Raw genomic sequence first — 57,090 nt, 5'->3', positions numbered from 1 at the left:
TAACAGGTTGCCACGACCTCGTTGAGGTAATAAAAATGAAAAAGGCTGACAAAAGTCAGCCTTTTCGACGCATTAGGTATCAGGTGTTGCGCTATTCTTCACAAACAGCGTGAGCTTATCGCCCGGCTGAATGTCTTTAGCGTCACTGTTCCAGCGCATAACATCCTGGGTGTTCACACCATGACGTTTTGCAATACTGGCAAAAGAATCACCCTTACGAACACGGTAGGTGATGCTGTTGCCGTTATCAGCCAACTGCGTTGCTTTGCCGCCCACCGTCAATTTCTGACCGATGCGTACTGAAGCACTACGCAAGTTGTTCTGCTGTTTCAGTGCACTGACGCTGACGCCAAGCTTGTTAGCAATTGCTGACAAGGTGTCGCCTTTGCGTACCGTGTAGTTGTTTCCTGCTGCACTGACTTTCGCCATTTCAACAGGCTGCACGGATGCAATGTCACCGGATGCCAGTGAATTGCGCAGCTTAGCAACGTTGGACTTAGGCACCATAATATAGTGCGGTCCGTTTGGCGCAGTGGTGCCATTTTTATAACCGGCGTTGAAGCTCTTCAACTTGTTGAGCGACATGCCGGCCATATCTGCAGCCTGCGTCAGTTCAATTTGCTGTCCCACTTCCACACGTGCTAAAGCACGGCTTTCGTTCGGGGTCGGCAATTTGATACCGTACTGCTTGTTGTTCTTGAGGATTTCACTCAAGGCCAACATCTTAGGTACATAGACCGTGGTTTCGCGTGGTAACGATAAGTGCCAGAAATCAGTCGGCTTGCCGCGCGCCTTATTCTGTTTTATCGCTTTCAGCACGCGTCCTTCACCGCTGTTATAGGCGGCCACTGTTAACAACCAGTCACCGTCAAACATACCGTTCAGACGCTGCATCATATCCAGCGCAACTTTGGTCGAGGCCACCACATCGCGGCGTCCGTCATACCATTGGTTCTGTTTCAAACCATAGTTTTTGCCCGTTTGTGCAACAATCTGCCAGATGCCAGCGGCATTCGCAGAAGATGTTGCATGTGGGTCAAAAGCGCTCTCCACTATGGGTAGCAGTACCAGTTCCATCGGCATTTTACGTTTCTGTATCTGCTCGACAATCCAGTACATGTACGGCTCTGCCCGTAATGTTACATCGTGGAGATAGCTCTTATTTTTTAAAAACTTTGTTTTTTGTTCGCGGATCCGGGGGTTTTCCGGAATCCCCATCTTCAACTCGTCACTAATGTGATTCCAGAGATCGGTATCTTCTGCGAGGCTTGTTCCATCATCCTGCCAGCGCTGCGATAATAATTGATCTCCGTACTTTCCATTTTCACCTTGACCAGCTGAAGACAGGCTCTGTGCATGCTGTACGGGGATATTGGCGTCATTCCTTGATGCCTGACATCCTACCAGCAAGACCGAGGCGAGTAAGATCGCTTTAGCCTTCATGTGTGTGTCAATAGTTCGCTTAAAAGACGAGCAACTATACGTTAGGGGTACACACAACACAACCTTAAATATCAAAAACGGTCTTTCTTCTCGCGTAGATCAGCGAAAGTTTGCCATAACGGGGAGGAAGCAACATTAGTCCCCAAAGCCTTTTGTAAATCAGCATCTTGCGTACGGAGAAATAAATTTATATCCCGCTCAAGTGCCAGTTTTGTTGGCAAAGTAATGCGATTTTCTGCACGTAAGTCCTTAATTTGCTGATATCTTGCCAAAATTTTCGGGTCATGAGGCAGAATAGCCGCAGCAAACTTCATATTGGATAAAGTGTACTCATGAGCGCAACAAATCAGGGTATCTGCGGGGAGTTCATTAAGCTTTTGAAATGACTCAAACATTTGTTCTGCTGTGCCTTCAAATAATCTTCCACAGCCGCCAGAAAACATCGTGTCACCACAGAAAAGATAAGGTGAACTGAAATATGAGATATGTCCTAAAGTGTGTCCGGGTGTTGCGATGACACGGAAATCTAGCCCAAGCAGGGTAAATTCATCATTCTCGGCGACGATATGTTTTGCCCCCTTATCCGCGGTTTCCTCTGGTCCGTAAACCGCGATATCGGGATAGTGTTGCAATAATTCGGCGACACCGCCGACATGATCGTGATGATGATGCGTGAGTAAAATGGCCACCGGTTGCCACTTGTTGACTCTGATTTTATCCAGCACCGGTTGAGCCTCGCCGGGATCGACGATCAGACAGTTTTTATCATCGTCCGTCAGTGTCCAGATGTAGTTATCCTGCAACGCGGGAATACTGGTAAGATTCATAAACACCTCTCAGGTCGTAGAAAAAGGATGATGGTAGAGCATGAAGCCAGCGAAAACACGCCAAATTCTGACTGCGCCGCGCTCCTGGCGCGATATGCCATGGGGAGACTATTTTCGCGATGCACTCACGCAGCAGTTGCAGCCTTACCTTGGAAAGCTGTATGGCTTTCATATGCTTAAACTTGGCAGCCTCAGCGCAGAAATCAATACCAGCCAGTGTGCCATATCGCATCAGGTAAATGTGGGCATTGAGGGCGATGACTTGCAGGTGATCGCCAATACCACGCAATTACCTTTTGAAGCGAAATCGATTGATGCTTGTTTGATGGCGCATACCCTGGCATGGAGTCAGGATCCCCATCGCGTGTTACGAGAAGTGGATCGCGTCCTGATTGACGATGGTTGGATGATTATCAGCGGGTTCAACCCGTTCAGCTTGCTGGGGATCAGCAAAGGTATCCCGGGTTTGCACGCCCGTGCGCCATGGAGCGGACGCATGTTCAGCCAGGTACGCTTGCTCGACTGGCTCAGCCTGCTCAACTATGAAGTGGTCTATCGCACCCGTTTTCAAGTGGTACCGTGGCATCGGCAGGGCGGCAAAGTGATCAGTGCGCACCTGCCCGCGCTGGGATGTCTGAACATTGTGGTGGCACGCAAACGAACATTCCCATTAACGCCCACCAAAGCGAAGAAGAGCTTAAACAAAGCGCAGGTCAGACAAACGGTGAATGCCACCCGGCAATTTCGTGAAGTGAAGGATCAGGATTCGACCTGATAGCCGACATCATCCTGCGTCGGATGGCCGGCTGCGTTGCGTGCCAGTTCGTCGCAGCGCTCGTTTTCCGGGTGACCGGCGTGGCCTTTTACCCATTCCCACTTAATTTCATGGTGGCTGAGCGCGAGATCGAGTCGCTTCCAGAGATCGACATTTTTCACCGGCTTTTTATCGGCCGTTTTCCAGCCGCGCTTTTTCCAGTTATGGATCCAACTGGTGATGCCCTGGCGCACATACTGACTGTCGGTGCTGAGCACCACTTCGCAGGGCTGCGTTAGCGCCTCTAACGCCACAATCGCCGCCATCATTTCCATGCGGTTGTTTGTCGTGAGTCGATAACCGGCGCTGAACTCTTTTTCATGTGGGCCATAACGTAAAATGGCACCGTAACCGCCGGGGCCGGGATTGCCCAGGCAGGATCCATCGGTGAATATTTCTACCTGTTTGCGCATCTCTGGTAGACTTCCTTCTGACAAAACGCCAAGTCTGACATAAAACGAGTCCTATGAGCACTGCAAATAACCGCCAGATCGTCCTCGATACCGAAACCACCGGCATGAACATGATCGGTGTGCACTATGAAGGACATCGCATCATTGAAATCGGTGCGGTTGAGGTGATTAACCGTCGCCTGACCGGCAACAACTTCCATATGTATCTCAAGCCCGATCGGCTGGTGGATCCGGAAGCTTTCGGCGTTCACGGTATTGCCGATGAGTTTCTTGCCGATAAGCCGATGTTTGCAGACATCGCCGATGAATTCCTCGAATACATCCGTGGTGCAGAGCTGGTGATCCATAACGCGTCGTTCGATATCGGCTTTATGGATTATGAGTTTGGCATGCTTAAGCGCGGTATCGGCAAAACCGACACCTTCTGTCAGGTGACAGATAGCCTGGCGATGGCGCGTAAAATGTATCCAGGCAAGCGCAATAGCCTCGATGCACTGTGTAATCGCTACGAAATCGACAACAGCAAACGTACGCTGCACGGCGCATTGCTCGATGCCGAAATTCTGGCTGAAGTGTTCCTGATGATGACGGGCGGCCAAACTTCGCTGGCTTTCTCGGCGGAAGGTGATCAGAGCAGCCAAAATACCGGCGATAACATTCAGCGCATCGTGCGTCCGAGTGCAGGATTACGCGTGGTCAACGCCAGCGATGATGAGATTATCGCACATGAAAGCCGTCTGGATTTAGTGTTGAAGAAGGGCGGAAGCTGCCTGTGGCGTGCCTGAATGGGATGATTTTGCGTGGAAAAGCAACGTAAAGCTGAAAAAATCGGCAAACGATTCATTCCCTCAGAAAAAGCATTGACGGTTCATAAGGCTGCCATTAATATTCGCCTCGTTCTCGACGGGGAACAAAGCGCGGAGCGGTAGTTCAGTTGGTTAGAATACCTGCCTGTCACGCAGGGGGTCGCGGGTTCGAGCCCCGTCCGTTCCGCCAATCATTAAAGAAGCCGATGCAGAAATGCATCGGCTTTTTGCTTTTTCAGGCTGGCATCGGCGCCAACCTGATCATCAGATCAATCCTTCTGCACCGCCACTTCCTGACGATAGGTGCCCACTGAGACTTCACGATCGGCGCGAGCCAGCCAGCGATAGCAACCTGCACCTAATGCCACACCAATAAACCAGCTGAAGTTTGCCACGGCATGCAGTGACGGAATAAAGCTGATCACCAGGCAAATACCTACCGACGGCAGCAGTGCGGCAATCGCTTTCGGGTTAAAGCCACCGCGATACCAGTAGCGTCCTTTTGGTGTGTCATCAAACAGGTCGTCCACGTAAACCTTGCTGCGCTTAATCAGATAGAAATCGGCCACCAAAATGCCAAACAGCGGGCCGATAAAGGAGCCCAGCACATCCAGCGTGTAATGAATCAACTCCGGTGACTGGAACAGATTCCATGGCGTCAGCAGAACAGAACCCACTGCGGCAATCATTCCACCGGTACGGAAACTGATTTTCTGCGGTGAGCAATTTGAGAAGTCGAAAGCCGGGGAAACAAAGTTCGCCACGATGTTGATGCCGATAGTGGCGATAATCATGGTGAGTAAACCAATCGCGACGGCGACATCATTGCCAACCATGCTCACGGTCTCAATGGGATCGGTTATCATGCGGCCGAACAGCGATTGGGTACCTGACACGATCACCACGGTGACAATCGAGAACAGCAGGAAGTTAAACGGCAGGCCCCAGCGGTTCCCCCGGCGGATTTCCCCCATGCTTTTACCGTAGCGAGAGAAGTCACCAAAGTTGAGTAATGGGCCAGAGAAGTAAGAGACCACTAATGCGGTGGCGGTGATCATCTGCCAGGTTTGCTCACCAGTGCTTAACTGCTTGCTGGCCAGCGTAAAGGAGATACCGTCAAAGCCGGTTTTGTATACAATCCAGCCCGCTAGCGCCACCATCACCACGTAGACAGCCGGACCCGCCACATCGATAAAGCGTTTAATCGCGCTCATGCCGTGCCAGAACACCATGGCCTGCAGGAACCACATCACGCCGAAGCAGCACCAGCCCAGTTGAGACAACCCCAGCCAGCTGCTTTGCGTCATCCCGCTTAATGAAGGGAAGAACTTCAGCAGTACCAGCATCAGCGCATTAGCCGCTAAATAGGTTTGAATGCCATACCAGGCGAAAGCGATCAGGCCGCGAATCACCGCGGGGATATTGGCACCGAACACGCCGAATGCCTGACGTGAAATCACCGCGTAAGGCACGCCCGCCATCTGGCTCGGTTTGGCGACGAGATTGGCACACAACTGTACGATGCAGATACCTACCAGCAGACAAAGCAGCACCTGCCAGCTCGCCAGTCCCAACGTAAAGAAGCTGGCGGCGACCACATAGCCACCCATGCTGTGCACATCCGACATCCAGAAAGAGAAAATGTTATACCACGACCAGTTCTGGTCGCGCGTGGGCGCCAGATCTTCATTACACAGGCGTGGACTGTAGTGGGCGTTGGCGCCAGAGGCCACCCCGGAGGTCACTTCAGAATGATTTGGCATGAAACCTGCTCCTCTAACAACATGGGAAAAATAATCACAGCGTGAAACGGTATTGCAGGATCCAGGCCAGAATTGATTTTTTGTATACAAAAAATTAATTTCACGTATACGATGTGCTGTGCACAGACACTTACCGGAGCAGGTAATGAAGAGCGAAACAGGCCAGAAAACGGCTGCCGATCTGAATGATCGCGACGAACCCATCTATCAGGCATTACTCACCGCCATTGTGGAACATCAGCTGCCACCGGGCAGCAAATTGCCAGAAGAGGCGCTATCAGAAGCTTTTGGTGTGAGCCGAACCGGCATTCGCAAGGTGCTACAACGCCTCGCGGCGGTGCAAATGATCACCTTGTCGCCCAGGCGTGGTGCACAAGTGGCCACGCCGGGCGTTGACGAGGCGCGCGATATCTTTGCCACACGCAGCTTACTCGAGTGCGCCAATTTGCCCGCGGTGCTGGCTCACGTTCAGCCACCACACCTTGCAGCCCTGAGCACACTCATTGAGGAAGAGCAGCAGGCTCACGAACAGCACGATGGTGCGGCGGCAATTCGGCTCTCTGCGGCTTTTCATATTCAGCTACAGGCGATTTCCGGTAATCAGGTGCTGACGGATATGGTGACGCGCCTGACACAGCGCTCATCATTAGTGATTGCCGCCTATGGTGCGCCCTGGCAGCGCGGGTGTCGTTGCGATCATCACGATCGGCTGGTGGAGCTACTGCGGCAGAAAGATCTTCCCGCGCTCACCGCAGCCTTACAGCATCACTTCGAACACATCGTGGCCAGCCTGCATTTTGAGCGCAGCGGCGAAACCTTACCCGACTTCACCCGGTTATTTTCCGGTCACAATGGAGCCGCATCATGAGCCTGATTCAGGTGATCAACCCCAATACCAGCCTGGCGATGACAGAAACCATCGGTGCAGCCGCACGTGCGGTAGCGGCACCAGGAACTGAAATTCTGGCGGTGTGTCCGAGCCAGGGGGTGCCTTCGATTGAAGGGCACTTCGATGAAGCCATTGCGGCGATTGGCGTACTGGAACAGGTCAGGGTCGGCAAAGCACAGGGCGTGAGTGGCCACATTATTGCCTGTTTCGGCGATCCGGGATTGCTGGCCGCGCGTGAACTGGCCAGCGGTCCGGTGATCGGCATTGCGGAAGCCGCGATGCACACGGCAACGCTGGTGGCGACACGCTTTTCAATCGTCACCACGCTACCGCGCACCCTGGTGATTGCCCGCCATCTGCTGCAGCAATATGGCTTTACCCATCATTGTGCGGCGTTGCACGCTATCGATCTCCCGGTGCTGGCGCTGGAAGATGGCAGCGGTGTGGCGCAGGAAAAAGTGCGCCAGCGTTGCATTCAGGCGAAGCGAGAAGATGGCAGCGGCGCGATAGTGCTGGGCTGTGGCGGTATGGCCTCACTGGCACAGGAGCTGACTAAAGAGCTAGGTCTGCCGGTGATTGATGGCGTCAGCGCGGCGGTAAAAATGGTGGAATCACTGGTGGCGCTGGGCTTTGGTACCAGTAAACATGGGGATTTAGATTACCCGATCGAAAAACCGCTCAGCGGCGCATTTCAGCACCTAAACTAAGTGCTGGTTGAGGACTGACTAAGGAATTTACAGAATGAGTGATGTATCTGAAAAGAAAGAGTACAGCTTCAACAAAAACTACCCGCGTGACCTGATTGGTTATGCTAACCATCCGCCGCACGCACAGTGGCCGGGCAACGCGAAAGTGGCGGTGCAGTTTGTCCTCAACTATGAAGAGGGGGCAGAAAACAATGTGCTGCACGGCGATGCAGGATCTGAACAATTCCTGTCCGATATCATTGGCGCCGCCAGTTACGCCGACCGCCATATGTCGATGGATTCTCTCTATGAATACGGTTCGCGCGCAGGCTTTTGGCGCATTCACAACGAGTTCCAGAAGCGCGGATTGCCATTAACGGTTTTCGGCGTGGCGATGGCGCTGGCGCGTCATCCGGAGATTGTGGACGCCATCAAAGTCGCGGATTACGACGTAGTCAGCCATGGGTGGCGCTGGATCCATTATCAGTCGATGGATGCCAAAACCGAACGTCAGCACATGCAGCAGGCGGTGGATGTACTGCGCGATCTGTTTGGTAAAGCGCCCACCGGTTGGTATACCGGCCGCGACAGCCCCAACACCCGCCGCTTAGTGGTGGAGAACGGTGGCTTCAGTTATGACAGCGATTATTACGGCGACGATCTTCCGTTCTGGACGCAGGTGACGTGCCAGGATGGCACGGTGAAACCGCATCTGATCATTCCTTATACGCTGGAATGTAACGATATGCGTTTCGCCTCGCCACAGGGTTTTAATACCGCCGAGCAGTTCTTTGTCTATCTGCGTGACACCTTTGATGTGTTGTATGAAGAGGGCGACACCGCGCCGAAGATGATGTCGATTGGCATGCACTGTCGACTGCTGGGCCGCCCTGGCAAATTCCGTGCCTTGCAGCGTTTCCTTGACCATATCCAGCAGCATGAGAATGTGTGGGTTTGTACGCGCCAGCAAATCGCCGATCACTGGATGGAGACGCACCCGGCTCCTGCTGTTTAACGACCAGCGATACTCCGCGCCGACACATTTGGCCGGTACGACATGAACTGTCGTACCGGCCCTGACCACGTGAGTTAAGTCATACTGACGAGCGCCGGTTTAACCCGCTAGCTCATTAAACTCACCTGCGCCGCGACAATCCGCCACCCATAAGGCATGCGCACCCATGTTTGCTGTTGGCGACCGATTTTCTCCACGCCTTCACGCGTAAACTCGGTACTGCATACCGCGTAGTCATCACCAAAAGTGGTGATCACCGTATTACGCAGGGTGCGATCCAACCCTTTAGTTGGACGTGCTGCGCGAAACGCACGGATCTCGTCAATCCCATACAGATTTTCACCCGCGCCCAAACGCACGGTACGCTCGTCGTGCCAGAAAAGTTCATCCAGCACATCAACATTGTTGCTTACCAGCGCTTCTTCATAGCGGTAAAACGCAGCGGTCACCTCAGCCAGCACAGCAGGACGATCAATATGTTCAGGTGTCATTATTATGCATCCATCAGGGTGGTTTGAGGCAGAGTCAGCCCTTGCTGCTGTAAAGCCCAGGCGGCGCGCAGTGCCAAATGTTCTTTAAACGGTGCGGCGATCAACTGCAAGCCAATCGGTAATCCGCTGGCAGTTTGCAAAGGCACGGTACAGACCGGCAAGCCGAGGAAGGAAATCGGCTGCGTTAACATGCCCATACTGGCGCGCGTCGGCAAATCCTGGCCGTTAATATGAATCGTCTCTTGCCCAATGGTGGTCGCGGTGCAAGGGGTCGCCGGTGCAATCAGGACATCGAATTGTTCAAACAGCGGTAACACCTGCTGTTGGAAATGACGGCGGAAGCGCTGCGCTTGTACATACCACGCGGAAGGCAGCATCGCTCCGGCCAGCAGACGCTCGCGAGAGTTCGGTTCGAATTGCTCGGGCATATTGCGCAAAGCAGGTAGATAGTGATTGCCGCCTTCTGAGGCGGTGAGGATAAAGGCCGCTGAACGGGCAATTTCCGCGTTGGCTAACGTGACGGCTTCGCTGGCATCCAGCGCTTGTGCCACCACTTGCACGGCGGCACGCGCTTCTTCGCTGCACCAGGTCGAAAAGAAACCACCCAACACTGCGCTACGTATGCCTTCTGCGCCTTTTACTAATCCGTCACTGGCCGGTTCCTTCGCCTGCGCTGCCTGGAAAGCATCGCTGGCATCGTGACCTTGCAGCGCATCGTACACCAGACTCAAATCTTCTACCGAGCGAGCAAACGGACCGATATGATCGAGGCTGGCGACAAAAGGATGGCTGCCACTGCGCGATAAGCGACCAAAGGTCGGTTTGAGTCCATAGATACCGCACAACGAGGCCGGCACGCGGATCGAACCATTGGTATCGGTGCCCAGTGAGAAGTGCACTAAGCCTGACGCGACAGCCGCCGCCGAGCCGCCTGAGGAACCACCGGCCACGCGGCTCAAATCGCGCGGATTATGGGTCGGGCCATAATGGGTGTTTTCAGTGGTAAAGCCGTAAGCATAGGCATCCATATTCAGCATGCCGGAGAGCAGTGCACCGGACTGACGCAGTCGACTCACCGCCCACGCATCTTCGCGGGCCGCTGCACGTTCACTGAATAAGCTGGCACCAGCAAGGGTGCTGTGACCGGCGACATCAAACAGGTTTTTAACCGCATAAGGAATACCCGCCAGCACAGGCAATACTTCACCGCGCTGGCGTTGCAAATCGACCTGATCCGCCTCGCGCAACATGCGCTGACCGGTGACTTCGGTCCACGCATTGAGTGCAGGATTGTGCTGTTCAATGGCGTTCAACGTCTGTTGCGCCACTTCACGGGCGCTAATATCGCCTTGATTCAGCGCATGATTGAGCGCTTTGATGGATAACGATGCCAGTTTCATGGATGAAACACTCCTGCCACTTCCAGCCGGTCAGCCAGCGGGAAAGCCATGAGCGGTTCAGCCATGGCGGCGATGCGATTGAACTGCACCAGCAATTCAGCGCGACGTGCTTCGTCCAGCTCCAGAGCCAGAATCTGTTCCATTTGAGCGATATAAGCCGCCCAGTCCGGTTGCGAATGCATGATGGTTTCCTTTAAAAGCCGGCTGCGCTGCCGTTGCTACGTGGATCGAAGGCACCTTCCAGCATGCCGTTATTGTGTCTGACGATGGCGCCAGCGTGGCCGACGACTTCGCTGAAATCAGGCAACAGCTCAACGTCATGACCGAGTTCGCGCAACTGCTGCACCGTTTCTGCTGACATGCGCGCTTCGAGTTTGAGAGAGTCAGAGGATTGTCCCCAGGTTCGCCCCAGCAACCAGCGCGGTGCACTGACCGCCTGTTGTAGTGGCTGTCCCTGAATCACGTGGCGGGTAAAAATCGCCGCCTGCGTTTGTGGTTGGCCATCGCCCCCCATTGATCCGTAAACCATCGTGCGGCCATCTTTCAGGCGCGCAGCCGCTGGATTTAAGGTATGGAACGGTTGTTTACCGGGTTCCAGTGCCAGCAGATGGCCCGGTTGCAGGCTAAAGGCTGCACCGCGGTTTTGCCAGGTAATGCCTGTACCCGGTAGCACGACGCCGCTGCCAAATTCGTGATAAATGCTCTGGATAAAGGAAACGGCCAGCCCGCTGCTGTCCATCACCCCCATCCATACGGTATCGCCAGGACCTCGTCCGGTTCCCCACGGCGCGGCTTGTTGGTCATTAATTTGCGTTGCCAGTGTGGAAAGATGATCGGCGTTCAGTAGGTCTTGCACATTGAAGTCGATATGGCGCGGATCGGTGATGTGTTCGTCGCGCAAGGCAAAGGCTTTTTTGGTGGCCTCAACAATGCGGTGCACAGTTTGTGCCTCATCCGCCTCTGCCATGTTCAACCGATCGGTGATGCCCAGAATGGCCAGCGATACCAAACCTTGAGTCGGTGGCGTCATATTCCAGATGTCGCCCTCGCTGTGCGCCAGATGTAACGGCGTGCAGCGGCGCGCGTGCTGTTTCTGAAGATCTTCCAGGGTGATCGGCATACCCAGCGCGGTCATTTCACGTGCCAGATGGTGGGCCAGTTCGCCGCGATAGAAACTCTCCAGACCCTGTTCACTCAACACGCTAAGTGTATTGGCAAGCGCGGGCTGGGTAAAACGGCTACCGGCACCAGGCACGGTGCCGTCAGGCAAGAAGGTCGCAGCGAAGCCGGGTTGATCAAGCAATTCATGTTGCTTTGCGGCAGTGGCTGCAGCCTGCGATGCGGTAACAGGAATGCCATCGGCAGCATAGCGAATGGCGTCACGCAGCAAACGGGCTAACGGCAACGGCGCAGAACCTAGCTCTTCAGCTAGCGTTAACGCCTCCTGCCAGCCACTCACCGTGCCTGCTACGGTGAGCGCTGCTTTAGGACCGCGATGCGGAATATGGCTTTCGCCGTGATAGAAGTCGAGGTGGGCGAGTGAGCCTGCTGCGCCACTGGCATCGATAGCGATAGGATCGCCATTGGGCGGCACGACTAACCAAAAGCCATCGCCACCCAAGCCGTTCATGTGCGGGTAGACAACCGCGATAGTGGCCGCTGCCGCTACCATCGCTTCAATCGCGTTGCCGCCTTCGCGTAAAACCGCCAGTGCGCTTTCACTGGCGAGATGATGTGGGGTGACGGCCATGCCGAGCGGGGCCATGTTGCTCTGTATCATAGTAAACTCTTCATCATTGATTCTTTTGTAGGGGGATTGGGTTAGCGGTCGCCGTAATGGGAGCCCCTACAAATCCGTGAGGTGATCTAAGCAAGAGCTGTTCCAGTTTTGGTCGGACATCAATGTGGATCGATTTGTGCTAGCTTGTGATGAAACGAAAGTTACAGGACCAATGATGAAACAGCTTGATGAACGCCTTCGCAGTCACTATCCGCAACTGTCGCCGCAGGAGCAGCGTATTGCCGATTTTGTATTTGACCATTTTGATGACCTGATCAGCTACAACAGCGCCGAGCTGGCGCGGCTGAGCGGGGTATCGAAGGCGACAGTCAGCCGCCTGTTTAAACGTCTGGGCTATGAGAAATACAAGGACATGCGTGATGAGCTGCGTACGCTGCGTCAGAGCGGGATGCCCCTCACCGACAATCGCGATGCAGTGCAGGGCAATACCTTACTGTCGCGTCATTACAAGCAGGAGATGGCCAACCTGACGCAGTGGGTGAACAGCATCGACCCGCAGCAGTTTGGCGAAGTGATTCAGGCGCTGGGTGCTGCAAAGCGGGTGTTTATTATCGGCATGCGTAACGCCTATCCGGTGGCATTGCACCTGCGTCAGCAGCTGATGCAGGCGCGTCCGCAGGTACATGTGTTACCACAACCCGGCCAGACGCTGGGCGAGGAGCTGGTGGATATCACAGCGGAAGATATTGTGGTCGTGATGGCCTTCCGCCGCCGTCCACGTATCATCCGCCCGCTGATGCAGCAGCTACAGCAGAGCAACATCCCGGTGCTGGCGCTGTGCGAGCCGCAGGCACAGGGCATTATCACCCTGGCACACTGGCAGCTATGCGCGCCGCTCGATAGCGTCTCCGCCTTTGATAGCTATGCCTCGGCGATGAGTCTGATCAACCTGCTGGCAAATGCACTGCTGCATGAAATGCTGTCGCAAGGCCGTCAGCGTATTCATCAAATTGCCGATCTTTATCAGCACCTGGATGAACTGGAACACCGATAGTGGGCACCACTTTGGTGCTTTGCACCTTTTTTGATCGGGTTTTAATACGGGCGTAATGCCCGTTTTTATCGCCTTAAACTCCGTGTTTATTCGTTTTTCTTCCCTTTGCGCCCCACACCCTGCGGTTGGCACATTAGTTGCAAATCGTTTTATCAAGAATCTTTTGTTTCACGATAAACTCACCGGGGTGCATAATGAAAAAAGTTTTACTGGCAGTCGCAGGCGCAGCATTGCTGATGGCTCAGGTCGGCAGTGCGATGGCCGATCAGCTACAAGACATTCAGAAGCGTGGCGTCATCCGCATTGCGGTGCCGCAGGACTTCCCGCCGTTTGGTTCAGTCGGTACCGATTTACAGCCACAAGGCTATGACATCGACATGGCCAAGTACCTGGCGAAGCAGATGAAACTGAAGTTGCAGCTGGTGCCGGTCTCCAGCGCCAACCGCGTGCCTTATCTGCAAACCGATAAAGTGGATCTGGTGATCTCCAGCATGGGCAAAAACGCCGAACGCGAGAAAGTGATCGATTTCAGCCGTGCTTACGCGCCGTTCTTCCTTGGGGTGTTTGGCCCGAAAGGTGAGCCACTGAAAGATGCGGCGGCCTTAAGCGGTAAATCAATTGGTGTGACGCGTGGCGCGGTGGAAGACATGGTGTTGAGCGATGTGGCGCCAAAAGATGCACAGGTGAAACGTTATGAAGATAACAACACCACGCTATCAGCTTACCTGTCAGGTCAGGTGCAGTATGTGGCGACGGGTAACCTCGTGGTCGCAGCGATTGCGCGTCAGAACGCAGAAAAAGCGCCAGTACCGCAGTTCATGCTGAAAGATTCACCGTGCTTTATCGGTCTGAAGAAAGATGAGCCAGCGCTGAAAGATAAAGTGAATGCGTTGATTGAGCAGGGCATTAAAGACGGCACGCTGAACAAACTGTCAGAAGAGTGGCTGAAAGCCCCACTGCCAGCCAACCTCGGCGCATAACGCAATGATTGGGCAACTCAATTTTGCAGATCTCTGGCCGCACTGGCCAGAGTTACTGGCAGGGCTGTGGGTCACGATTCAGATAACGGTGCTGGCCACCGTCGGCGGGGTAAGCCTGGGGATTCTTGGTGCGGCACTGCGCAGTGGCAAACCGAGCTGGGCGAGTCGCATCTGGGGCGTATATGTCGAGCTGATCCGTAACACGCCATTCGTGGTACAGCTGTTTTTTATCGTCTTTGGTTTGCCCAATCTTGGTCTGAAACTGACGGCGGGCGAAGCAGCGCTGCTGGCGATGTTGATTAACCTCGGCGCTTATAGCACCGAAATTATTCGTGCCGGTATTCAGGTCACGCCGAAAGGGCAGTGGGAAGCAGGACGGGTGCTGGGTTTAACCCGCACGCAGACCTTTATCCGCGTGGTGTTGCCGCCGTCACTGCAGCGCATTTATCCGGCGCTGGTGAGCCAGTGCATTATCGTGATGCTCGGTTCGTCGGTGGTGTCGCAGGTGTCGTACGAAGAGCTGACCTTCGCCGCCAACCTGATTCAGTCACGCACCTTTTTAAGTTTTGAAGTCTATTTCGTGACCACGCTGATCTATCTGGCGTTGTCGATTGCCATGCGACAGCTGCTGCTGGCGCTAGGGCGTAAATGGTTTGGAGCGCAGCCCGCATGACATCGTTTACTGACTGGGACATCCTGCGCAACCTGCTGCTGGCGGCGCGTTGGACGATTTTGCTGTCGCTGGTGGCCTTCTTTGGCGGTACGCTGGTGACCTTGCCACTGCTGTTTTTGCGTCTGCTGAAACGCCCATGGCTGACGCGCCTGATTCGCTGTTATACCGAACTGTTTCAGGGCACGCCGTTGTTGATGCAGCTGTTCCTCGCCTTCTTTGGCGTCGGGCTGTTTGGCATTGATGTGGCGCCCTGGACCGCCGCTTCGCTGGCATTAACTTTCTATACCAGCGCATTTTTGGTGGATATCTGGCACGGCAGTATTCGTGCGCTGCCGAAGGGCCAGTGGGAAGCATCGCGTTGCCTCGGACTGACTTTTGGTCAAACGCTGTTTCGCGTGGTGGCACCGCAGGCGATTCGCATCGCCATCGCGCCGACCGTGGGCTTTGCCGTTCAGGTGATTAAAGGCACCGCGCTGGCCTCGATTATCGGTTTCGTCGAGCTGACGAAAGCCGGCACTATTTTGAACAATGTGACGTATCAGCCCTTTAAGGTATTTGGCCTGGTGGCGCTGGGTTACTTCCTGATGTGTTATCCGCTGTCGCGTTACAGCCAGTACCTGGAGAAAAAATTCAATGCCGCTCATCACCATTAATCAGGTCCAGAAGTACTACGGCGACAACCACGTCCTGAAAGGTGTCGATCTGGATATCGACAACGGCGAGGTGATTTCGATCATCGGCCGCAGCGGCTCAGGCAAAAGTACCTTGCTGCGCTGCATGAACGGGCTGGAAGGCTACCAGGAAGGCAGCATCAAACTCGGCGGTATGACGATCACCGACCGTGAATCCCAGGCGCGTGAAATCAGCCGCTCGGTGGGCATGGTGTTCCAGAACTTCAACCTGTTCCCGCACATGACCGCGCTGGAAAACGTGATGCTGGCGCCTCGCCGGGTGCTGAAGAAAAGCGAAGCCGAATGTCGCGAGCTGGCGACGCAGATGCTGGAGAAAGTCGGCCTCGGCGAACGCATCAACTACTACCCGGCCAATTTATCCGGTGGACAACAACAGCGTGTGGCGATTGCCCGTGCGCTGGCAATGCAGCCGAAAGTATTACTCTGTGACGAGATCACCTCAGCGCTCGATCCTGAACTGGTGGGTGAAGTGCTGAAGGTGCTGGAACAGCTGGCTGCCGAGGGCATGACCTTGATCCTCGTTACCCATGAAATGAATTTCGCCCGTGATGTGGGCGATCGCGTGGTGTTTATGCATCAGGGCCGTGTCTGGGAGCAGGGTGACAGCAAAACGCTGTTTGCCAATCCGCAGACCGCCGAGCTTAAACAGTTTATCTCCACCGTCCGTCTTTAAGTCTTCAAAAGGAATAGCACATGGATATCAGTCAGTTTTCGCAAATTAATCCACCACAACGCCTGCTGATGGGCCCTGGTCCTATCAACGCCGATCCGCGTGTCCTGCGCGCCATGTCGAGCCAGCTGCTGGGTCAGTACGATCCGGCGATGACGCACTACATGAATGAAGTGATGGCGCTGTATCGTGGTGTATTTCGTACCGAAAACCGCTGGACCATGTTGATTGACGGTACCTCGCGCGCCGGTATCGAAGCGATTCTGCTCTCGGCTATCCGTCCGGGCGACAAAGTGCTGGTGCCGGTGTTTGGCCGATTTGGCCATCTGCTGTGTGAGATTGCCCGTCGCTGCCGCGCCGAAGTGCACACTATTGAAGTGCCGTGGGGCGAAGTGTTCACCCCCGATCAAATTGAAGAGGCGATCAAAAAAGTGCAGCCGCGCCTGCTGCTGACGGTGCAGGGTGATACTTCCACCACCATGCTGCAGCCGCTGGAACAACTCGGCGCCATCTGCCAGAAATATGGCGTGCTGTTCTACACCGATGCCACCGCTTCACTGGGCGGTAACGTGCTGGAAACCGATGCCTGGGGACTGGATGCGGTCTCTGCCGGTATGCAGAAGTGCCTTGGCGGTCCGTCGGGTACTTCTCCGATCACCCTCAGCCCGCAGATGGAAGCGGTGATCCGCAAACGTAAGTGTGTGGAAGAGGGCATCCGTACTGCGGATCATCAGGATGGCGATGAGGAGATGATTTACTCCAACTATTTCGATCTCGGCATGATCATGGATTACTGGGGGCCGGAACGTCTGAACCACCATACCGAAGCCACCACCGCGCTGTTTGGTGCACGTGAGTGCGCGCGTTTGATGATGCAGGAAGGGCTGGATAACGGCATTGCACGTCATAAGTTGCACGGCGAGGCGATGCTGAAAGGCATTCAGGGCATGGGCCTCGAAACCTTTGGCGACCTGAAACACAAAATGAACAACGTGCTCGGTGTGGTGATCCCGCAGGGCGTGAATGGCGACCAGGTGCGCAAATTGGTGCTGGAAGATTTTGGTATTGAGATCGGCACCTCGTTTGGCCCGCTACACGGCAAAGTGTGGCGCATCGGCACCATGGGCTACAACGCGCGCAAAGATTGCGTGATGCAAACCCTGAGCGCGCTGGAAGCGGTATTGAACCATGTGGGTTACCGTTCGACACAAGGCGCGGCCATGCAGGCGGCGTGGGATCATTACGGGAGCCACGCATGAGCAACAGCCTGATGACCGCCAGCGAGGCGCAGTCCGCCGCTGCCCGCGTCATGGCACGCTGCGATGCCCTGGCTGAAATCAGTGAAAGTGAGGATGGACTGACGCGTGTCTATCTCTCGCCTGAACAGGTCCGCGCCAACGCCCGCGTGGCAGAATGGATGCAGGCGGCCGGCATGACCACCTGGCAAGATGCTGTAGGCAATATCTGTGGTCGTTATGAGTCTGCTGAACCCGGCGCGCAGGCGCTGCTGTTGGGCTCTCATCTGGACACGGTGCGCAATGCCGGGCGCTATGACGGCATGCTGGGTGTGCTGAGCGCTATTGAAACCGTACAGTGGCTGCACGATCGTCAGCTGCGCTTACCGCTGGCGATTGAGATTGTCGGGTTCGGCGATGAAGAGGGCACGCGCTTTGGCATCACGCTGTTGGGCAGCCGGGGGATTACCGGCACATGGCCCGAGAGTTGGGTCACGCATCCGGATGGAAACGGTATAACTGTGGCGGAAGCGATGCAGGATCTCGGTCTGGACGCTGCCAACATTTTGCAGGCAGCACGCGACGTCAACGACATTGCGGCTTACCTTGAACTGCACATTGAACAAGGGCCGTGTCTGGAACAGGAAGATTTGGCGCTTGGCGTGGTGACCGCGATTAACGGTGCGCGTCGTTTGAATTGCAGCTTTATCGGTGAAGCGGGCCACGCTGGCACGGTGCCGATGACCCATCGTAAAGACGCACTGGCCGCCGCCGCCGAGTGGATGGTGTTTGTTGAGCACACCACTGCCGAGCAAGATCCACAACTGGTGGCCACGGTCGGCACCCTGAGCTGTTTGCCGGGCGCCGTGAATGTTATCCCCGGTGAAGTGCAGTTCTCACTGGATGTGCGTGGGCCGCAGGATGAGCCGCTGGAGCGCCTGTTGTCCGCGCTGCTGACACAAGCCGAAGCGATTGCCTTGCGGCGTGGACTGACTTTTACCGCTAGCGAGTATTACCGTATTGCGGCAACCGCCTGTGATGCACGTTTGCAACAGGCGCTGAGCCACGCGGTGGAAACCGTACAGGGCCGCAGCGTTTCTTTGCCAAGCGGCGCAGGGCACGACGCGATTGCGATCGCCGATCGCTGGCCAGTGGGTATGCTGTTCGTGCGCAACTATCGCGGTATTAGCCATCATCCAGCCGAGTCCGTGCAGGTAGCCGATGTGGCATTGGGCGTGCAGGCTTATATGCAAGCGGTCAACGATCTGGCACAGGCTTAAGGAGCCGTTGCATGGAGTTAGCGGTGTTTAACGATGCCACGCCCAATGAGGCACACACAGCGATAGCCCACTGCGTGGCAATTCCTGACTGGCAGCAGGCGCTGGTGGCCGCACGGCCTTTTGCGGATGTGGAAGCGCTCTATACGACCGCCGAAACACTGGCAAAGCGCTGGCAAGGTGCCGAACTGGAACAAGCATTACGCGCTCACCCCCGTATTGGTGAAAAAGCCGCGGGCGCGGGCAAAGAGGCAGTATTGTCACGCAATGAGCAGTCGGCGATGCAGCAGGCCGATGGCGCGCTGCAATTTGCCATGCTGGCGGGCAATCAATCCTATGAACAGCGCTTCAACCGGGTGTTTTTGATTCGTGCCAAAGGGCGGAGTGGCGAGGAGATGCTGGCGGAATTGCAGCGCAGGCTCAACAATGATGCAGAGACAGAGCAGCAGGAAGCGCTGACGCAACTGCGTGAAATCACCCTGTTACGGCTTAAGGAGAGCATTGTATGAGCATCATTACCACTCACATTCTGGATACCGCGCTGGGTAAACCCGCCATCGGCGTGGCCATATCCCTGGAGCAGAACAGCCCGGAAGGCTGGTTGCCGATGGCGGAGGGGGAAACCGATAGCGATGGCCGTATTAAAGATTTAACGCCCGAGCCGTTAGCACCGGGCCATTATCGATTGACCGCAGAGATCGGTGACTATTTCGCTGCTGACGGACGCGATGCGCTGTACGTCAGTGCACAGATTGATTTTGTGATTGGTTCGGCGGGCAGCCATTATCATCTGCCGTTTCTGATCTCACCGTGGTCGTGGTCAACCTATCGCGGCAGCTAATTTTGTCACGGCCACCCTAAATGGCGACCCTGCAACACTCCAGTGGCTGCAGGGTGCGCATTTAGGGACAACTGGCTGCAAACGACACCTGTTTTAGTGACGAAATTATGCGCAACTGACGATAAAACCCTACTTTCTGTGCGCCATGTCACACGCTGCGCTTGAAAGACAGTAACTATCAAAACCTTCGGTTCATCCAAATATATTCTTTCACAAGGTACGGTTATCTTTACCGGACAATGTGAAGCAAACGGAGCCGAAAAATGAGCACGCACGACAATAACGATAATGCAGCAGCGTCAGGTAAGTGCCCCTTTCATCACGGGGCGTCTGAAGAAAAAAGCGTACTGGCACGTGGCGCGGGGAGCGGAACAACCAACCGCGACTGGTGGCCAAATATGTTACGTGTCGACCTGTTAAATCAGCACTCCAACCGTTCCAACCCCCTCAGTGAAAACTTCAACTACCGCGACGAGTTCAGCAAGCTGGATTACCCGGCGTTAAAAGCGGATATCCGCGCTATTCTGACCGACTCTCAATCCTGGTGGCCAGCCGACTGGGGCAGCTATATTGGGCTGTTCATTCGCATGGCGTGGCACAGTGCCGGTACTTACCGCACCGTGGATGGTCGTGGTGGTTCCGGCCGTGGGCAGCAGCGTTTCGCGCCGCTTAACTCCTGGCCAGACAACGTTAGCCTCGATAAAGCACGTCGCCTGCTGTGGCCGGTAAAACAGAAATACGGTCAGAAAATTTCCTGGGCCGACCTATATATCCTGGCGGGTAACGTCTCGCTGGAAAATGCCGGCTTCCGCACCTTTGGTTTTGGTGCCGGACGTGAAGACGTGTGGGAACCGGATCTGGATGTGGATTGGGGTAACGAAACTGAATGGCTGGCGCATCGCCACCCAGAAAGTCTTGCCAATGCGCCGGTGGGTGCCACCGAAATGGGCCTGATCTACGTCAACCCGGAAGGCCCGGAAGCCAGCGGCGATCCGAAATCAGCGGCACCAGCGATTCGCGCCACCTTCGGCAATATGGGCATGAACGATGAAGAGATCGTCGCGCTGATTGCCGGTGGTCATACATTGGGTAAAACCCACGGTGCGGCTGCCGCCAGCCACGTGGGTGTTGATCCAGAAGCCTCGCCAATTGAAGCGCAGGGCCTCGGCTGGAGCAGCAGCTACGGCAGCGGTGCCGGTGCTGATGCGATTACCTCCGGTCTGGAAGTGGTGTGGACGCAGACGCCTACCCAGTGGAGCAACTACTTCTTCGAGAACCTGTTCAAATACGAATGGGTACAGACACACAGCCCAGCAGGCGCGATCCAGTTCGAAGCGGTGGATGCGGAAGCGATCATTCCAGACCCGTTCGATCCCGAGAAAAAGCGCAAGCCCACCATGCTGGTGACCGATCTGACGCTGCGTTTTGACGAAGAGTTCGGCAAGATCTCCCGCCGTTTCCTCAACGATCCACAGGCGTTCAATGAAGCCTTTGCCCGCGCCTGGTTCAAACTGACCCACCGCGATATGGGGCCAAAAGCGCGTTACATCGGCCCGGAAGTACCAAAAGAAGATCTGATTTGGCAGGATCCATTGCCAGCCGCCATCCACCAGCCAACCGCTGATGAGATCACCGATCTGAAAGCGAAGATTGCTGCTTCCGGTCTCAGCGCCAGCCAACTGGTCTCTGCTGCCTGGGCATCTGCTTCCACTTTCCGTGGCGGTGACAAACGTGGCGGGGCCAACGGTGCACGTCTGGCACTGGCACCGCAAAACGGTTGGGCGGTGAACGCCAGCGTGATTCACGATGTGCTGCCAACCCTGCAAAAAATTCAGCAGGAGTCTGGTAAAGCGTCGCTGGCGGATGTGATCGTTCTGGCCGGCAGCGTGGGTATTGAAATGGCTGCTGCAGCGGCGGGCGTGGCGGTGCAAGTGCCCTTTACGCCAGGCCGTGTCGATGCGCGTCAGGACCAAACTGAGGTGGAGTCATTTGACGTGCTGCAACCGCTCGCCGATGGTTTCCGTAACTATCGCCGTATTGCGGGTGGCTCATCGACTGAAACCCTGCTGCTGGATAAAGCACAGCAGCTGACGCTGAGCGCACCGGAATTAACCGTGCTGCTGGGCGGTTTGCGTGTGCTGGGCACCAACTTCGACGGCGGTCAGCATGGCGTGTTCACCGATCGTGTTGGCGTATTGAGCAATGACTTCTTCGTCAACCTGCTGGATATGCGCACCGCATGGCGCGCCACCGATGAGAGCGCCGAGCTGTTCGAAGGCCGCGATCGTGCCAGCGGTGAAGTGAAATACAGCGCCACCCGTGCCGATCTGGTGTTTGGTTCCAATGCTATCCTGCGCGCACTGGCTGAAGTCTATGCCAGCAGCGATGCCAAACAGAAGTTCGTCAATGACTTCGTGGCAGCCTGGACCAAAGTGATGAATCTGGATCGCTTCGATCTGTAATCAACTTGCGATAAATAAAACCCCGGAAAACCGGGGTTTTTTTATGACTTCAATGTATAGCCATCGGCATCGCGCCACGCCGGGAAGCGTTCGCGATAGGCTTGCAGATCGTCCAGCGACAATTCCGCATCGAGACGGGCGCGGGCAAAAGGCTCGCCTGCGGCCAGAATCTCGCCCAATGGCGAAATAATCCGACTGTCCCCGCTGTACTGATGGCTGTTGCCATCGCTACCGACGCGGTTGCAACCGGCAATGTACGCCTGGTTTTCAATCGCACGCGCTAACAGCAGTGACTGCCAGTGCAGCGCACGTGGTGCTGGCCAGTTGGCAACGTACAGCGCCAGATCGTAATCATTGTGATTGCGAGAGAACACCGGGAAACGCAGGTCGTAGCAAATCTGCGGCAAAATGCGCCAGCCGCGCCAGGTAAACACTTCTCGCGTATCACCCGCAACGTAATGCTGATGTTCATTGGCCATGCGGAACAGATGGCGTTTGTCGTATTGATGCACAGTGCCATTCGGTTCGACCAGCAGAAAACGGTTTACGGCCCCTTTTTCAGTCTGGATGGCCGCGCTGCCACCGACCAGCGCATTGCTGGTTTTCGCATGGCTGTGCAGCCATTCAATGACCTGTTGCTGCGGCAGCGAACTCTCTGCTGCTTCCATGGCAAAACCCGTGGTGAACATTTCGGGCAGCAGAATCAGATCGCGACCTTCAATGCCTTTCAATACGCCATCGAAGTGATGCAGGTTGGCTTCGCCGTCCATCCAGCTCAGGGTTTCCTGCAGAACGGTAATTTTTAAAGCTGACATAAGCGCTCCGCAGCGGCGATAAGTGTCGCGGGTTGTTTGGCAAAGCACAGGCGAATCAGCTTGTGCGGGAACGGATCGGCACAGAATACCGACAGCGGAATGGCTGCCACGCCGACTTCTTTGGTTAGCCATTGGCAGAAACTGACGTCATCCAGATCGGAAATGGCGCTGTAATCCAGCAGCACAAAGTAAGTGCCTTCGCACGGCAACACCTTGAAGCGGCTACCCGACAATGCATCAACCAGACAATCGCGGCGTTCGCGATAGAAGGCCGGCAGGTCACGATAGTGTTCCGGCTCCTGACGCAGCATATCGGCAATCGCCAGCTGCGCCGGGGTATTAACCGAAAACGTCAGATACTGGTGTACTTTACGGATTTCGGCGCTGATCGCTGCTGGTGCAACACAGTAGCCCACTTTCCATCCGGTCATATGGAAGGTTTTGCCAAACGAAGAGACGGCAACGGCACGCTGGCGTAACTCGGCATGCGCTAACACGCTGGCGTGGCCCTCTGCATCAAAACAGATGTGTTCGTAGACTTCATCGCTCAACACATAGATTTCCTGCTCAGCGATCGCCTGCCATAACTCGGCATAATCGCTTTTTCGCCACACGGTCGCAGAAGGGTTGTGCGGCGTATTCAGAATGACTAAACGGGTTTTCGCGCTCAGCAAACTGCGGAATTCACTCCAGTCAACGCGGAATCCCGGTGGCTGCAATGCAATGCGTTTCAGCACGCCGCCGGCCAGTTGCACAGCAGGCGCGTAACTGTCGTAGCTGGGATCGAAGCAGAACACTTCATCGCCCGGGCGCACCAGCGCTGTAATCGCGGCATACAGTGCTTCGGTCGCACCGGCGGTTACAGTGATATCACTGTTAACATCGGGCGTGTGACCGTAAAGCTCAGCCGTTTTATCGGCAATCGCTTCACGCAGGGGTAACACACCGATCATCGGCGCATATTGGTTTGCGCCCTGGCTCACATGATAGGCCAGACGATCCTGTAAATATTGCGGGCCGTCAAAATCCGGAAAACCCTGTGATAAATTGATGGCGTTGAACTGCGCGGCAAGGGCGCTCATTTGCGTGAAAATCGTGGTGCCGAGCGCCGGTAATTTGCTCTCGGGAGTCAGGTTGAGCTGCGTCATTATTTAGTGGCCTTAAGCGCGAATGTCGATGCGGAGAAACCCTGTGTTGCTGCCACTCTACACAGGATGCTAATATTTGGCAATCGAGACGCTTAGACGTCTAAAACAACTGCGGAGCCTCACCTTCACTATGACGGATTTTCTCCCACTGGAACATTTAGTGGCCGCCTGCCACTGGATTGGCGCAAAAGGCTGGGCACCCGCGACGGGCGGAAACATGTCGGTGCGCCAGGATGCCGAATATTGCCTGCTAAGCGCATCAGGTAAAGATAAAGGCAGTTTGACGCGTGATGACTTTATTCAGGTGGAGATCGCGACAAACAGTGTCCCTTCGGGACGTAAACCGTCGGCGGAAACCGGGCTGCATACCCTGATTTATCGCTTGTTCCCACAGGCCGGGGCTGTACTGCATACCCATACGGTGAATTCCACCGTACTGTCGCGTGTAGAGAAGGGCAGTGCGTTGCTGCTGAGCGGCTACGAGATGCAGAAAACCCTCGTGGGTCAGGACACGCATCTCAATACCGTTGCGATTCCGCTGTTTGATAACGATCAAGATATTGAGGCACTGGCGCAGCGCATTGAAGCTTTTGCGGCGGACACGCCTTTGCGGTACGGCTTCCTGTTACGTGGTCATGGCTTAACCTGCTGGGGCAAAGACGTCAACGAAGCGCGCCGCCACCTTGAAGGGCTGGAATTCCTGTTTGAATGTGAACTGCAACGTCGACTGCTGGAGACCCAATGATTCGCGCGATTGTTACTGATATTGAAGGCACCACCAGTGATATCCAGTTTGTGCACAATGTCCTGTTTCCTTATGCACGTCAGCATCTGGCAGCCTTCGTGCGGGATAACCAAACGGATGAGAAGGTGGTTGCGGCGCTAAACGCAGTGCGTGAAGAGTCAGCGACGCCCCAGGCATCGCTGGATGACCTCATCGCCACGCTGATCGGTTTTATTGATGAAGATCGCAAATCGCCGGGGTTGAAAGCGCTGCAAGGGATGATCTGGCGTGCGGGTTATGTTGAAGGTCAGTTCACCGGCCACCTTTATCCCGATGTGCTGCCCGCCTTTGAACGCTGGCAGCAACAAGGAATTGCCCTGTATGTTTATTCCTCGGGATCGGTGCCTGCGCAGAAACTGTTATTTGGCTACAGCGATGAAGGTGATTTAACCTCGCTGTTTAGCGGCTATTTTGATACAGCGGTTGGCGCTAAGCGTGAAACCCAGTCGTATCACAACATCGCCGAACACATTGGCCTGGCACCCTCTTCGTTGCTGTTCCTGTCAGATATCCATCAGGAACTGGATGCCGCGGCACAAGCAGGCTGGCACACATTGCAGTTAATTCGTGGCGAGGCCGATAACGCCAGTCGCCATCACCAGGTAAACGATTTTTCGCAGATTAATCCGGAGTCGATTTAACATGAGTGCACTGACAATTTTTAGCGATACCGAATCCAGCCAGCCACTGTGGCACAGTACCGATGCCGAGGCGATTCGCGAGCGCCTGAACGCCAAAAACGTCCGCTTTGAGCGTTGGGAAGCGGATCGCGATCTGGGTAGCGACCCTGACGCTGAAACGGTGATCAAAGCGTATCAGCACGCGATCGATCGTCTGGTGGCAGAGAAAGGTTATCAGAGCTGGGATGTGCTGAGCATGCGTGCAGACAATCCTAACAAGCAGGCGTTGCGCGAGAAGTTCCTGAATGAACACACGCACAGCGAAGATGAAGTGCGTTTCTTCGTCGAAGGGTCTGGCCTGTTTTGCCTGCATATTGGCAGTGAGGTTTACCAGATTCTGTGCGAGAAGAATGATCTGATTTCAGTACCTGAAGGCACGGCACACTGGTTTGATATGGGCTCTGAACCGCACTTTACCGCGATTCGTATTTTCGATAACCAGGAAGGCTGGATCGCCAACTTTACCGGCGACAAGATTGCGGATGCTTATCCTCGTCTGGCATAACGTGCTGTGTGCTTAAACCTGCATACGCATAAATGGAATCAGCCATTGAAGGGGCACACTTCAGGGTGCTTCTGACACCATAGGGCTCGTCATCATAAGGTCGCCACTTATGGCGACTTTTTCATTTCTGGCGCACCGTCAACACAGGATACGCCATCTGGTGCACCCTTAAGGCTGAAAAATCCCTTCCTTAACCTGCTCTGGCGTCACGACGCCGGTATCCAACACCCAACCGCTAATCAGTGCAGCTGGCGTGACATCAAACGCCGGGTTGTAGACCACCGCATTCTCCGGTGCCCACTGCACGCTACCAAAACTGCCTGACACGCCGGTGACTTCGCTGGCGGCGCGCTGCTCAATCGGGATAGCATCGCCGTTCGGGCATTGACGATCCAGCGTGGTGTGCGGCGCCGCCACATAGAACGGAATGCCGTGATAGTGCGCCAGTACCGCCAGGCTGTAGGTGCCGATTTTGTTCGCCACGTCGCCGTTAGCGGCAATGCGGTCTGCCCCGACCCAAATCGCATCGACCACGCCGCGCGCCATTAAACTTGCAGCCATCGAATCGGTGATCAGCTGGTAGGGAATGTGCAGCTCGCCCAGCTCCCACGCGGTTAAACGACCGCCCTGCAGCAGTGGCCGCGTCTCGTCCACCCAGACGCTTTTGACTAAACCTTGCTGATGGGCATGCGCAATCACGCCCAGTGCGGTACCCACGCCAGCGGTGGCGAGACCGCCGGTATTACAGTGCGTCAGCAGCTGGCTGCCGGGCTTGACCAGAGCGCTGCCGGCACGGGCAATGTTGTCACACAGCTGCTTATCTTCTGCCACCAGGCGCAACGCTTCGACACTGAGTGCGGTGACGTAATCAGTCTCCGCCAGCGCAATCTTCATACGATCCAGATTGTTCATCAGGTTGACGGCAGTCGGGCGTGACGCACGCAACACCTCCAGCGCTTCCGCCAATGCCGCGCGGGTGACACCTTGCTCGCCCAACAGCGCCAGCAGCAAGCTGGCTGAAAGGCCAATCAGCGGGGCGCCGCGCACACGGAGCGCATGGATATGATCAACCAACTGCGTCACAGTGTGCGCAGGCAGCCAGTTTTGTTGTTGTGGCAGCGCTTGCTGGTCGAGGATCCACAGTTGATTATCGCGGACCTCAAGACTGGTGGTACGAAGTGTTTGCATGGTGTGAAATCCCTGTTGCGTTAATAGCGGCTATTGTGCCAACATGCGTGACGGATGTATAGACGTCCAAACGGCTTATTACTATCGAATGTCGAGGAACAGGCAATGTCGCAATACCGTACCTTCACCGCTGCTGATGCGGTGGAATATGCTAAAAAATTTGGCGGTGTGGACGATCCGTCAGCGCTGGTCAGCGCAGAAGAGATCGGCGATGGTAATCTCAACCTGGTGTTCAAGATTTTCGATAACCTGGGACAGAGCCGTGTGGTGGTGAAACAGGCACTGCCTTATGTGCGTTGCGTGGGTGAGTCCTGGCCTTTAACGTTGGATCGCGCGCGCCTCGAAGCGCAGACGCTGGTTGAGCACTATAAACATTGCCCAGAGCACACGGTTAACGTCACCCATTATGATGCCGAACTGGCGGTGATGGTGATGGAAGATCTCTCCAGCCATCGCATCTGGCGCGGCGAGCTGGTGCAAGGGGCTTACTACCCTGAAGCGGGTCGTCAGCTGGGCGAATATCTGGCGCAGACGCTGTTCCATACTTCTGATTTTTTCCTGCATCCGCACAAGAAAAAGGCCGAAGTCGCGCGTTTCATCAACCCGGAAATGTGCGAAATCACCGAAGACCTGTTCTTCAATGATCCCTTTATCGATCATGAGCGTAATAAATACCCGGCGGCACTGGAGCCGCTGGTGGTCAGCCTGCGCACTGACGATGCGCTGAAAATCGCGGTGGCCGGGCTGAAGCACCGCTTCTTTGCGGATGCCGAAGCGCTACTGCACGGCGATGTGCACAGCGGCTCAATCTTCGTGGCCGATGGTAGCTTGAAGGTGATCGATGCGGAGTTTGGCTATTTCGGTCCGATTGGCTTTGATGTCGGCAGCGCGATTGGCAATCTGCTGATTAACTACTGCTGCCTGCCGGGCCTGCTGGCCCCGCGTGAAGCGGCAGAAGGGCGCGAGCGTCGTCTGAGCGATGCGCATGAGGTCTGGACGCAGTTCTCCAGCCGCTTCCTCGAACTGGCACACGCCAACACTTCTGATGTGGCGCTGGCGTATCCGGGCTATGCGGAAGCCTTCCTGCGCAAAGTATGGAGCGACACCATTGGTTATTGCGGCACGGAACTGATTCGTCGCACCGTGGGCATGTCACACGTTGCCGATTTTAAACAGATTGCTGATGATACCATGCGTACCGAATGTATTCGTAGCTGCATCACGCTGGGCCGTACGTTGATTCTCGCGGCAGATCATATTGCGGATGTCGATGCGTTAATTGCGCGTATTCGTCAGGCGGGGTAAGTCAGGCTTCAATCTTATAAGTGCGCCATTCACTGCCCGCTTTGGCAGCGAAACCGCTGTATGTATGCGGGATAAGTTATGCCAGGCCCCATTAAAAAAGCCTCCGTCAGGAGGCTTTTTCGTTTTATGCAGCTTCACTGGCGCGCGTGGCGCCTTTATCCTGCGGCTTCGGTGAGGCCAGTGCCTCCGGCACAAACTCATCGACGTTGATGGCTTTGAGACGGCTGGCTTCAGCGCGCGTCAGTACTTTGGCTTCGCTCTCATCAATCCAGCCCTCTTTCAACGCACGCTGTGCCAGCGCATCCAGACGGGTAAACGACAGATGTTTTTTCTGCTGCTGGCAAAGACGTTCATGAATCACTTCCGCTGCCATCACATCCTGCAGCGCCTGCTCCAGTTGGCCTGCTGGATTGTGTTCGCTTGGCGTCAGGTACATGCCACGGCCCAGCCGCGTACGGGTGGCTGACGGCAGTTGCAACAGCTTCGCCAGCTTGTGGTCCAGTTTGTCAGACGGTGCCGGGCAGTGTTTGCCACCGGCGAAAATCACCATGCGCAGCGCGCCTGCCACCAGGCGACTAGGGAAGTTACGCAGCAGGTCATCCATCGCCACTTCAGCCTGATGCAGCGCATCCTGCACGCCCCAGTGCACCAGCGGCAGATCGGCTTCATTGCGGCCTTCGTCGTCAAAGCGTTTCAGGGTGGCAGAGGCGAGATACATCTGGCTCAGCACATCCCCCAGACGTGCTGAGATACGTTCACGACGTTTCAGGCTGCCGCCTAACACTGCCATCGACACATCTGACAGCAGTGCCAGGTTGGCGCTCAGGCGGTTGAGCTGCTGATAGTAGCGGCGGGTCACGTCGCGGGTTGGCGACGCGCTGGTGCGGCCTCCGGTTAAACCGAGCCACAGGCTGCGCACTTTGTTGCTACCGACATGGCCAATATGGCTGAACAAGGCACGGTCAAAGGCCACCAGATCGTTTTTCGCCGCAGCGTTCATCTCTTCCAGCACCCATGGATGGCAGCGAATCGCGCCCTGGCCAAAGATGATCATGCTGCGCGTCAGGATATTGGCGCCTTCCACGGTAATCGCAATCGGTGCGCCCTGATAAGCTCGCGCCAGGAAGTTGTTGTCGCCCAGCATAATGCCTTTACCGCCGGCGATATCCATCGCATCGATAATGGCGCGCTGGCCGCGGTGGGTGCAGTGATATTTCACAATCGCCGACAGCACCGCCGGTTTTTCACCCAGCATAATGCCGCTAGTGATAAGCGTAGCCGCCGCATCCATCACGTAGGCGTTACCGGCAATGCGTGCCAGCGGTTCCTCGATGCCTTCCATTTTACCGATAGAGACTTTGAACTGACGACGGATATGCGCATAAGCACCGGTTGCCAGCGCAATGCTTTTCAGACTACCGGTCGAGTTGGAAGGCAAGGTGATGCCGCGACCGACTGACAGACATTCAACCAGCATACGCCAGCCCTGACCGGCCATCGACGGGCCACCGATGATGAAATCGATCGGCACGAAAATATCTTTACCGCGTGTTGGACCGTTCTGGAACGGCACGTTAAGCGGGAAGTGGCGATGGCCAATCTCTACGCCCGGCGTTTGCGTCGGGATCAGGGCGCAGGTAATGCCCAGCTCTTCAGTCTCACCCAGCAGATGATCGGGATCGGAGAGTTTAAAGGCCAGGCCAAGCACGGTAGCAATCGGTGCCAGCGTAATGTAACGCTTATTCCATGTCAGGCGCATGCCCAGCACTTGCTGGCTTTGCCATTCGCCCATGCACACCACGCCAGTATCCGGAATGGCACCCGCATCCGAACCCGCTTCCGGGCTGGTCAGCGCGAAGCACGGAATTTCATCGCCGCGTGCCAGACGTGGTAAATAGTGATCTTTCTGCTCATCGGTGCCGTAATGCTGCAACAGTTCGCCTGGGCCGAGTGAGTTAGGTACACCCACGGTGATCGCCAGGATACCGGAAACGCCCGCCAGTTTTTGCAAGACGCGCGCCTGAGCATAGGCGGAGAATTCGAGGCCGCCATACTCTTTCTTAATGATCATGGCGAAGAAGCGATGCTGCTTGAGATACGCCCACAGTTCCGGCGGAAGATCGGCCAGTTCGTGAGTGATCTGGAAATCATTCGCCATACGACAGGCTTCTTCGACCGGCCCCTCAAGGAAGGCTTGTTCCTCTTCCGTCAGGCGTGGCTGCGGATAGTTGTGCAGTTTCTGCCAGTCTGGCTTGCCACGAAACAGATCGCCTTCCCACCAGGTCGTACCGGCATCAATCGCTTCCTTTTCCGTACGCGACATCGGCGGCATCACCTTCTGGAAGCTGTGCAGCGCAGGTTTGGAGAACATACTGCGACGCATGGCTGGCAGATTGAAGGGCAGCAGGATAATCGCCAGTGGCAGCAGCAGCCACGGCGTCCACAGGCCTGCAGCAGCCAGCCCGGCGGTCCATAGCAACAGGATTACGCTGCTGAGCCGCAGCGTAACTTGATGGTAAAAGAGGGCGCTAATGACAATCAGCGTCGCGACAATCGAGACAAGCAACATAATGAACCGCTCCGTAAGTTGTAAGAGGTCTGACCTGTTATAAGGTAAGGTTTAGAGCAGTGACCGCTTTTTAGCAATCTGTTTACATCGCAATTACAACAGAACTCACAAAATCGCACTCTCTGGACACCAACAGAGCAGGAATGGCAAAGCCTGGGCCTTTTTCCCCGATGCAGGTGCTTTGCGGCTTTGTCCCATTCCGTTAAACTTGCAGAGTAAATCTTTCCTCTAAAGGACATCCCTATGTATCAGGACATTATTCGCTCAGAACTTAATGAAGCAGCCGATACGCTTAATAAATTCCTGAGTGACGAAGCGAACATTCACGCGATTCAGCGCGCGGCAGTCTTGCTGGCAGACAGCTTCAAAGCAGGGGGCAAAGTGCTCTCCTGTGGCAACGGTGGTTCTCACTGTGATGCGATGCACTTTGCTGAAGAGCTGACAGGGCGCTACCGTGAAAATCGTCCTGGCTACCCGGCGATTGCCATCTCTGATGTGAGCCACCTTTCCTGCGTCAGCAACGATTTTGGCTATGACCATGTGTTCTCGCGCTATATCGAAGCCGTAGGCCGTGAAGGCGATGTGCTGCTGGGCCTGTCCACTTCAGGTAACTCGGCGAACATCATCAAAGCGGTCGAAGCGGCACGCGCCAAAGGGATGAAAGTGATTACCTTGACCGGTAAAGATGGCGGCAAAATGGCAGGCACAGCGGACATCGAAATTCGCGTACCACATTTTGGCTACGCTGACCGCATTCAGGAGATTCACATTAAAGTGATTCATATCCTGATGCTGCTGATCGAAAAAGAGATGGTTAAGTAATGACGCGTCACTCCTGCTCACGCGGGAGTGCTGACTTAAGGCGGTTGCTATGTGCGAATTGCTCGGGATGAGCGCCAATGTCCCCACGGACATCTGTTTCAGTTTTACCGGTCTGGTGCAGCGTGGCGGCGGAACCGGGCCACATAAAGATGGCTGGGGCATCACTTTCTATGAAGGAAAAGGGTGCCGCACATTCAAAGATCCTCAGCCCAGCTTTAACTCACCGATCGCCCGTTTGGTGCAGGAATACCCGATCAAATCACATTCCGTGGTCGCTCATATCCGCCAGGCGAATCGTGGTGAAGTGTCGCTGGAAAACACCCATCCGTTTACCCGTGAGCTGTGGGGACGTAACTGGACCTACGCGCACAACGGGCAGCTGAAAGGCTACAAACAGTTGGAAACCGGGACTTTCCGACCCGTTGGCGAAACGGACAGTGAGAAAGCGTTTTGCTGGATCCTGCATAAGCTGTCTGAGCGTTATCCGCGCACTCCGGGCAACTGGCCGGCGGTATTTCGCTACATTGCTGAGCTGGCGGCTGAGATGCGCGAGAAGGGCGTGTTTAACATGCTGCTGTCGGACGGTCGTTATCTGATGGCGTTCTGCTCGACCAATCTGTATTGGATCACTCGTCGTGCGCCTTTTGGCAAAGCCAAATTGCTCGATCAGGATGTAGAAATTGATTTTATGCAGCAAACAACACCGAAGGACGTTGTGACGGTGATTGCGACACAGCCGCTGACAGGAAATGAAACCTGGCACCGAATAGTGCCAGGCGAGTGGGCATTATTTTGCCTGGGTGAGCGCCAGGAATGACTTCGAGGCAGCATCCGGTGTAGAAATCACCGGCGTGCTGTTCACCGCATATTGACCCGTCGTCGTCACATTAACCGTTGGCGGTATGTGGTACTTCTCGAAGTACGCATAACCCGGCTGCAGTTCACGCCAGAAGTTGATGTACGTTGAGTAGCGATGACGCTGCATGTTGCTATCAGTCATATGGAACGGATAGATATTGATCTGTACATCCTGCTGACCGTTGCGCAGCGCAGCGTTGACGTAGGTAAAGATCTCGTCCATTGATGCGTTGGTCATGGCGTAGCAGCCAATTGAGACGCAATCACCGTGAATCATCAAATAGTTACCGTCATAGCCTTTATCACGATCGTATTGATTCGGGAAGCCGGTATTAATCGCGCGGTAGAAACGGCTGTCCGGTTTTAACTGGTTCAGCTTAACGTTATAAAACCCTTCCGGACTTTTAAAATCGCCCTGACGACGCTTAGGCCCTAATCCGCCAGAGAAATTACAAATGCGATAGCTGTCCAGCAGACGATATTCATTACCGATTTTGCCGTACAGTTCCAGCGTACGCTCTTCCTTGAAGATCTGAATAAAAACAGGAGTGCCAAGTAATTGTTTCTTTAACTCTTTGCTCACCGGTGCCGACAGTTGCGTTGGCTCTGGCGAAATGGCCCAGCTAAGGACTGGCATAAGAATCATCGCAAGCCACAATGCGATTCTGCCCATTCTGTGTGTACCTTGAAGTGAAGAGAGACGATGACGCTGAGCGTCTTGGTATTGCATTATCGGAAATATCCGCTACCGCAGCGCAACATTAACATTGTCTGAGGTTTAATCAAGACAGTCTCCGTGAAAATGGTGCAATCCTAAAGGGATTACGACCAGAATTTTGTAAACTTTAATTCATCGCTCAACAAATATTGCCGAAGTTTTTTACTGCTGTATACTTATCCAGTATTCGGAGGGCGTATGCGCAAAATCATTCATGTCGATATGGACTGCTTTTTCGCGGCCGTTGAAATGCGCGACGATCCTTCATTAACGGATATACCTATCGCCATTGGCGGCAGCCGTGTGCAGCGTGGCGTCATCAGCACCGCCAACTATCCCGCGCGCAAATATGGCGTGCGCAGCGCGATGCCGACGGCAATGGCGCTCAAGCTCTGCCCGCATCTGAAATTACTGCCTGGACGCTTCGATGCCTATAAAGAGGCGTCACGCCAGATACGCGATATTTTCGCACGCTACACCCCATTGATTGAGCCCTTATCACTGGATGAAGCGTATCTTGATGTCACCAATAGCGAGCATTGTCAGGGATCAGCGACGCTAATGGCGCAGGCGATACGTGCCGATATCCTGCGCGAAACCGGTTTAACCGCCTCGGCTGGCATTGCGCCGATCAAATTCCTCGCCAAGATCGCCTCCGATTTAAATAAGCCCAACGGGCAATACGTCATTACACCGCAAGTGATGCCGGACTTTTTACTGACGCTACCGTTGAGCAAAATTCCTGGCGTAGGAAAAGTGGCGACCAAAAAACTGGAAGAGATGGGACTGCGCACCTGCGCCGATGTGCAGAGAGCCGATCTCGCCTTGCTGCTGAAGAGATTTGGTAAATTCGGCCGCGTGCTCTGGGAGCGCAGCAACGGCATTGATGAACGCGATGTGGTGGTGGAGCGCGAACGCAAATCGCTCGGTGTCGAACGCACGTTGATGGAGGACATCCACAACTGGGAGCAGTGTCTGGCAATCATTGATTACCTCTATGCTGAGCTGGATCGACGCCTGACAAATATCCGTCCCGACAAGCAAATCGCGCGTCAGGGCGTGAAGCTCAAATTTAATGATTTCCAGCAGACCACGCAGGAGCATGTCTGGCCGGTGTTGAACAAGGATGACATGATCGCAGTGGCGCGGCAGGCATGGGATGAAAGGCGTGCCGGGCGCGGCGTGCGGTTGGTGGGATTGCATGTGACGCTGGTGGATCCGCAATTGGAGCGGCAGCTAGTGTTGGGTTGGTAAAACCTTGAGTATGGCCTTGGCTATCATCCTGGCGGCTTGAAGCGCCGCCAGGATGCCCTATTCGGCCACTGAATTACTTCTTAGCGTACTTCGCTTCCAGCGTGGCAAACCACGGCGCAACAAAATCGTTGTTCACACCCCAGCCTGGAATAATCTTGTTCAGGGTTGCTACGTTAATCGCCCCTTGCTGGCTATTCAGCAACTGCTGCGAAATGGAAGACGCTTTAAACTCGTAGCTTGCCGGAGTGGCTTCACCCGCGATTTTATTGGCCACTAAGCGCATATTGACCGCACCGATGGTTTTTGGATCGACCGCGACCGTCTGCACCCATGGGCTGTTCTTCTCATGCATCAACTGCAAGTCCTGGTTGGACACGTCAATACTGTAGATTTTGATTTCAGTACGACCATTCTCTTGTAGCGCTTTATAAGCACCCTGACTGAACGCATCCCACGACGCCCAAATCGCATCTATTTTACCTTTTGGATATTTTGCCAGGATCGCACCCACTTTGTTGGCGGTGTCGCCCTGTACATCGGTAGAAACTGCGCCAATGGATTCCAGCTGATGAATGCCTGGATTCTCTTTCAGCAGTTTCTCATACACCACCTGGCGACGTTCCTGCGGCGGGAAGCCTGCGACCCACAGTTTGATGATGTTGGCTTTACCATGGAAATCACTGATCAACTGACCCAGTGACGCCTGCGCCAGCGAGGCATCATCTTGCGCAGTGACGGTCACGCCATTGACCGGCGTATTTACCGGGGTATCAAAGACGGACAGTTTGATACCTGCATCGACAATGTGTTGCACCAGAGCGGTGGAGTAGGGTTCTTTGCCGTGAGAGAGAATGATGCCATCGTATTTCTGGCTGATCGCCTGATTAACAAAGTCCTGGAAACGCGCATCATCGCCGTTACTCAGGAAAGTACTGACTTTAAAGCCCAGTTGACGACCTTGCTGAATGGCTCCGGCAATAAACTGCGTGGTGTTATCGTCAGACCCCAGGTTACGGATGATGGCGATGCGCACCGGACCTTCGTGATTCGCAATCGCTGCGGGAACCGGGGTAACGGTATCGGCAAAGGCAGCGCTGGCGTTCAGCAGGCTTAAGGCCAGCAGCGAAAGGGTAATTTTTTTCATTAGAATCTCTTTCTCAGTAAACGCGCCTTAACGGCGCTGAATGTAGGTAATCGCCAGGGCCAGAGCCAGCACCAGGCCTTTGATAATGTCCATGGCGTAATAAGGCACGGACAACATCACCAGCCCGTTCTGCAATACACCCAGAATCACCGCGCCCACCAGCGTACCGAGCGCGTTAGGTTTGCCGGAACCGGCCAGCGAGAAGCCGATCCATGCCGCGGCAACGGCATCCATCAAATATCCACTGCCGGCGTTCACCTGCGAGGAGCCAATACGCGATGCCAGCAGAATGCCGCCTAATCCGGCCAGCAGCGATGCGAGTACATAGGCCAAAACGCGGTAGCGCGTGGTGCGAATACCGGAAAGGCGTGCGGCTTCTGGATTGCCACCCAGCGCGTACATGCGACGGCCATGCTTGGTCAATGACAGCGCCAGTTGTGCCACAATCGTCACCACCAGCATGATGATCACAATGGTCGGCACCTGACCCAACAGACCGAACGCTGCGGGGATAGTGCCCTCCGCCATATCGCCGCTTGGCATCACCATATTCTCGGTAATCGAACCGCCGAAGCTGTAAGTCATCGCCACGCCCTGAATCACGAAAAGAGTGGCCAGCGTAGCCAGCATGTCGGGAATGCGCAGAATCACGATCAGGAAGCTGTTGAGCAGTCCCACCAGGGTGCACAGTAGCAGCGTGATGATGATGGCTTCGGTGGTGCCAAAGCCGTGCCAGACAAACAGTGAAATCACCAGCGCATTGGCCAGAGAGGCGGTTGAGCCTACCGACAAATCGAAGCCGCCGATGGTCAGCGAAATCGACACGCCAATCGCAATCACCGTGACGATGGCGATGGATCGCAGAATGTTGATGATGTTAGTGGGTTCAAGGAAGCTGTCTGATGCCAGGCCAAACCCGGCGATCAGGATCACCACGGTCAACAACATGCCCCATTTGTAGAGGAAATCGAATAGTTTATGACGCAGAGAAACCTGCGGGTTCAGGGATAGTTCTTTGCTGCTCACGCAGGGGTTCCTCCGGTGGAATAAAGCAATAGCATCTCTTCTGTGGCCTGACGACCTTCCATCTCTGCCACAATGCGCCCATCCCAGAGCACACAAATACGGTCACATAAGCCGACCAGTTCGGAAAACTCGCCCGAAGCGTAGATGATGCCTTTGCCTTCACGTGCCAGGCCGTCAATCAGGCTGAACAGATCGGTTTTGGCTTTGATATCGACACCTTTGGTTGGCTCATCAAAGATCAGCACGTCAGCGTTGTTGCGCAGCCATTTCCCAATTGCCACTTTTTGCTGGTTACCGCCTGACAGACGACGCAGAATCTGCGCCGGGCCGGTGGTACGCACGTTGAGGCGCTGAATCACCTCTTCGGCCCAGCGCCAGGCCTGACGATGACCGAACAGGCTCCAGCGGGAAAAACTGTTGTCCGCGCTGACGCTCAGGTTCATGCTCACCGGTTCATCGATAAAAATACCTTCCTTGCGACGCTCTTCCGGCACCAGCGCCATGCGGTTTTCCACCGAATCGTGCGGTGAACGCGGCCGCCACGGTTTGCCGTGCAGCTTGCCTTTTTCGACGCGGCTTTTGCTTGCGCCAAACAGCGCCTTACACAGCTCGGTTTTCCCTGCACCCGCTAAGCCGGCAATGCCGAGGATTTCGCCTTTGCGCAGATGCAGTGAAATGTCCGCCAGCAGTTGATCATCGTGCAGACCTTCCACGGACAGCAGCAGCGGTTGCTCACTCTGTTCACGGCGAGGTGGATAGACATCGGTCAACTGGTGCCCCAGCATTTTCTCAACAATCTGCTCGCCACTTAGTGCCGCCATCGGGCAGCTCTCAATCAAGCGGCCATCACGCAGCACAGTTAAGCGATCGCAAATCGCTTTGAGTTCGTGAATGCGGTGGGAGATAAACACCACGCCAATGCCGTTGCTTTGTAAACGACGCACCACGGTAAACAGACGCTCGCTTTCATGCTGATCCAGCGGCGCGGTCGGTTCATCCAGAATGAGAAAACGGCAGTGATGGGAGAGGGCGCGCGCCAGCAGGATTTGTTGTTTCTCCGCCAGTGAGCAGCGTTCCACCAGACGATTAACATCGATGTTCACTTCCAGCTGATTGAGCAGGGCACGCGCCTGGCGACGGATTTCACGCCAGCTATAGACATGGCCGGGTTCTGCCAGCTGATCGAGCAGAATGTTTTCTGCCACGCTGAGCTGCGGCACCAGCGCCACATCCACCTCCTGCTGCACCAAATGAATACCGAGTTTTTTGGCATCGCGCGGTGAACGAATGGAGACCGGCGCATCGTCCAGCAGAATCTCGCCGCTGTAATCACTGTGCGCGCCGGATAGCACTGCCATCAGGGTGGATTTTCCCGCGCCATTGGCTCCGGTCAACGCATGCACCGATCCGCCCTCGGTCAGAAAATCGACCTGGGTCAGTGCGGCAAAACCGCCAAAAGCGATGGAGATATTACGCATCTCCAGGCGGTTAATCGCACTCATGGGGCAGGCCTTTCATTAAGAGAGTGGGTGGCATTTTTTCTGAACCCATAACGCTGGGCAACAAACGAAAGCGCATAAGCTAGCACGAAATCTTATTAGCCATCCAGACATCTGGGCGTAACGGCGTCTAAAACTAGAGAGGGAGTGTGGAGTGGTAGAATGCTGGGGTAATAAGCAGGATTTATAGTGAAATATGCTGCATGTTACCGTCGGTCTCAAAATGGGTTCCGGCAAATATTGCGACCTTATTAGCAAGAGAATCCTTAACCTCAGGATTGCAGGCATAAAAAAACCAGGCCTTAGCCTGGTTCCTTACAGCATCGCAAAGACTTACGCCTTCTCTGGCACCACGTTCAGCAGCGCAGTCAGCAGTTTCCAGTACAGACCGACGCTCTCAATGTGCACCTGCTCATCCGGTGAGTGTGGACCGGTAATGGTTGGCCCAATCGACACCATATCCATGTTCGGATACGGCTTCTTGAACAGACCACACTCCAGACCCGCGTGAATCACCTGAATGTTTGGCGTTTTGCCAAACAGGGCTTCATAGGTTTTACGCGTCAGCGCCATCACCGGTGAATCAGCATCAGGCTGCCAGCCAGGATAACCGCCTTTTGGTGCGGTTTTCGCGCCAGCCAACTGGCCCAGTGAAGTCAGGGTTTCCACCACCCAATCTTTGCCGGTGTCGATCAGTGAACGAATCAGGCAGATGATTTCGGCATTGTCCTGATCCATGGTCACCACGCCGACGTTCAGCGAGGTTTCCACCACGCCTTTGGCCACGTCAGAGTTGCGAATCACACCGTTCGGGGTGCTGTTCAGCAGGTTGATGAAGCGATCGCGGCTGTCGGTGGTCAGCGCCTGGCCCTGATGTGCCAGCGGCTCGGTGGTTAACGCAATGTTCTTCTCTTTAATGCCCAGCTCGTTCAGCAGCGTGGCCTGGAAATGAGCCGCAGCCGATTTGAGTGCATCCACTTTATGGCTGTCGATTGCCAGTGTGGCAAAAGCTTCGCGCGGAATCGCATTACGCAGCGTGCCGCCAGTAAACTCAATCAGACGCACATCCAGTTCCTGCGCGTAGACCGCAAAGAAACGCGCCAGCAGCTTGTTGGCGTTGCCCAGACCATGATGAATATCGGCACCGGAGTGGCCGCCTTTCAGGCCTTTCAGCGTTAGCTTCAGGGTTTCAAAGCCCGCAGGTACGGCTTCACGGTTTAATGGCAGGGTGGTGATGAAATCAATACCGCCCGCACAACCCATGTAGATCTCACCCTCTTCTTCAGAGTCGGTGTTGATCAGGATATCGGCCTGCAGCCAGTTTGGCTGGAGACCAAAAGCGCCATCCATGCCCGATTCTTCGGTCATGGTCAGCAGCACTTCCAGTGGGCCGTGGGTCAGGCTGTTATCAGCCAGCACCGCCAGCGCAGAAGCCATGCCAATACCGTTGTCGGCGCCCAGCGTGGTGCCACGTGCTTTAACCCACTCGCCATCAACGTAAGGTTGAATCGGGTCTTTAGTGAAGTCGTGCACCGTATCGTTGTTCTTCTGCGGCACCATATCGAGGTGGGCCTGCAGCGCGACAGGGGTACGTTTTTCCATGCCCGCAGTGGCCGGTTTACGAATCAGGATATTGCCGACCTGATCGCGCTCAACCCAAAAGCCTTGCTCTTTGGCCCAGCTGACCACGTGTTCGGCCAGCGCTTCTTCATGGTAAGAAGGGTGCGGAATGGAGCAGATTTTAGCGAAAATATCCCACAGCGGTTGGGGGGAAAGTTGCGACAATTCAGACACAATGCATCTCCTGTGTCAGCGCGGCGGACATACCGCTCGCACGCCGGGTTCCAGTGAAAGATCGCCGTCAGCACATCTGACGTGATGTGGCTGAGAATATCACTGTTTTTCACCGGGTGCGTACTCAGGCGCGCTAAAATCCTGCATCCAATGCGACAGATGCTGGTTTTTAACGCGTCAGATCCTTATAATCTCGCGCAACCTTTTCCCCCTTGCCTATTTTTAAACCAACATTGTTGGTCGGGATTTCTTTTATGAGCGAAAAATACGTCGTCACCTGGGACATGTTGCAGATCCATGCCCGTAAACTGGCCCAGCGCCTGCTTCCTGTGGAACAGTGGAAAGGTATCATTGCGGTAAGCCGCGGTGGTCTGGTTCCGGCATCGCTGCTGGCGCGTGAACTGGGTATTCGCTATGTCGATACCGTCTGCATCTCCAGCTATGACCACGATCATCAGCGCGAAATGAAAGTGCTGAAGCGTGCGGAGGGCGACGGTGAAGGTTTCATCGTGATTGATGACCTGGTGGATACCGGCGGCACCGCGCAGGCGATTCGCGATATGTATCCAAAAGCGCGTTTCTGCACCATCTTCGCTAAGCCCGCTGGCCGTGCGCTGGTGGACGACTACATTGTCGATATTCCGCAGAACACCTGGATCGAACAGCCGTGGGACATGGGCGTGGTTTACATCCCGCCAATCGTCAAAAGCTGATTGATGCAACGCAAACAACGCCCGGTTATGCCGGGCGTTGTGCATTCTACGCCTCGCACCCAACATGCGGGTGCAGTACACTCTTAGGCATCTATGCGACTATCGCGGGAGAACGTCTAAGATGTCGGATAAAAACCTCAGCGAAGAGCTTTTTAAGCCCCGCTTTAAACACCCGGAAACCTCCTCTCTGGTGCATCGTCAGCACCATCATCCGGTTCAGGTGCACAACACCCTCGAAGGGGATACCCAACCTTGCTGGTATCGCATGCTCAACAAGCTGCTGTGGACGTGGCGCGGTTTGTCTCCGCAGGAGATCAGCGAAGTGCTGGCGCGCATCGCTATCAGTGAGTATGAGCACACTGATGACACCCAACTCGACACGGTGATTGGCTATCGCGGGGGTAACTGGAACTATGAGTGGTCGAAGCAGGCCGCCTTGTGGCAACAGCGCGCGATGGAGAATGAAGATCACGAGGAAGCCGGGCATCAGTGGATGCGCGCATCTAATCTCTACAGTATTGCCGCCTATCCCTATATCAAAGGCGATGATCTGGCCGATCAGGCACAGGTGCTGGCAAACCGGGCATACGAAGAGGCCACGCAGCGTCTGCCTGGTGAGCTGAAAGCGCTGACCTTCCAGATCAGCGGTGGCAGCCCGGTCACCGGTTTCCTGCATATGCCTGCTGAGGCCAAAGCCCCATACCCAACGGTGCTGCTGTGCGGTGGCCTGGATTCGCTGCAGAGCGATCATTATCGCCTGTTCCACGATTATCTGGCGCCGCGTGGCATCGCCATGTTGACGCTGGATATGCCCTCGGTGGGCTTCAGCAGCAAATGGAAGCTGAACCAGGACACCAGTCAGCTTCACCAGCAGGTGCTGCGTGAACTGAGCAATGTGCCGTGGGTTGATCACACGCGCGTTGCACTGTTTGGTTATCGTTTTGGCGCCAATGTCGCCACCCGACTGGCCTATCTGGAAGTCCCGCGTCTGCGTGCGGTCGCGACACTGGGCGCGATGGTGCACAACGTATTTGTCGATGAGCAACGCCAGCAACAACTGCCGGACATGTACATGGATATGCTGGCCAGTCGCCTGGGGATGCCGTCCGCGTCTGACAGCAACCTGCGCATTGAGCTCAATCGCTATTCACTGAAGGTGCAGGGTCTGTTGGGGCGTCGCACGCCGACGCCGATGCTGGCGGCATACTGGCCGGGCGATTTGTTCAGCCCAGAAGAAGAGGCTCAATTGATTGCCAACTCTTCCGCACAGGGCAAAGTATTGGCAATACCCGCCACGCCGGTGTTCTCCAGTTTTGAGAAAGCGTTAAATCAAATCTGTGACTGGTTAGCAAAACAATTGGGTGTATGACTGGCAAAAATTCGACGCTCTGCTACTACTTATATCCGGGATATTTTGCGTTGCGCGCGTGATTCGCGTAACGAGAAACAATTTTACGGTTATTTGAGGGAGAATTAGCATGACGTTACCGAGTGGTCATCCCCGTAGTCGCCTGCTGAAGCGCTTCACCGAATTGGGGCCGTACATCCGTGAAGGAAAATGTGAAGAACAGCGTTTCTTCTTTGATTGCCTGGCGGCGTGTGTCAACGTTAAACCCGCACCCGAACTCCGTGAGTTTTGGGGCTGGTGGATGACGCTGGAAGCGCATGAAGACCATTTCACCTATGAATACCACTTTGGGTTGTTTGATAAAGACGGTGACTGGGGTGTGGCGACGATCAAAGGCAAAGAGAACAACGAGAAAGTGGAGAGTACGCTGCGTAATTTCCATGAGCGTCTGAAAGCGGTGTTGAAGGATCTTAAGTTGGATCTCAAACCTGCATCGGGTTTTAAAGAAGAGCCGGTGAAGCTCAGCGCTTAAGCACGCCATCGTCGGGCTCGGCTTTAAGCCAGCTAAACAGACAAAAAGAAGAAAGAGCCGGTGATGAGCCGGCTCTTTTTTTATAGACACATTGAGGGTAAAGCTAACGACTTAGAACTGGTAAGTCAGACCAACAGCAACCACGTCGTCGGTATTCAGGCCGAGTGGATTGTTGTCATCCAGCTGGTTGATTTTGTAGTCAACCATGGCAGACATGTTTTTGTTGAAGTAGTAAGTCATTGCTACGTCAACATATTTAACGATATCAGCATCGCCGATACCTTCGATGTCTTTACCTTTGCTCTGTACATAGCCCAGGGATGGACGCAGGCCGAAGTCGAACTGGTACTGTGCAACCACTTCGAAGTTCTGTGCTTTGTTCGCCACACCACCCGTGATTGGGGTCATGTTACGGTTTTCAGAGTAGGTGGTCGCCAGGTAGATGCTGTTAGCATCGTATTTGATACCTGCAGCCCATGCTTCTGCTTTGTCGCCGCTGCCCAGACGACCAGTAGAGGACTGAGTATTGGTACGATCCGCAGAAGACAATGCACCCATCAGGCTGATGCCGGTATCAGCAATGGTGTAACCCAGTGACGCACCGTAACCGTCGCCATTCTGCTTAGAAGCATCTGAACGGCTGTTAGCGCTGGTCGCGTCGTTTTTGCCCTGATATTGCAGCGCGAAGCGCAGGCCATCAACCAGACCAAAGAAGTTATTATTGCGGTAGGTTGCCACGCCAGAGGTACGGCCCAGCAGGTAAGTATCGGTGTAATCGCTGTCACCGCCGAATTCTGGCAGAACGTCAGTCCAGCCCATTACGTCGTATACAACACCGTAGTTACGGCCATAGTCGATAGAACCATATTGACCAAACTTGATACCGGCAAAGCCCAGACGGGTTTTGTTACCACTGTTAGCATCGCTGCCTTCAGTGCGGTTACCCTGGAATTGATATTCCCACTGACCGTAACCGGTCATCAGGTCGTTGATCTGAGTCTGACCTTTGAAGCCCAAACGGATGTAAGTTTTGTCGCCATCGTTACCGGCGTTGTCACTGAAATAGTGCATGCCTTTAACGCGACCGTACAGATCCAGTTTGTTGCCGTCTTTGTTATAAACTTCTGCGGCTTGGGCGGTGGAAGCCAGTGCCAGCGCTGATACGACTAATGCCAGTGTGCTCTTCTTCATTTGCTATCAATCCCAATGAGTAAAATTTGTTGTACCCTTGAAAGGGTTTGTAAAACAGGGGACTTTTTACCGACTGGTGATGAAAGTTTTATGACAGTTTTTCTGATTTCTTGTTAATCGCGAACTTTTGGTCTACGGCATTGTCAGGGGATTTTTGTGCTTTTCCCCTTGCTGTTATTGGCTTCCTCGCTCACTCCTGATAAAACGTCCCTTCGCAGAATTTTTTTCTTATATGGCAGGAAAAACATGAGTGGCAGTCAGACCCTTGTGGTCAAATTGGGTACCAGCGTCCTCACCGGCGGTTCGCGTCGGCTGAATCGTGCGCACATGGTGGAGCTGGTTCGTCAGTGTGCACAACTGCACGCGGCGGGTCATCGTATCGTTATCGTCACATCAGGCGCGATTGCCGCTGGACGCGAACACCTGGGTTACCCCGAACTGCCGCCCACCATCGCCTCAAAGCAGCTGCTGGCTGCAGTGGGGCAGAGCCGTTTGATTCAGCTGTGGGAGCAGCTGTTCTCAATTTACGGGATTCATATCGGTCAGATGCTGCTGACGCGTGCGGATATGGAAGATCGTGAACGCTTCCTCTACGCACGTGACATGCTGCGTGCGCTGCTCGATAACCACATCGTGCCGGTGATTAACGAGAACGATGCTGTTGCTACCGCTGAAATCAAAGTGGGCGATAACGACAACCTGTCTGCGCTGGCGGCGATGCTCGGCGGCGCGGATAAACTGCTGCTGCTGACCGATCAACAGGGCCTGTTCACCGCCGATCCTCGCACCAATCCGGAAGCGGAACTGATCAGCGATGTGCACCAGATTGATGATGCGTTGCGCACGCTGGCCGGAGGCAGTGTTTCCGGCCTCGGCACGGGTGGCATGGCGACCAAACTGCAGGCGGCCGATGTGGCCTGCCGCGCCGGTATCGATGTGATCATTGCGGCGGGCAGCCGCCCGGATGTGATCAGCGACGTGCTGTATGGCAAACCGGTGGGCACCCGTTTCCACGCACAGCAATCACCGCTGGAGAACCGCAAGCGCTGGATCTTCGGCGCACCGCCGGCTGGCGAAATTGTCATTGATGACGGTGCACTGGCTGCGGTATTAGAGCGCGGCAGCTCACTGCTGCCGAAAGGCGTGCGTGAAGTGCAGGGCAACTTCTCTCGTGGCGAAGTGATCCGCATTCGTAACCTGCAAGGGCGTGATATCGCCCACGGCGTGACGCGCTACAACAGCGACGCTATGCGCATGATTGCCGGTCATCACAGTCAGGAAATCAGCGACATCCTCGGTTACGAATATGGCCCGGTTGCGGTGCATCGTGACGACATGATCGTCAGTTAAGGAGCAGATGATGTTAGAAGAAATGGGAAAAGCGGCGCGTGCAGCGTCGTACAAGCTGGCAGAACTCTCCACTGAACAAAAAAATCAGGTGCTGCTGACGATTGCCGATCGCCTGGAAGCGGAAAGTGCCGACATTCTGGCGGCTAACGAGCAGGATTTGGCCGATGCGCGGCAAAATGGCATGAGCGCGGCATTGCTGGATCGCCTGACGCTCAATCCACAGCGTCTGAAAGGTATCGCTGACGATGTGCGTCAGGTGTGCCGTTTGGCCGATCCGGTCGGACAGTTGATCGATGGCGGCGTGCTGGACAGCGGTTTACGTATTGAACGTCGTCGCGTGCCATTGGGCGTGATTGGCGTGATTTATGAAGCACGCCCTAACGTCACCGTGGATGTGGCTTCTCTGTGCCTGAAAACCGGCAATGCGGCGATTTTGCGCGGCGGTAAAGAGACCTATCGCACTAATGCGGCTACCGTTCGCGTAATCCAAAACGCGCTGAGCGAGCATGGCCTGCCAAAAGGTGCGGTGCAGGCGATTGAAAACCCGGATCGCGAGTTGGTTAACCAACTGCTGAAACTTGATCGCTACGTCGATATGTTGATTCCACGCGGCGGTGCAGGGTTGCACAAGCTGTGTCGTGAAAACTCGACGATCCCGGTGATCACCGGCGGTATCGGTGTGTGTCATCTCTATCTTGATGAAACCATGGAAATCGAACCCGCGCTGGAGGTGATTGTTAATGCGAAAAAACAGCGTCCAAGCGCCTGCAATTCACTGGAAACCTTGCTGATTCACCGCGATCAGGCTGAACGCTTTATTCCTGCATTTTTGCAGCGCATGGCGCAGGAAAACATCCCGCTGCACGGCGATGAAAATGTCCTGTCGCTGCTGCAAAACGGCCCGGCCAGCGTGGTAGCGGTGAAAACCGAACAGTATGACGATGAGTGGTTATCCAACGACCTTAACGTCAAGCTGGTGGCGGATCTCGACGATGCGGTTGCGCACATTCGCGAACACGGTACGCAGCATTCGGATGGCATCCTGACGCGCAGCATTGGCAACGCCAACCGCTTTGTGAATCAGGTCGATTCCTCCGCCGTTTATGTCAATGCCAGTACGCGTTTCACCGATGGCGGGCAGTTCGGTCTGGGTGCGGAAGTCGCGGTCAGTACGCAGAAGCTGCATGCGCGTGGCCCGATGGGGCTGGAAGCGCTGACGACCTACAAGTGGATTGGCTGGGGCGACGATACGCTGCGCGGCTAATTTTCACTTCTGCAACACAATGGGCACCGTAAGGGTGCCCATTTTTTTTGCTTCCGATCCAATTATTTCCAGAGCTTTTTGATTTATTTCTGTCATCTATGGCGCCGACGCGCTTTTTCGCGCATTTTTTGTTTTAGGTGCTGGTATCAGCGTCACAGAACAATCCTGAAAACCCCTGTCAGAACAAGCTGTAGGGCATTCATTGCTGGTTTCCACCCCGTCGAAGAGGATAATGATCATCCAGCTTCATTGATAAAAGCTGTTGGGTAGTAAACTGACGGTAATATAAAATGAACTGGTAGCAAAAAAGAAAATAACATTCAGTCTTTAACTGATGGCAGATTATTAACTGATGGTTAAAAAAGAGAGTAACAGACAAGCTTTTACTGCCAGGCTGATTGCCGCGTGTGATAGCGCGGGAATTGTCGGACATGGACGAAACAAACAGGTTGCACAGGCGCTGCAGAAAAGGGGATGCAGGATCTCAACACCGGGGGTCTGGAAATGGTTTAACGCTCAATCGATTCCGGATGACAGTAATCTACTGGCGCTCAGCCAGTTGCTGGACGTGCGCGTAGAGTGGCTGCAGTTTGGCATGGAGCAACCCGATGCCACGGTGAGCCAGCATGCACTTATTGACCCGCAACATCGATTCCGCGTCGAGAGTCTGGATATTGGGCAGCGAAGCGCTCAGGGCATTGCTGCGCGTGATGAACTGGTCGAAACCATTCAGGCTATCGAGTATGGGCTGGATGAGGCACGCGTGCTGTTCAGCGGCCGTCCGGCAGAGAGCATCCGCCTCATCGCGCTAAACAATGATTCGATGGCCGGCACCTTTGCGCCACGTGATCAGCTGTTCGTGGACATCAGCGTGCATCGCTTTGACGGAGACGGGATTTACCTGTTTACGCTGGATGATCAACTTTATCTCAAACGTCTGCAGCTGCAACACAGAAAGGTCGCGGTCATCTCCGACAACAAGCGCTATGAGACCTGGTACTTAACGCTGGATGAGGCGGCCTCATTGCAGGTCGTGGCGCGCGTCATCATGAGCCAGGCGCGTGATTACCAGATTTTAGGTTGATCACAAAACGCGCTGAGCAGGTAAAAAAATATTCCGGCTGAAATCATAAATTTAACCGATGGTAAATAAAAAATTAACTGTTGGTGTTTGCCAATGCATTAGAACCTGTTAATAATTTGACCATGGAAGGACGACATCACTGCTCCCGGATGAGCCCGCTCTTAAACAATTGAGGCGCTGCACAAGCGCGATACCCACCACCCAAAGTCAGTGAATTTTGGGATGGGGTGGATGCGCATTATGCAGCGTCGTCAGCTCTCTTCTGACTTCACTCTCCTCTGCTTATCCCTGGCCGCGAACGCAGCCGGGCGGGTCGATGTCGAGTGTTTGCAGTGGAATCACGGACGCCTCGGCTTCAGCCGACACGCCGCGCCTGCCACCCCATCGCCAAAGACTCATTCACAGGAGGAGTTATGGCGATTATCCAGTATGGCAAGTCAGTCTTCACCGGGAACGCGCGCACCCGCCGTCACCGACGCCGCCAGTCACTTAGCCGCCTGAAGCGCAGTATCGACTGCGCCTTAGGCCTTGAGCCCGATAACCCAAGCCTGCGTAGCGCAGAACGCATCTGCCAGCGCCAGACGCAATCGCGAGTCGACTGTGCGGTAATGGCCCCCACACCACGTCAGGCCGAAAGCGCCAGCTTCGACAACTGCTGTCTGCCCCACGTCCATTTGTACGCCGTGCGCTAAATCCTTGTCATATTTCCCAGCTTTAAGCGGAACGTTTCGTTATTGCTCACTGTTTAGCCTCGCTTGAGCGTAGCGCGGATTACGCGTGGTCTCAGAAGGGCGGATAGATCAGTGAGATTTATGTTTTGGAGTCTTTGCGCAGTCATTTTTGCATCGTTGCGCCCGTCAAAGAGGAATCGCTATGAGCCAGATTATTGCCATTTTGAATTTTGAAGAGGGCTACCGCGAGGCGCCCTACCTTGATACGCAAGGGTTTCCTACCGTGGCCGGCGGTATCCGCATCGGGCCTAAAGGAGCCTCACTCAGCAACTACATCTTCCAGGTACCGCGACGAGTTGGGGATGTGTGGAAGCAGTGCATTGTGGAAAACAAAGTGCTGGAGATGAACCAGCGTGCTCTGGTGCAGCAAGCGCTAAGCAAGTGCAGTGAGGCGCGCTGTGATGTGCTGATCAGCATGGCATATCAATTGGGCGTTGATGGGTTATCCCTGTTTCGCGGCATGCTGAGCGCCATCACCCAGGGGGACTTTAATGGCGCCGCCAATGCCATGCTCGACAGCTTGTGGGCACGGCAAACGCCCGGGCGCGCACGGCGTCACGCTGAAGTCATGCGCAGCGGCAGCTACGACATTTATCGGGGGCTGTTATGAACATGAGATGGATGGTGTTTGTCATCGCGGTGCTGGCAGCAGTGATTGTGCTGTTGTTGCTCCAGCGTTTTACCACGCTGGAGTTTGTGAAGCATGCGCGACTGTTGTTCAAAACCTGGTCAGTATGGCTGGCTTCATTGGGTTCGATGCTCAGCGCCTGGGCGCAATCCTTCCCCTCATCCGCGCTGGATGCCTGGAATGCATTGCCTCAGGACATCAAAGACATTCTTCCCCACAACTACCTCGGTTTGATTGGTGCCTTCATGGTGGCGATGGGGGTTCTGGCGCAGTTTGTCCGACAGAAAAACCTGATTGAACAGCGCAAGACGCTGGAGGAGAAACCATGACGCTTATTACTTCACTACTTGGCGGCAGCTGGCACTGGCTGGCTGCGCTGGCGGGCATTGTTGCGGCACTGGTGGCCAGCTACTTCGGTGGCAGAAAGATTGGCAAGGTGCAGCAACAAGCCAAATCAGAGGTGGACTCCGCGAACAAAGCGGCCGTGCAGGCTGTCGCGGTTAACCAGCAGCAACAACAGTTGCGCGAGGAGGCTAAACGTGTGGAAGCCAGCAATCTTAATCTTGATGACGCTGCTGCTCGCGACAAGCTGCAGCACTCGAAATACAACCAGCCCTGAATCCCCCGTCGTTATCGACTCTGCTTGCACGCTTTTCTCCCCGATTTACACCCACGGTAATGATGCCGAGCGTATGGATGTTCGCACCGTGCGCGCCATCAACAACCACAACGATCTCTGGGATCAGCACTGCGGCCGATTGGCGCAGTAACGCCGTTCCCACACTTGCATTGCAAACCTGAAAAGGCCGAGGAGGCTATGATGATCGAAGTTAATTCATTCGCAGAACTGCGCACCACCACGCCGACTAAAAATGGCGATCTGGCGTTTTTGCGCCGCTACAACGCGGACTCCACCTTCCATGGAGGCGGTGACTTCACCGGTTTTATTGGCACCACTACTGCGACAGACGATGGCGGTACCTTAGCCATCGGTAATGGCTTTTACTGGAAACGCGTGATTAACGATCCTTCTGACGTGAACGTCTATCACTTTGGTGCCAAAGGAGACGGTTATGCCAATGACACGGACGCGGTTAATCGCATGCTAACCTGGACGCAGAATTACAGCGGTAATATTAAGGACCTGCCGATTCGTTTTCCCGGCGGGAAGTTTCTGATCAGTCCAATTGATATCAGCGGCACCGATAACGCCTTCTTCGGTCTGCAGGGTGATGATGTTGAGCTGGGTTCGCTGCCGCGTACCACGATTATCTCGGATAAGAGTGCCAACCCGGTATTCAAGGTGAAGGCGCGCCGCACCTCAATTCGCGGCATTGCCTGGAATGGTCAGGCCTCGGCCGATATCACCACCAACAAAGGCACCATCACTGCCGATATGTGCAGCAATGTTCAGCCGTTCTTCGAAAATACCTGTATCGAAGGCACCACGGTAAACATCTACTGTTTCCGCGCACAGAATAACGGCGGCACGGTGATTAAAGTGCTGGATACGCTGGACACCAAATTTGACCAGATTTATACCCTCTACACCTATGCGCGCGTCTTCGATGTGGGCTGGTCAAATTCACCAAATGGGGTATGGGATCACTCTACCGCGATTGAGATTTGTAACTGTAACTTCCAGACGGGTTATGGTGACGCCACGTTGTATATGCCGCGCTGTACACAGGGGATTTTGCGCAATGTGTGGATCGAGCACACGCGCAATCCAGGAGACTTGTCGGATGGTGGCTGGACCATTGACACGCTCAATATTGAGGATTGCGGCAATCCTTTCAATCTCAATAATGCGCGCGTGGTGATGCGTCAAATCAACCTGCAATCTGGCGCGAAAGTGTCGAACGATCTGGTGGCCGGCAGATGGCTCTCCACCTTCGAATATGGTTATCGCCGCGACGAGAGTTACGGTAGTTTCCTGACCGGATCGCTACGTGCCGGCTATTATAGCGGCTACAAGATCACCAATAACACGTCAACTGACAACTGGTATCGCCTGGGGCAGCTGTTCTTCCCGAATGCGAACCAGCAGTGGGTGATGGAGTTTATTGGTAAAGCCGATGCCACCCAGCCCACCGGCACCGCCGGCACCCCGGTTAACGTGGCAAGTAGCGGCAAAACCTGGATCAATTTGCAACGGCTGGAAACGGTGTGGGCGGATGCCTTTCATATGGGGCAGCCCGCCATCCTGGATATGCGTTACGGCCGTGTCGGTACCACTTATGCCGTGGTGTGGGTGAAGCTGAAAGCGAACAGTGGCGACACCATGCTGAACCTGAAAACCACCGGCCCAACGCGTTTCGATTCAGGCTCATGCTCGCTGTTCCAGTCTGATCTGTCGGTTGTTACCGATACCACCAACATGGGCACACTGAAGCCTGCCGCACGCTTTGGCATGCACAATGGGCTGGCGGGGATTGGGGCTAATGAGAAGGGCGTGCTGACAGTAGCCACTGCCGCCGGCACGCCAACCAATAAAACCGCGCCAACCGGCTTTGTGCTGGTCAATATCAACGGTGTCGATCGTAAACTTCCCTATTACGACTGAGACCCATCTATCTGGCGAGGCTGCGGCCTCGCTTTTTTTTTGACCAAAATACACGCAGAGCGTCTCAGGTGCGTTGTGTCTTTAACAATGGTTCCTGGCACGCCAGCCGCATAGGATCGCGATATTCTCAGATGGAATGTGTTAATTCTCTTTTTATTTACGTTAATGCGTACAAAAAAACGTTAATCTGGAAATGGTGTAGTTTTTAGTACGACACCAGGCAATAAAACGGTTCGATATATCAGGTCCGTTCTTATCTCCAGATTCATTACAGTTTAATTTGCCCGGATAATTAGCAGGTTAACTTACAGAACAAGGTGTTAGCGAAAAATGGTCTTGTAAGTCCATTTCGATCTTATTATTCCTAACAGTATTTGACTGCCGCCTTAATCAGTTTTCTGAAAACCGATTCATCCGCGCTAATCTTTCCCCTTCTGCGATATCCTATTTCCAGCTAAGTAAATTCCGTATTGGCCTCCAGGCCATTGACCTCATCGCGTTGTCTGGTGAGAATGCGATTAAAAGTTTGAATCAGATCGCAAAATTAGGGCCCTGAGCCCATTGCAACACGGCTGCGAGAGCCATGTTGAATTAACGCCACTTGCCATTATCGAACGGCGAAAGACGCATCGAGATAATAAAAAGGCAGGGCATACAGCAAAATCGTTAATGTCGTAACGTTCGTTGAGAAGGCCGTCTTTAGATGTACCTTTTCAATCCCGGTCGGCATTTCTTGTGGTGCAAAAAAATTCAGTAGGCTGCACCCGTTTTAATCATATTGAATGGCATATTGATAATTGGCGTTTCTTATTGATGTCACGGTGATTGCACTAAGCGTCATCATGTCTTTAACACGATATTTAATGTAACTGCATGATATTTAACTGAGCTCGTCTGAGTACAGTGTGGTTTCTTTACGCCAAAAATAGCCCGTAACAGGTTGTCAGTACACTGGTAGCTGTAAGCCAGGGGCGGTAGCCTGCGCTTTTAGTTAAATGAATGAATAATAAAATTGCACGATTTGATTAGCGATAATCTTATTTAAGCCACCGTTTCATGAGAGTTAAAAGGCCGGCGATTTCTGCCTGAGGAAACTCCTAAATAAATCAAATTTAATGTTAAGCCGGACGAAAGGGACGTGAAGTTCGGCTTAGCCATGATTCTTACTGAGGTTGATCTGTGAAAGATAAATTAAAAAATTCGATGTGGATGGTTGCTGAAAAACTCATCGCAGTGTTTGGTCTGATTTTTGTGACGTCTTATGTCGCGAAATATGTTGGACCGACCACCTTCGGCATTATCTCACTCTCCATGCTGGTGTTTCAGTTTATTCAGTCGATCGCCGTGATGGGCAGCGATGTGATTTTGCTGAAGCGTATTTCGCAAAATCGTCATTCAGGTATTCGCCTGATGATGGCGACTTTTCTGCTGGTGATGCTGATTTACTGCGGTTTAGCGCTCAGCGGCATGGTGATCATGGGAGAGGCGTGGAGCCGTGAAGCGCTGGTATTTATCTGCGCAGCGGCGATTGCCTGTCTGTTCTCGTCGATTGATCTGGTCAATATCTACAACGAGGCCATGCTCAACGCTCGACTCAATGTGATCGCCAACGTGATCGGCCTCGCCATCAGTCTGTCAGTGCGCTTCATTATTTCGTATCTGCAACTGGACCCTCAGTTTCTGGCGATCCCCATTGTGCTGGCTACGTTGCTGCCGTTCAGCATCAAGCTGGCGATTTTCTGGCGCTATCATCGCCAGGGGCCGATTCCGGCGCTGCGCCACATCAAAAAGTATTCGCGCTACATGGTGGCTTCCGGTATTTCGCTGGTGTTCTCGGTGATCGCTATCGCGATTTATACCCGCGTCAACCAACTCAGCGTTTCGTATTTCATGGGCGTAAAGGAGGCGGGGATATTTGCTGTTGCCATGACGCTGGCAACCTCATGGGTGTTTTTACCTAATGCCTTGTTGGCCTCATTTTTTCCGGCGTTCTTTGCCGAGCGTGATGATGAGCAGTCAATTGTCAAAGCGCAAAAACTGCATCTGCTGGTCGTGGGGGTGTCCGCCATTGTGATCATGGCGATATGGCAACTCGCAGGCTGGTTTATCCGTGACTTTTACGGCGAGGCGTATCTCGATGCCATCGCGCCGACGCTGCTGCTCAGTGTGGGCGCGATGTGTGGTGTGCTCAGCAGCCTCATGGACCGTTTTATTATTAAGTACAACGGTTATCGCTTTTTAGTGAAAAAGACCTTTGCGGTATTAATTATCTGCCTGGCATCGTCCATTTTATTGGTGCCGCTTTTGGGTTTAACCGGCGCTGCCCTCAGCGTGGTATTAACCGAATTCCTCTCTTTCTCGCTGCTTAATTATTTCTTCACTGCGCAACCGGTGATGCGTATTCATCAGATTTTTATCAACCCCAGGAAACTATGGCAGTTATTTGTCAATTACAAAACCTCAGACAGTAAAGAGAGTTTATCATGAATGAAAAACCACTTTTCAGTATTATTATTCCCGTCTATAACTCACAAAAAACCATCAAGCGGACATTGCTGAGTGTGCTTAATCAGACGTTCAGCGATTATGAAATTGTGGTGGTCAATGATGGTAGCACTGATTCAACCCTAAACGTACTGGAGGAGTTTTCACGTTATTCTCAGGTCACGGTAATAAACCAAAGGAACGCCGGTGTCAGCGCGGCTCGCAATAGCGGATTGCAACAGGCCAGTGGGGAATATGTTCTTTTCCTCGATGCAGATGATTGGGTGGATGATGATTTTCTAATGATCTTCAAACTGAATCTGGATGCATGGCCAACGGAGTCGGTAGATTTGATGGTAGGAAACCTCAACGACGGCCGTGTGGGCAAGGTCTCTCAGGCTGGCTTCTTCAGCAACGAGGATATTCCTTATGTGCTCGGTGAGCTGGAGATGAGCGACAACATTGGTTATTTGCATAATAAGTGTTATCGCCGTCAGATACTGAGTGAGCTGAACCTGCGATTTATTGAGGGGATCTCAATGAGTGAGGATCTTTTATTTAACCTCAAATTCTTCAGCTGTATTAGCAATTTTCTGGTCACTCAGGGAACGGCTTACCATTATGAAGATGTTGCCGGTTCATTATCCAAGCAAAAGGTGCATTACAGCGAGCTCAAAGTCAGAAAACAGTTTCTGACCACGCTGTATGATTCTATCGTTGAGAAATATCAGGGAAGTAATCTCGATTACCTGCTAAAGGGCATTTCAAAACGCGTGCTGGCGTTAGATATGCAAATTGTCACGGCGATGTATCATTCGTCGTTTTCACCTGCAGATATCGCGCAGGAAATTAATGAAATAAAGCGGGGGAAATACTCGAAAGGGATTTTCATTCTGCTGAATAAAAATGAAAAACTGAAGTACATGATTATGAATTTGAATACTATCACAGCGTACTATTTCCTCTATGCACTCTACAGAATGCGCGCATTCTGATTTGAAATTCCCCCGGGATTATTCTCTGTCATTGTCTGCTGCGGATATTCCTCAGAATACCGAGTGGAACGATGGCTTCGCCAGAGAGCAGTTGCCGGGGGAGTTTCACCTTTCTCTACTGCAGTCCCTGTGGCAACGGTTCGCCGTTGCCACATTTTCTCTGCCAGCACGGCCCGCTTTTCACTCCTCGCTGTCTCGCGCATGATTCTCCGGCCAATACCCTGGGCGGTCTGCCTTTCGCGCCCGACAAATCCTTGCACTCCAGCATGCTCTCAGGTCAAATAGCGCCCCATGCAAACGTTTGCGTGCGCGAATCATGCATTTTTGTTGATTTAATAACCGATTCGCGCATTTATGACGGCTTTGTGATGCATGTCTTGCGTTCAGGCAACCTTAAGTCGTCAAAAACGCGTAGCATGTGCCCCGTCGCACCAATGGCATGTTTAGCCGCCGTGATTTCGGCTGCATTGTTTAAAAAGCTTTAAATTCTGGAGAGACAGATGGACAACTCACAAACCGTTGCGCAGGGCACGGTTGAGGCCCGTTCAACAGGCTGGCGTAAGAGTGATACCGTGTGGATGCTGGGCCTCTACGGTACAGCGATAGGCGCAGGCGTTTTGTTCCTGCCTATCAATGCAGGTGCAGGTGGTCTTATCCCCCTGATTATTATGACCATCCTCGCGTTCCCCATGACCTACTATGCACACCGAGCTCTGACGCGCTTTGTGCTGTCGGGTAAAAACCCCGGTGAAGATATTACTGAAGTGGTGGAAGAGCATTTCGGTGTGGGCGCAGGCAAGATCATCACCTTGCTCTATTTCTTCGCTATTTTCCCGATCCTGCTGATGTACAGCGTGGCGATCACCAACACCGTCGACAGCTTTATCGTGCATCAACTCGGGATGGTCTCGCCGCCGCGCGTGGTGCTGTCATTGGTACTGATCATCGGCATGATGACGGTGGTACGCTTTGGCGAGCAGATGATCGTCAAGGCAATGAGCGTGCTGGTGTTCCCGTTTGTCGCGGTGCTGATGCTACTGGCCGCCTATCTGGTGCCACACTGGCACGGCGCTGCACTGGAAACGCTGTCGTTCAGCCAAAGCGCTGGCGATAGCAGCATCTGGATGACGCTGTGGCTGGCAATTCCGGTGATGGTGTTCTCCTTTAACCACTCGCCGATTATCTCGTCGTTCGCGGTGGCGAAGCGCAACGAGTATGGCGCAGCAGCGGAAAAGAAATGCTCACGCATTCTCGCTAGCGCACACTTGATGATGGTGGTGACGGTGATGTTCTTTGTGTTCAGCTGTGTGCTGAGCCTATCACCGGCGGATTTGCAGGCGGCGAAAGAGCAGAACATCACCATTCTCTCCTATCTGGCAAACCACTTTAATGTGCCGATGATTGCCTGGATGGGACCGATTGTGGCGATGGTGGCGATCACCAAATCATTCCTCGGCCACTATCTGGGTGCGCGTGAAGGCTTCAATGGAATTGTGGTGAAATCGCTGCGCAGCCGGGGAAAAAACGTGTCGCCTCAGCGTCTGAACCGCGTCACAACCGGCTTTATGCTGCTGACGACCTGGCTGGTTGCCACCTGGAACCCGAGCATTCTTGGGATGATTGAAACCCTGGGCGGGCCGATCATTGCGATGATTCTGTTCCTGATGCCGATGTACGCGATTCAGAAAGTCCCGGCGATGCGTCAGTACAGTGGCAAAATCAGCAATGTGTTTGTGGTGATTGTTGGCCTGTTAGCGATTTCGTCGATTGCGTATTCGCTGATGCATTGATGCAAAAGGGCGGCGCGACTCCTGAAGTGAACCCCTTAACCTGGACAGTTATAACATCGCCTGTTGGTACTGAGTTCGGTATTGTACCGGACTCAGTCCACCTAACCCCGTCTTGATCCGTTCGTAGTTGTAA

Annotated in this window: 56 protein-coding genes and 1 tRNA gene; 38 read left to right on the top strand and 19 right to left on the bottom strand. The window is 54.2% G+C overall.

The genetic code is table 11. The features are described 5' to 3' along the window. Nucleotides 1-72 precede the first annotated feature (72 nt). Together mltD and gloB are read right to left on the bottom strand one after the other, a co-directional pair. On the bottom strand, nt 73-1,443 hold the full coding sequence (gene mltD / locus WFP70_RS24295) for a murein transglycosylase D (RefSeq protein ID WP_034825415.1): 1,371 nt from the start codon (nt 1,441-1,443) through the stop codon (nt 73-75). Between the two features lie 71 nt (nt 1,444-1,514). Further along, nucleotides 1,515-2,270, bottom strand: a complete 756-nt coding sequence (gene gloB / locus WFP70_RS24290; protein ID WP_337024658.1) for a hydroxyacylglutathione hydrolase — start codon at nt 2,268-2,270, stop codon at nt 1,515-1,517. 40 nt (nt 2,271-2,310) lie between these two features. On the opposite strand from gloB, the gene WFP70_RS24285 reads away from it, so the two are divergent. Continuing rightward, nucleotides 2,311-3,045 (top strand): class I SAM-dependent methyltransferase, encoded by a 735-nt coding sequence (locus tag WFP70_RS24285; RefSeq protein ID WP_038648855.1) that lies wholly within the window; start codon nt 2,311-2,313, stop codon nt 3,043-3,045. Here the strand turns inward: WFP70_RS24285 and rnhA are convergent. After that, a complete protein-coding gene (gene rnhA, locus WFP70_RS24280; RefSeq protein WP_160867994.1) occupies nt 3,030-3,497 on the bottom strand; it encodes a ribonuclease HI in 468 nt (155 codons plus the stop codon). The two genes, WFP70_RS24285 and rnhA, sit on opposite strands and share 16 nt — an antisense overlap. Before the next feature lie 53 nt (nt 3,498-3,550). Here rnhA and dnaQ point away from each other — a divergent pair, with 53 nt between their 5' ends. The 3 genes from dnaQ to WFP70_RS24265 all read left to right on the top strand — a co-directional run bounded on the left by dnaQ (nt 3,551) and on the right by WFP70_RS24265 (nt 4,493). Further along, entirely contained in the window at nt 3,551-4,282 is a 732-nt protein-coding gene (gene dnaQ, locus WFP70_RS24275) for a DNA polymerase III subunit epsilon (RefSeq protein WP_337024657.1), read from the top strand. A 15-nt stretch (nt 4,283-4,297) separates the two neighbouring features. Then, a complete protein-coding gene (locus WFP70_RS24270; RefSeq protein ID WP_255464768.1) occupies nt 4,298-4,426 on the top strand; it encodes a hypothetical protein in 129 nt (42 codons plus the stop codon). After that, a tRNA-Asp gene (locus WFP70_RS24265) sits at nt 4,417-4,493 on the top strand. The genes WFP70_RS24270 and WFP70_RS24265 overlap by 10 nt, the downstream gene beginning before the upstream one ends. Nucleotides 4,494-4,572: 79 nt before the next feature. Here the strand turns inward: WFP70_RS24265 and WFP70_RS24260 are convergent. Further along, nucleotides 4,573-6,066 (bottom strand): NCS1 family nucleobase:cation symporter-1, encoded by a 1,494-nt coding sequence (locus WFP70_RS24260; RefSeq protein ID WP_034825407.1) that lies wholly within the window; start codon nt 6,064-6,066, stop codon nt 4,573-4,575. A gap of 145 nt (nt 6,067-6,211) precedes the next feature. Between WFP70_RS24260 and WFP70_RS24255 the strand changes: the two genes are divergently transcribed. Genes WFP70_RS24255 through puuE form a run of 3 tightly spaced genes read left to right on the top strand, consistent with a single transcriptional unit; the run spans nt 6,212 to nt 8,656 of the window. Beyond that, nucleotides 6,212-6,934, top strand: coding sequence for a GntR family transcriptional regulator (locus WFP70_RS24255; RefSeq protein ID WP_337024656.1), 723 nt, complete (start codon nt 6,212-6,214; stop codon nt 6,932-6,934). After that, on the top strand, nt 6,931-7,662 hold the full coding sequence (gene hpxA / locus WFP70_RS24250) for an allantoin racemase (protein WP_337024655.1): 732 nt from the start codon (nt 6,931-6,933) through the stop codon (nt 7,660-7,662). The genes WFP70_RS24255 and hpxA overlap by 4 nt, the downstream gene beginning before the upstream one ends. 34 nt (nt 7,663-7,696) lie before the next feature. Then, on the top strand, nt 7,697-8,656 hold the full coding sequence (gene puuE, locus WFP70_RS24245; RefSeq protein WP_097117572.1) for an allantoinase PuuE: 960 nt from the start codon (nt 7,697-7,699) through the stop codon (nt 8,654-8,656). Between the two features lie 107 nt (nt 8,657-8,763). On the opposite strand, the gene hpxZ is transcribed toward puuE, so the two are convergent. From hpxZ to WFP70_RS24225, 4 genes are read right to left on the bottom strand one after another with little or no spacing between them, the layout of a single operon-like run. Further along, a complete protein-coding gene (gene hpxZ, locus WFP70_RS24240; RefSeq protein ID WP_337024654.1) occupies nt 8,764-9,147 on the bottom strand; it encodes an oxalurate catabolism protein HpxZ in 384 nt (127 codons plus the stop codon). Nucleotides 9,148-9,149: 2 nt separating this feature from the next. Next, nucleotides 9,150-10,547: an AtzE family amidohydrolase gene (locus WFP70_RS24235; RefSeq protein WP_337024653.1), complete on the bottom strand. Its 1,398-nt coding sequence runs from the start codon at nt 10,545-10,547 to the stop codon at nt 9,150-9,152. Beyond that, on the bottom strand, nt 10,544-10,729 hold the full coding sequence (hpxX, locus tag WFP70_RS24230) for an oxalurate catabolism protein HpxX (protein ID WP_337024652.1): 186 nt from the start codon (nt 10,727-10,729) through the stop codon (nt 10,544-10,546). The genes WFP70_RS24235 and hpxX overlap by 4 nt, the downstream gene beginning before the upstream one ends. 11 nt (nt 10,730-10,740) lie before the next feature. Beyond that, nucleotides 10,741-12,327, bottom strand: coding sequence for a gamma-glutamyltransferase family protein (locus WFP70_RS24225; protein WP_337024651.1), 1,587 nt, complete (start codon nt 12,325-12,327; stop codon nt 10,741-10,743). 175 nt (nt 12,328-12,502) lie between these two features. On the opposite strand from WFP70_RS24225, the gene hpxU reads away from it, so the two are divergent. From hpxU to katG, 10 genes are all read left to right on the top strand, one after another. Further along, the gene (hpxU, locus tag WFP70_RS24220; RefSeq protein WP_097117568.1) at nt 12,503-13,342 is read left to right on the top strand and encodes a MurR/RpiR family transcriptional regulator HpxU; all 840 of its coding nucleotides are present in this window, start codon (nt 12,503-12,505) and stop codon (nt 13,340-13,342) included. A gap of 194 nt (nt 13,343-13,536) precedes the next feature. Next, on the top strand, nt 13,537-14,322 hold the full coding sequence (locus WFP70_RS24215; RefSeq protein ID WP_337024650.1) for a transporter substrate-binding domain-containing protein: 786 nt from the start codon (nt 13,537-13,539) through the stop codon (nt 14,320-14,322). 4 nt (nt 14,323-14,326) lie between these two features. Then, the gene (locus WFP70_RS24210; protein WP_034825392.1) at nt 14,327-14,995 is read left to right on the top strand and encodes an amino acid ABC transporter permease; all 669 of its coding nucleotides are present in this window, start codon (nt 14,327-14,329) and stop codon (nt 14,993-14,995) included. Continuing rightward, a complete protein-coding gene (locus WFP70_RS24205) occupies nt 14,992-15,648 on the top strand; it encodes an amino acid ABC transporter permease (protein ID WP_200573430.1) in 657 nt (218 codons plus the stop codon). Before WFP70_RS24210 ends, WFP70_RS24205 begins: the two co-directional genes overlap by 4 nt. Further along, nucleotides 15,629-16,360, top strand: a complete 732-nt coding sequence (locus WFP70_RS24200) for an amino acid ABC transporter ATP-binding protein (protein WP_034825388.1) — start codon at nt 15,629-15,631, stop codon at nt 16,358-16,360. The genes WFP70_RS24205 and WFP70_RS24200 overlap by 20 nt, the downstream gene beginning before the upstream one ends. Before the next feature lie 20 nt (nt 16,361-16,380). Beyond that, nucleotides 16,381-17,616, top strand: coding sequence for a pyridoxal-phosphate-dependent aminotransferase family protein (locus tag WFP70_RS24195; RefSeq protein ID WP_337024649.1), 1,236 nt, complete (start codon nt 16,381-16,383; stop codon nt 17,614-17,616). After that, nucleotides 17,613-18,872 (top strand): allantoate amidohydrolase, encoded by a 1,260-nt coding sequence (gene hpxK / locus WFP70_RS24190; RefSeq protein ID WP_337024648.1) that lies wholly within the window; start codon nt 17,613-17,615, stop codon nt 18,870-18,872. Before WFP70_RS24195 ends, hpxK begins: the two co-directional genes overlap by 4 nt. Nucleotides 18,873-18,883: 11 nt before the next feature. Then, nucleotides 18,884-19,378 (top strand): 2-oxo-4-hydroxy-4-carboxy-5-ureidoimidazoline decarboxylase, encoded by a 495-nt coding sequence (gene uraD, locus WFP70_RS24185; protein WP_313376437.1) that lies wholly within the window; start codon nt 18,884-18,886, stop codon nt 19,376-19,378. Beyond that, complete coding sequence (gene uraH, locus WFP70_RS24180) at nt 19,375-19,710, top strand: hydroxyisourate hydrolase (protein WP_337024647.1); 336 nt, start codon at nt 19,375-19,377, stop codon at nt 19,708-19,710. Before uraD ends, uraH begins: the two co-directional genes overlap by 4 nt. A 263-nt stretch (nt 19,711-19,973) precedes the next feature. Beyond that, complete coding sequence (gene katG / locus WFP70_RS24175) at nt 19,974-22,172, top strand: catalase/peroxidase HPI (protein ID WP_337024646.1); 2,199 nt, start codon at nt 19,974-19,976, stop codon at nt 22,170-22,172. Between the two features lie 41 nt (nt 22,173-22,213). On the opposite strand, the gene WFP70_RS24170 is transcribed toward katG, so the two are convergent. Both WFP70_RS24170 and WFP70_RS24165 read right to left on the bottom strand, forming a co-directional pair. After that, a complete protein-coding gene (locus WFP70_RS24170) occupies nt 22,214-22,987 on the bottom strand; it encodes an amidohydrolase (RefSeq protein WP_097117560.1) in 774 nt (257 codons plus the stop codon). Next, nucleotides 22,975-24,135 carry a pyridoxal phosphate-dependent aminotransferase gene (locus WFP70_RS24165; protein ID WP_337024645.1) on the bottom strand — a complete coding sequence of 387 codons (1,161 nt, stop codon included), beginning with the start codon at nt 24,133-24,135 and terminating at the stop codon, nt 22,975-22,977. The genes WFP70_RS24170 and WFP70_RS24165 overlap by 13 nt, the downstream gene beginning before the upstream one ends. A gap of 130 nt (nt 24,136-24,265) precedes the next feature. Here WFP70_RS24165 and WFP70_RS24160 point away from each other — a divergent pair, with 130 nt between their 5' ends. The 3 genes from WFP70_RS24160 to WFP70_RS24150 are packed head-to-tail and all read left to right on the top strand — an operon-like array spanning nt 24,266 to nt 26,104. Then, nucleotides 24,266-24,880 carry a methylthioribulose 1-phosphate dehydratase gene (locus tag WFP70_RS24160; RefSeq protein WP_337024644.1) on the top strand — a complete coding sequence of 205 codons (615 nt, stop codon included), beginning with the start codon at nt 24,266-24,268 and terminating at the stop codon, nt 24,878-24,880. Beyond that, complete coding sequence (gene mtnC, locus WFP70_RS24155; RefSeq protein WP_058961552.1) at nt 24,877-25,560, top strand: acireductone synthase; 684 nt, start codon at nt 24,877-24,879, stop codon at nt 25,558-25,560. Before WFP70_RS24160 ends, mtnC begins: the two co-directional genes overlap by 4 nt. 1 nt (nt 25,561) lies before the next feature. After that, nucleotides 25,562-26,104 (top strand): 1,2-dihydroxy-3-keto-5-methylthiopentene dioxygenase, encoded by a 543-nt coding sequence (locus WFP70_RS24150; protein WP_337024643.1) that lies wholly within the window; start codon nt 25,562-25,564, stop codon nt 26,102-26,104. Nucleotides 26,105-26,272: 168 nt separating this feature from the next. Here WFP70_RS24150 and mtnA read toward each other — a convergent pair whose 3' ends face one another. Beyond that, a complete protein-coding gene (mtnA, locus tag WFP70_RS24145) occupies nt 26,273-27,292 on the bottom strand; it encodes an S-methyl-5-thioribose-1-phosphate isomerase (RefSeq protein ID WP_337024642.1) in 1,020 nt (339 codons plus the stop codon). Between the two features lie 105 nt (nt 27,293-27,397). Here mtnA and mtnK point away from each other — a divergent pair, with 105 nt between their 5' ends. Further along, nucleotides 27,398-28,597, top strand: coding sequence for an S-methyl-5-thioribose kinase (mtnK, locus tag WFP70_RS24140; RefSeq protein WP_058961550.1), 1,200 nt, complete (start codon nt 27,398-27,400; stop codon nt 28,595-28,597). Between the two features lie 124 nt (nt 28,598-28,721). Here mtnK and fadE read toward each other — a convergent pair whose 3' ends face one another. Continuing rightward, entirely contained in the window at nt 28,722-31,166 is a 2,445-nt protein-coding gene (gene fadE, locus WFP70_RS24135) for an acyl-CoA dehydrogenase FadE (RefSeq protein ID WP_337024641.1), read from the bottom strand. Between the two features lie 243 nt (nt 31,167-31,409). Between fadE and lpcA the strand changes: the two genes are divergently transcribed. Together lpcA and WFP70_RS24125 are read left to right on the top strand one after the other, a co-directional pair. Next, on the top strand, nt 31,410-31,988 hold the full coding sequence (gene lpcA / locus WFP70_RS24130) for a D-sedoheptulose 7-phosphate isomerase (protein WP_034825351.1): 579 nt from the start codon (nt 31,410-31,412) through the stop codon (nt 31,986-31,988). Between the two features lie 49 nt (nt 31,989-32,037). Continuing rightward, entirely contained in the window at nt 32,038-32,805 is a 768-nt protein-coding gene (locus WFP70_RS24125; RefSeq protein ID WP_058961548.1) for a class II glutamine amidotransferase, read from the top strand. Here WFP70_RS24125 and dpaA read toward each other — a convergent pair. Then, entirely contained in the window at nt 32,776-33,519 is a 744-nt protein-coding gene (gene dpaA / locus WFP70_RS24120; protein WP_058961547.1) for a peptidoglycan meso-diaminopimelic acid protein amidase, read from the bottom strand. The genes WFP70_RS24125 and dpaA overlap by 30 nt on opposite strands. 243 nt (nt 33,520-33,762) lie before the next feature. Here dpaA and dinB point away from each other — a divergent pair, with 243 nt between their 5' ends. Next, nucleotides 33,763-34,818 (top strand): DNA polymerase IV, encoded by a 1,056-nt coding sequence (gene dinB, locus WFP70_RS24115; RefSeq protein WP_337024640.1) that lies wholly within the window; start codon nt 33,763-33,765, stop codon nt 34,816-34,818. Nucleotides 34,819-34,891: 73 nt separating this feature from the next. On the opposite strand, the gene WFP70_RS24110 is transcribed toward dinB, so the two are convergent. From WFP70_RS24110 to pepD, 4 genes are all read right to left on the bottom strand, one after another. Continuing rightward, complete coding sequence (locus tag WFP70_RS24110) at nt 34,892-35,962, bottom strand: sugar ABC transporter substrate-binding protein (RefSeq protein WP_034825344.1); 1,071 nt, start codon at nt 35,960-35,962, stop codon at nt 34,892-34,894. 27 nt (nt 35,963-35,989) lie between these two features. Then, nucleotides 35,990-36,988, bottom strand: coding sequence for an ABC transporter permease (locus WFP70_RS24105; protein ID WP_166933644.1), 999 nt, complete (start codon nt 36,986-36,988; stop codon nt 35,990-35,992). Beyond that, nucleotides 36,985-38,490 (bottom strand): sugar ABC transporter ATP-binding protein, encoded by a 1,506-nt coding sequence (locus tag WFP70_RS24100; protein ID WP_337024639.1) that lies wholly within the window; start codon nt 38,488-38,490, stop codon nt 36,985-36,987. The genes WFP70_RS24105 and WFP70_RS24100 overlap by 4 nt, the downstream gene beginning before the upstream one ends. 330 nt (nt 38,491-38,820) lie before the next feature. Beyond that, nucleotides 38,821-40,281, bottom strand: coding sequence for a beta-Ala-His dipeptidase (gene pepD / locus WFP70_RS24095; protein ID WP_045813724.1), 1,461 nt, complete (start codon nt 40,279-40,281; stop codon nt 38,821-38,823). 254 nt (nt 40,282-40,535) lie between these two features. Here pepD and gpt point away from each other — a divergent pair, with 254 nt between their 5' ends. The 3 genes from gpt to crl all read left to right on the top strand — a co-directional run bounded on the left by gpt (nt 40,536) and on the right by crl (nt 42,874). Then, the gene (gpt, locus tag WFP70_RS24090; protein WP_007887137.1) at nt 40,536-40,994 is read left to right on the top strand and encodes a xanthine phosphoribosyltransferase; all 459 of its coding nucleotides are present in this window, start codon (nt 40,536-40,538) and stop codon (nt 40,992-40,994) included. Between the two features lie 121 nt (nt 40,995-41,115). Then, nucleotides 41,116-42,363 (top strand): esterase FrsA, encoded by a 1,248-nt coding sequence (frsA, locus tag WFP70_RS24085; RefSeq protein WP_337024638.1) that lies wholly within the window; start codon nt 41,116-41,118, stop codon nt 42,361-42,363. A gap of 109 nt (nt 42,364-42,472) precedes the next feature. Continuing rightward, complete coding sequence (gene crl, locus WFP70_RS24080) at nt 42,473-42,874, top strand: sigma factor-binding protein Crl (protein WP_034825334.1); 402 nt, start codon at nt 42,473-42,475, stop codon at nt 42,872-42,874. 111 nt (nt 42,875-42,985) lie between these two features. Here the strand turns inward: crl and ompC are convergent, their stop codons facing one another. After that, on the bottom strand, nt 42,986-44,065 hold the full coding sequence (gene ompC, locus WFP70_RS24075) for a porin OmpC (protein WP_337024637.1): 1,080 nt from the start codon (nt 44,063-44,065) through the stop codon (nt 42,986-42,988). Nucleotides 44,066-44,311: 246 nt separating this feature from the next. Between ompC and proB the strand changes: the two genes are divergently transcribed. The 11 genes from proB to WFP70_RS24020 all read left to right on the top strand — a co-directional run bounded on the left by proB (nt 44,312) and on the right by WFP70_RS24020 (nt 56,957). Next, nucleotides 44,312-45,415 carry a glutamate 5-kinase gene (gene proB / locus WFP70_RS24070; protein ID WP_034825331.1) on the top strand — a complete coding sequence of 368 codons (1,104 nt, stop codon included), beginning with the start codon at nt 44,312-44,314 and terminating at the stop codon, nt 45,413-45,415. A 10-nt stretch (nt 45,416-45,425) separates the two neighbouring features. Continuing rightward, nucleotides 45,426-46,679 carry a glutamate-5-semialdehyde dehydrogenase gene (proA, locus tag WFP70_RS24065; protein WP_166933654.1) on the top strand — a complete coding sequence of 418 codons (1,254 nt, stop codon included), beginning with the start codon at nt 45,426-45,428 and terminating at the stop codon, nt 46,677-46,679. Between the two features lie 352 nt (nt 46,680-47,031). Beyond that, on the top strand, nt 47,032-47,763 hold the full coding sequence (locus WFP70_RS24060) for a S24 family peptidase (protein WP_097117545.1): 732 nt from the start codon (nt 47,032-47,034) through the stop codon (nt 47,761-47,763). Between the two features lie 413 nt (nt 47,764-48,176). Beyond that, nucleotides 48,177-48,455, top strand: coding sequence for a transcriptional antitermination N peptide (locus tag WFP70_RS24055; protein WP_034825325.1), 279 nt, complete (start codon nt 48,177-48,179; stop codon nt 48,453-48,455). Nucleotides 48,456-48,636: 181 nt separating this feature from the next. After that, nucleotides 48,637-49,104, top strand: a complete 468-nt coding sequence (locus WFP70_RS24050) for a glycoside hydrolase family protein (protein WP_034825324.1) — start codon at nt 48,637-48,639, stop codon at nt 49,102-49,104. Nucleotides 49,105-49,106: 2 nt separating this feature from the next. After that, the gene (locus WFP70_RS24045) at nt 49,107-49,451 is read left to right on the top strand and encodes a DUF7940 domain-containing protein (protein ID WP_176505737.1); all 345 of its coding nucleotides are present in this window, start codon (nt 49,107-49,109) and stop codon (nt 49,449-49,451) included. Next, nucleotides 49,448-49,741, top strand: coding sequence for a hypothetical protein (locus WFP70_RS24040; RefSeq protein WP_097117544.1), 294 nt, complete (start codon nt 49,448-49,450; stop codon nt 49,739-49,741). Before WFP70_RS24045 ends, WFP70_RS24040 begins: the two co-directional genes overlap by 4 nt. A gap of 201 nt (nt 49,742-49,942) precedes the next feature. Next, on the top strand, nt 49,943-51,688 hold the full coding sequence (locus WFP70_RS24035; protein ID WP_160868004.1) for an amylovoran biosynthesis protein AmsF: 1,746 nt from the start codon (nt 49,943-49,945) through the stop codon (nt 51,686-51,688). A 1,179-nt stretch (nt 51,689-52,867) separates the two neighbouring features. Further along, nucleotides 52,868-54,175, top strand: a complete 1,308-nt coding sequence (locus WFP70_RS24030) for an oligosaccharide flippase family protein (protein WP_337024636.1) — start codon at nt 52,868-52,870, stop codon at nt 54,173-54,175. Next, entirely contained in the window at nt 54,172-55,167 is a 996-nt protein-coding gene (locus WFP70_RS24025; protein WP_097117542.1) for a glycosyltransferase family 2 protein, read from the top strand. The genes WFP70_RS24030 and WFP70_RS24025 overlap by 4 nt, the downstream gene beginning before the upstream one ends. 500 nt (nt 55,168-55,667) lie before the next feature. Further along, entirely contained in the window at nt 55,668-56,957 is a 1,290-nt protein-coding gene (locus WFP70_RS24020; protein ID WP_160867968.1) for an HAAAP family serine/threonine permease, read from the top strand. 48 nt (nt 56,958-57,005) lie between these two features. Here the strand turns inward: WFP70_RS24020 and WFP70_RS26850 are convergent. After that, a partial coding sequence (locus WFP70_RS26850; RefSeq protein WP_442956338.1) for an IS3 family transposase occupies nt 57,006-57,090 on the bottom strand: 85 nt, incomplete at its 5' end.

This window comes from Pantoea sp. USMM079 (assembly GCF_037153115.1).
In the GTDB taxonomy this organism is placed as follows: domain Bacteria; phylum Pseudomonadota; class Gammaproteobacteria; order Enterobacterales; family Enterobacteriaceae; genus Pantoea; species Pantoea communis.
Note: the sequence above shows the minus strand (reverse complement) of the source record. Positions and strands in the feature narration are given on the sequence as shown.

Bases quoted from the DNA above. Each gene is read 5' to 3' on its own strand.
- uraH (WP_337024647.1), top strand. From the start codon at position 19,375: ATGAGCATCATTACCACTCACATTCTGGATACCGCGCTGGGTAAACCC.
- WFP70_RS24150 (WP_337024643.1), top strand. From the start codon at position 25,562: ATGAGTGCACTGACAATTTTTAGCGATACCGAATCCAGCCAGCCACTG.
- WFP70_RS24020 (WP_160867968.1), top strand. From the start codon at position 55,668: ATGGACAACTCACAAACCGTTGCGCAGGGCACGGTTGAGGCCCGTTCA.
- dpaA (WP_058961547.1), bottom strand. From the start codon at position 33,519: ATGGGCAGAATCGCATTGTGGCTTGCGATGATTCTTATGCCAGTCCTT.
- WFP70_RS24040 (WP_097117544.1), top strand. From the start codon at position 49,448: ATGACGCTTATTACTTCACTACTTGGCGGCAGCTGGCACTGGCTGGCT.
- hpxX (WP_337024652.1), bottom strand. From the start codon at position 10,729: ATGCATTCGCAACCGGACTGGGCGGCTTATATCGCTCAAATGGAACAG.
- WFP70_RS24260 (WP_034825407.1), bottom strand. From the start codon at position 6,066: ATGCCAAATCATTCTGAAGTGACCTCCGGGGTGGCCTCTGGCGCCAAC.
- WFP70_RS24210 (WP_034825392.1), top strand. From the start codon at position 14,327: ATGATTGGGCAACTCAATTTTGCAGATCTCTGGCCGCACTGGCCAGAG.
- hpxU (WP_097117568.1), top strand. From the start codon at position 12,503: ATGAAACAGCTTGATGAACGCCTTCGCAGTCACTATCCGCAACTGTCG.
- puuE (WP_097117572.1), top strand. From the start codon at position 7,697: ATGAGTGATGTATCTGAAAAGAAAGAGTACAGCTTCAACAAAAACTAC.
- WFP70_RS24195 (WP_337024649.1), top strand. From the start codon at position 16,381: ATGGATATCAGTCAGTTTTCGCAAATTAATCCACCACAACGCCTGCTG.
- dinB (WP_337024640.1), top strand. From the start codon at position 33,763: ATGCGCAAAATCATTCATGTCGATATGGACTGCTTTTTCGCGGCCGTT.
- uraD (WP_313376437.1), top strand. From the start codon at position 18,884: ATGGAGTTAGCGGTGTTTAACGATGCCACGCCCAATGAGGCACACACA.
- hpxA (WP_337024655.1), top strand. From the start codon at position 6,931: ATGAGCCTGATTCAGGTGATCAACCCCAATACCAGCCTGGCGATGACA.
- katG (WP_337024646.1), top strand. From the start codon at position 19,974: ATGAGCACGCACGACAATAACGATAATGCAGCAGCGTCAGGTAAGTGC.
- mltD (WP_034825415.1), bottom strand. From the start codon at position 1,443: ATGAAGGCTAAAGCGATCTTACTCGCCTCGGTCTTGCTGGTAGGATGT.
- crl (WP_034825334.1), top strand. From the start codon at position 42,473: ATGACGTTACCGAGTGGTCATCCCCGTAGTCGCCTGCTGAAGCGCTTC.
- ompC (WP_337024637.1), bottom strand. From the start codon at position 44,065: ATGAAGAAGAGCACACTGGCATTAGTCGTATCAGCGCTGGCACTGGCT.
- WFP70_RS24165 (WP_337024645.1), bottom strand. From the start codon at position 24,135: ATGACGCAGCTCAACCTGACTCCCGAGAGCAAATTACCGGCGCTCGGC.
- WFP70_RS24285 (WP_038648855.1), top strand. From the start codon at position 2,311: ATGAAGCCAGCGAAAACACGCCAAATTCTGACTGCGCCGCGCTCCTGG.
- WFP70_RS24205 (WP_200573430.1), top strand. From the start codon at position 14,992: ATGACATCGTTTACTGACTGGGACATCCTGCGCAACCTGCTGCTGGCG.
- WFP70_RS24035 (WP_160868004.1), top strand. From the start codon at position 49,943: ATGATCGAAGTTAATTCATTCGCAGAACTGCGCACCACCACGCCGACT.
- lpcA (WP_034825351.1), top strand. From the start codon at position 31,410: ATGTATCAGGACATTATTCGCTCAGAACTTAATGAAGCAGCCGATACG.
- WFP70_RS24235 (WP_337024653.1), bottom strand. From the start codon at position 10,547: ATGAAACTGGCATCGTTATCCATCAAAGCGCTCAATCATGCGCTGAAT.
- WFP70_RS24110 (WP_034825344.1), bottom strand. From the start codon at position 35,962: ATGAAAAAAATTACCCTTTCGCTGCTGGCCTTAAGCCTGCTGAACGCC.
- rnhA (WP_160867994.1), bottom strand. From the start codon at position 3,497: ATGCGCAAACAGGTAGAAATATTCACCGATGGATCCTGCCTGGGCAAT.
- WFP70_RS24025 (WP_097117542.1), top strand. From the start codon at position 54,172: ATGAATGAAAAACCACTTTTCAGTATTATTATTCCCGTCTATAACTCA.
- mtnA (WP_337024642.1), bottom strand. From the start codon at position 27,292: ATGCAAACACTTCGTACCACCAGTCTTGAGGTCCGCGATAATCAACTG.
- hpxZ (WP_337024654.1), bottom strand. From the start codon at position 9,147: ATGACACCTGAACATATTGATCGTCCTGCTGTGCTGGCTGAGGTGACC.
- WFP70_RS24215 (WP_337024650.1), top strand. From the start codon at position 13,537: ATGAAAAAAGTTTTACTGGCAGTCGCAGGCGCAGCATTGCTGATGGCT.
- WFP70_RS24100 (WP_337024639.1), bottom strand. From the start codon at position 38,490: ATGAGTGCGATTAACCGCCTGGAGATGCGTAATATCTCCATCGCTTTT.
- mtnC (WP_058961552.1), top strand. From the start codon at position 24,877: ATGATTCGCGCGATTGTTACTGATATTGAAGGCACCACCAGTGATATC.
- gpt (WP_007887137.1), top strand. From the start codon at position 40,536: ATGAGCGAAAAATACGTCGTCACCTGGGACATGTTGCAGATCCATGCC.
- WFP70_RS24225 (WP_337024651.1), bottom strand. From the start codon at position 12,327: ATGATACAGAGCAACATGGCCCCGCTCGGCATGGCCGTCACCCCACAT.
- WFP70_RS24045 (WP_176505737.1), top strand. From the start codon at position 49,107: ATGAGATGGATGGTGTTTGTCATCGCGGTGCTGGCAGCAGTGATTGTG.
- WFP70_RS24060 (WP_097117545.1), top strand. From the start codon at position 47,032: ATGGTTAAAAAAGAGAGTAACAGACAAGCTTTTACTGCCAGGCTGATT.
- hpxK (WP_337024648.1), top strand. From the start codon at position 17,613: ATGAGCAACAGCCTGATGACCGCCAGCGAGGCGCAGTCCGCCGCTGCC.
- proB (WP_034825331.1), top strand. From the start codon at position 44,312: ATGAGTGGCAGTCAGACCCTTGTGGTCAAATTGGGTACCAGCGTCCTC.
- mtnK (WP_058961550.1), top strand. From the start codon at position 27,398: ATGTCGCAATACCGTACCTTCACCGCTGCTGATGCGGTGGAATATGCT.
- WFP70_RS24170 (WP_097117560.1), bottom strand. From the start codon at position 22,987: ATGTCAGCTTTAAAAATTACCGTTCTGCAGGAAACCCTGAGCTGGATG.
- WFP70_RS24125 (WP_058961548.1), top strand. From the start codon at position 32,038: ATGTGCGAATTGCTCGGGATGAGCGCCAATGTCCCCACGGACATCTGT.
- WFP70_RS24050 (WP_034825324.1), top strand. From the start codon at position 48,637: ATGAGCCAGATTATTGCCATTTTGAATTTTGAAGAGGGCTACCGCGAG.
- fadE (WP_337024641.1), bottom strand. From the start codon at position 31,166: ATGTTGCTTGTCTCGATTGTCGCGACGCTGATTGTCATTAGCGCCCTC.
- WFP70_RS24055 (WP_034825325.1), top strand. From the start codon at position 48,177: ATGGCGATTATCCAGTATGGCAAGTCAGTCTTCACCGGGAACGCGCGC.
- dnaQ (WP_337024657.1), top strand. From the start codon at position 3,551: ATGAGCACTGCAAATAACCGCCAGATCGTCCTCGATACCGAAACCACC.
- WFP70_RS24200 (WP_034825388.1), top strand. From the start codon at position 15,629: ATGCCGCTCATCACCATTAATCAGGTCCAGAAGTACTACGGCGACAAC.
- frsA (WP_337024638.1), top strand. From the start codon at position 41,116: ATGTCGGATAAAAACCTCAGCGAAGAGCTTTTTAAGCCCCGCTTTAAA.
- WFP70_RS24255 (WP_337024656.1), top strand. From the start codon at position 6,212: ATGAAGAGCGAAACAGGCCAGAAAACGGCTGCCGATCTGAATGATCGC.
- gloB (WP_337024658.1), bottom strand. From the start codon at position 2,270: ATGAATCTTACCAGTATTCCCGCGTTGCAGGATAACTACATCTGGACA.
- proA (WP_166933654.1), top strand. From the start codon at position 45,426: ATGTTAGAAGAAATGGGAAAAGCGGCGCGTGCAGCGTCGTACAAGCTG.
- WFP70_RS24160 (WP_337024644.1), top strand. From the start codon at position 24,266: ATGACGGATTTTCTCCCACTGGAACATTTAGTGGCCGCCTGCCACTGG.